The 56,950-nt window shown below is 66.3% G+C and carries 59 protein-coding genes (1 of these 59 cut by a window edge); 25 read left to right on the top strand and 34 right to left on the bottom strand.

Translation table 11 applies throughout. The features are described 5' to 3' along the window. Positions 1-1,176: HNH endonuclease signature motif containing protein (locus tag VX037_RS19615; protein WP_328715529.1), on the top strand; the 1,176-nt coding region annotated here is incomplete at its 5' end. Between the two features lie 22 nt (positions 1,177-1,198). Here the strand turns inward: VX037_RS19615 and VX037_RS19620 are convergent. From VX037_RS19620 to VX037_RS19630, 3 genes are all read right to left on the bottom strand, one after another. Then, positions 1,199-1,519 (bottom strand): hypothetical protein, encoded by a 321-nt coding sequence (locus VX037_RS19620; RefSeq protein ID WP_235722939.1) that lies wholly within the window; start codon positions 1,517-1,519, stop codon positions 1,199-1,201. 93 nt (positions 1,520-1,612) lie between these two features. Then, positions 1,613-2,938, bottom strand: a complete 1,326-nt coding sequence (locus tag VX037_RS19625; RefSeq protein ID WP_235722940.1) for an NAD(P)/FAD-dependent oxidoreductase — start codon at positions 2,936-2,938, stop codon at positions 1,613-1,615. Positions 2,939-3,024: 86 nt separating this feature from the next. Beyond that, a complete protein-coding gene (locus tag VX037_RS19630) occupies positions 3,025-3,321 on the bottom strand; it encodes a hypothetical protein (RefSeq protein WP_235722941.1) in 297 nt (98 codons plus the stop codon). A gap of 29 nt (positions 3,322-3,350) precedes the next feature. On the opposite strand from VX037_RS19630, the gene VX037_RS19635 reads away from it, so the two are divergent. After that, entirely contained in the window at positions 3,351-3,890 is a 540-nt protein-coding gene (locus tag VX037_RS19635) for a hypothetical protein (RefSeq protein ID WP_235722942.1), read from the top strand. A gap of 12 nt (positions 3,891-3,902) precedes the next feature. Here VX037_RS19635 and VX037_RS19640 read toward each other — a convergent pair whose 3' ends face one another. Beyond that, on the bottom strand, positions 3,903-5,414 hold the full coding sequence (locus VX037_RS19640) for a flavin-containing monooxygenase (protein ID WP_266060637.1): 1,512 nt from the start codon (positions 5,412-5,414) through the stop codon (positions 3,903-3,905). Positions 5,415-5,523: 109 nt separating this feature from the next. On the opposite strand from VX037_RS19640, the gene VX037_RS19645 reads away from it, so the two are divergent. Then, entirely contained in the window at positions 5,524-6,744 is a 1,221-nt protein-coding gene (locus tag VX037_RS19645; RefSeq protein ID WP_328715530.1) for a PucR family transcriptional regulator, read from the top strand. A 31-nt stretch (positions 6,745-6,775) separates the two neighbouring features. On the opposite strand, the gene VX037_RS19650 is transcribed toward VX037_RS19645, so the two are convergent. Then, on the bottom strand, positions 6,776-7,867 hold the full coding sequence (locus tag VX037_RS19650) for an NAD(P)/FAD-dependent oxidoreductase (RefSeq protein WP_328715531.1): 1,092 nt from the start codon (positions 7,865-7,867) through the stop codon (positions 6,776-6,778). 105 nt (positions 7,868-7,972) lie between these two features. On the opposite strand from VX037_RS19650, the gene VX037_RS19655 reads away from it, so the two are divergent. Beyond that, a complete protein-coding gene (locus tag VX037_RS19655; RefSeq protein WP_235723048.1) occupies positions 7,973-8,536 on the top strand; it encodes a type 1 glutamine amidotransferase domain-containing protein in 564 nt (187 codons plus the stop codon). A 3-nt stretch (positions 8,537-8,539) separates the two neighbouring features. Here the strand turns inward: VX037_RS19655 and VX037_RS19660 are convergent, their stop codons facing one another. From VX037_RS19660 to VX037_RS19680, 5 genes are all read right to left on the bottom strand, one after another. Continuing rightward, positions 8,540-9,025, bottom strand: coding sequence for a PPOX class F420-dependent oxidoreductase (locus VX037_RS19660; protein ID WP_287015829.1), 486 nt, complete (start codon positions 9,023-9,025; stop codon positions 8,540-8,542). A 22-nt stretch (positions 9,026-9,047) separates the two neighbouring features. Next, positions 9,048-10,136 (bottom strand): NAD(P)H-dependent amine dehydrogenase family protein, encoded by a 1,089-nt coding sequence (locus tag VX037_RS19665; RefSeq protein ID WP_328715533.1) that lies wholly within the window; start codon positions 10,134-10,136, stop codon positions 9,048-9,050. Then, positions 10,136-11,158, bottom strand: coding sequence for a Rieske 2Fe-2S domain-containing protein (locus tag VX037_RS19670; RefSeq protein ID WP_328715535.1), 1,023 nt, complete (start codon positions 11,156-11,158; stop codon positions 10,136-10,138). The genes VX037_RS19665 and VX037_RS19670 overlap by 1 nt, the downstream gene beginning before the upstream one ends. A 55-nt stretch (positions 11,159-11,213) precedes the next feature. After that, positions 11,214-11,831 (bottom strand): hypothetical protein, encoded by a 618-nt coding sequence (locus tag VX037_RS19675; protein WP_328715536.1) that lies wholly within the window; start codon positions 11,829-11,831, stop codon positions 11,214-11,216. Positions 11,832-11,918: 87 nt separating this feature from the next. Next, complete coding sequence (locus VX037_RS19680) at positions 11,919-12,209, bottom strand: hypothetical protein (protein ID WP_235722950.1); 291 nt, start codon at positions 12,207-12,209, stop codon at positions 11,919-11,921. Positions 12,210-12,264: 55 nt separating this feature from the next. On the opposite strand from VX037_RS19680, the gene VX037_RS19685 reads away from it, so the two are divergent. The 5 genes from VX037_RS19685 (at position 12,265) to VX037_RS19705 (ending at position 16,498) form a co-directional block, all read left to right on the top strand. After that, positions 12,265-12,885: a TetR/AcrR family transcriptional regulator gene (locus VX037_RS19685; protein ID WP_266060626.1), complete on the top strand. Its 621-nt coding sequence runs from the start codon at positions 12,265-12,267 to the stop codon at positions 12,883-12,885. 106 nt (positions 12,886-12,991) lie between these two features. Next, complete coding sequence (locus VX037_RS19690) at positions 12,992-13,312, top strand: putative quinol monooxygenase (RefSeq protein ID WP_235722952.1); 321 nt, start codon at positions 12,992-12,994, stop codon at positions 13,310-13,312. 141 nt (positions 13,313-13,453) lie between these two features. Continuing rightward, a complete protein-coding gene (locus VX037_RS19695) occupies positions 13,454-14,647 on the top strand; it encodes a thiolase family protein (RefSeq protein WP_328715537.1) in 1,194 nt (397 codons plus the stop codon). Next, positions 14,640-15,302, top strand: coding sequence for a TetR/AcrR family transcriptional regulator (locus VX037_RS19700; RefSeq protein ID WP_372474980.1), 663 nt, complete (start codon positions 14,640-14,642; stop codon positions 15,300-15,302). Before VX037_RS19695 ends, VX037_RS19700 begins: the two co-directional genes overlap by 8 nt. A gap of 44 nt (positions 15,303-15,346) precedes the next feature. Further along, entirely contained in the window at positions 15,347-16,498 is a 1,152-nt protein-coding gene (locus tag VX037_RS19705) for an acyl-CoA dehydrogenase family protein (protein WP_235722954.1), read from the top strand. Between the two features lie 93 nt (positions 16,499-16,591). Here VX037_RS19705 and VX037_RS19710 read toward each other — a convergent pair whose 3' ends face one another. Further along, a complete protein-coding gene (locus VX037_RS19710) occupies positions 16,592-18,265 on the bottom strand; it encodes a class I adenylate-forming enzyme family protein (RefSeq protein ID WP_235722955.1) in 1,674 nt (557 codons plus the stop codon). A 105-nt stretch (positions 18,266-18,370) separates the two neighbouring features. On the opposite strand from VX037_RS19710, the gene VX037_RS19715 reads away from it, so the two are divergent. From VX037_RS19715 to VX037_RS19735, 5 genes are all read left to right on the top strand, one after another. After that, a complete protein-coding gene (locus tag VX037_RS19715) occupies positions 18,371-19,210 on the top strand; it encodes a TetR family transcriptional regulator (protein WP_235722956.1) in 840 nt (279 codons plus the stop codon). Positions 19,211-19,362: 152 nt separating this feature from the next. Continuing rightward, on the top strand, positions 19,363-20,316 hold the full coding sequence (locus tag VX037_RS19720) for a cyclase family protein (RefSeq protein ID WP_235722957.1): 954 nt from the start codon (positions 19,363-19,365) through the stop codon (positions 20,314-20,316). Beyond that, entirely contained in the window at positions 20,313-21,971 is a 1,659-nt protein-coding gene (locus VX037_RS19725) for an AMP-binding protein (RefSeq protein WP_287015836.1), read from the top strand. The genes VX037_RS19720 and VX037_RS19725 overlap by 4 nt, the downstream gene beginning before the upstream one ends. 114 nt (positions 21,972-22,085) lie before the next feature. Further along, positions 22,086-23,234 (top strand): serine hydrolase domain-containing protein, encoded by a 1,149-nt coding sequence (locus VX037_RS19730; protein WP_235722959.1) that lies wholly within the window; start codon positions 22,086-22,088, stop codon positions 23,232-23,234. A gap of 49 nt (positions 23,235-23,283) precedes the next feature. Beyond that, positions 23,284-24,348, top strand: coding sequence for an alpha/beta hydrolase (locus tag VX037_RS19735; RefSeq protein WP_442903716.1), 1,065 nt, complete (start codon positions 23,284-23,286; stop codon positions 24,346-24,348). Between the two features lie 5 nt (positions 24,349-24,353). On the opposite strand, the gene VX037_RS19740 is transcribed toward VX037_RS19735, so the two are convergent. Together VX037_RS19740 and VX037_RS19745 are read right to left on the bottom strand one after the other, a co-directional pair. Beyond that, on the bottom strand, positions 24,354-25,127 hold the full coding sequence (locus VX037_RS19740) for an IclR family transcriptional regulator (protein ID WP_287015837.1): 774 nt from the start codon (positions 25,125-25,127) through the stop codon (positions 24,354-24,356). Between the two features lie 47 nt (positions 25,128-25,174). Then, positions 25,175-26,371, bottom strand: coding sequence for a cytochrome P450 (locus VX037_RS19745; RefSeq protein WP_287015838.1), 1,197 nt, complete (start codon positions 26,369-26,371; stop codon positions 25,175-25,177). Between the two features lie 154 nt (positions 26,372-26,525). On the opposite strand from VX037_RS19745, the gene VX037_RS19750 reads away from it, so the two are divergent. Together VX037_RS19750 and VX037_RS19755 are read left to right on the top strand one after the other, a co-directional pair. Continuing rightward, positions 26,526-27,074: a TetR/AcrR family transcriptional regulator gene (locus tag VX037_RS19750; RefSeq protein WP_235722962.1), complete on the top strand. Its 549-nt coding sequence runs from the start codon at positions 26,526-26,528 to the stop codon at positions 27,072-27,074. Between the two features lie 186 nt (positions 27,075-27,260). Beyond that, positions 27,261-28,841, top strand: a complete 1,581-nt coding sequence (locus VX037_RS19755) for a DUF222 domain-containing protein (protein WP_287015839.1) — start codon at positions 27,261-27,263, stop codon at positions 28,839-28,841. Between the two features lie 13 nt (positions 28,842-28,854). Here the strand turns inward: VX037_RS19755 and pcaC are convergent, their stop codons facing one another. The 10 genes from pcaC to VX037_RS19805 form a co-directional block, all read right to left on the bottom strand. Then, positions 28,855-29,232: a 4-carboxymuconolactone decarboxylase gene (pcaC, locus tag VX037_RS19760; RefSeq protein WP_235722964.1), complete on the bottom strand. Its 378-nt coding sequence runs from the start codon at positions 29,230-29,232 to the stop codon at positions 28,855-28,857. Positions 29,233-29,251: 19 nt separating this feature from the next. Beyond that, entirely contained in the window at positions 29,252-30,469 is a 1,218-nt protein-coding gene (locus tag VX037_RS19765; RefSeq protein WP_328715538.1) for a lyase family protein, read from the bottom strand. Continuing rightward, positions 30,466-31,020, bottom strand: coding sequence for a protocatechuate 3,4-dioxygenase subunit alpha (gene pcaG, locus VX037_RS19770; protein ID WP_328715540.1), 555 nt, complete (start codon positions 31,018-31,020; stop codon positions 30,466-30,468). The genes VX037_RS19765 and pcaG overlap by 4 nt, the downstream gene beginning before the upstream one ends. Then, a complete protein-coding gene (gene pcaH / locus VX037_RS19775) occupies positions 31,017-31,853 on the bottom strand; it encodes a protocatechuate 3,4-dioxygenase subunit beta (protein ID WP_372512335.1) in 837 nt (278 codons plus the stop codon). The genes pcaG and pcaH overlap by 4 nt, the downstream gene beginning before the upstream one ends. Further along, complete coding sequence (locus tag VX037_RS19780; protein ID WP_396574675.1) at positions 31,838-33,013, bottom strand: 4-hydroxybenzoate 3-monooxygenase; 1,176 nt, start codon at positions 33,011-33,013, stop codon at positions 31,838-31,840. Before VX037_RS19780 ends, pcaH begins: the two co-directional genes overlap by 16 nt. Before the next feature lie 123 nt (positions 33,014-33,136). Beyond that, on the bottom strand, positions 33,137-34,468 hold the full coding sequence (locus tag VX037_RS19785) for an FMN-binding glutamate synthase family protein (protein ID WP_235722968.1): 1,332 nt from the start codon (positions 34,466-34,468) through the stop codon (positions 33,137-33,139). Between the two features lie 17 nt (positions 34,469-34,485). Further along, positions 34,486-35,178: a protein glxC gene (locus VX037_RS19790; RefSeq protein ID WP_235722969.1), complete on the bottom strand. Its 693-nt coding sequence runs from the start codon at positions 35,176-35,178 to the stop codon at positions 34,486-34,488. Next, on the bottom strand, positions 35,166-36,074 hold the full coding sequence (locus tag VX037_RS19795; RefSeq protein ID WP_235722970.1) for a glutamine amidotransferase: 909 nt from the start codon (positions 36,072-36,074) through the stop codon (positions 35,166-35,168). The genes VX037_RS19790 and VX037_RS19795 overlap by 13 nt, the downstream gene beginning before the upstream one ends. Positions 36,075-36,129: 55 nt before the next feature. Next, positions 36,130-37,476: a type III glutamate--ammonia ligase gene (gene glnT, locus VX037_RS19800; RefSeq protein ID WP_287015844.1), complete on the bottom strand. Its 1,347-nt coding sequence runs from the start codon at positions 37,474-37,476 to the stop codon at positions 36,130-36,132. A gap of 128 nt (positions 37,477-37,604) precedes the next feature. Beyond that, a complete protein-coding gene (locus tag VX037_RS19805) occupies positions 37,605-38,492 on the bottom strand; it encodes a LysR substrate-binding domain-containing protein (protein WP_287015845.1) in 888 nt (295 codons plus the stop codon). Between the two features lie 78 nt (positions 38,493-38,570). Between VX037_RS19805 and VX037_RS19810 the strand changes: the two genes are divergently transcribed. From VX037_RS19810 to VX037_RS19835, 6 genes are all read left to right on the top strand, one after another. Further along, positions 38,571-39,116 (top strand): HutD/Ves family protein, encoded by a 546-nt coding sequence (locus tag VX037_RS19810; RefSeq protein WP_235722973.1) that lies wholly within the window; start codon positions 38,571-38,573, stop codon positions 39,114-39,116. Further along, a complete protein-coding gene (locus VX037_RS19815; protein ID WP_287015846.1) occupies positions 39,113-40,366 on the top strand; it encodes an allantoate amidohydrolase in 1,254 nt (417 codons plus the stop codon). Before VX037_RS19810 ends, VX037_RS19815 begins: the two co-directional genes overlap by 4 nt. Positions 40,367-40,390: 24 nt before the next feature. Continuing rightward, positions 40,391-41,584: an NAD(P)/FAD-dependent oxidoreductase gene (locus tag VX037_RS19820; RefSeq protein WP_266060598.1), complete on the top strand. Its 1,194-nt coding sequence runs from the start codon at positions 40,391-40,393 to the stop codon at positions 41,582-41,584. A 193-nt stretch (positions 41,585-41,777) separates the two neighbouring features. After that, positions 41,778-41,921 carry a hypothetical protein gene (locus tag VX037_RS19825; protein ID WP_266060597.1) on the top strand — a complete coding sequence of 48 codons (144 nt, stop codon included), beginning with the start codon at positions 41,778-41,780 and terminating at the stop codon, positions 41,919-41,921. 50 nt (positions 41,922-41,971) lie between these two features. Then, positions 41,972-42,244: a type II toxin-antitoxin system Phd/YefM family antitoxin gene (locus VX037_RS19830; protein ID WP_266060596.1), complete on the top strand. Its 273-nt coding sequence runs from the start codon at positions 41,972-41,974 to the stop codon at positions 42,242-42,244. Beyond that, a complete protein-coding gene (locus VX037_RS19835; RefSeq protein WP_266060595.1) occupies positions 42,241-42,639 on the top strand; it encodes a type II toxin-antitoxin system VapC family toxin in 399 nt (132 codons plus the stop codon). The genes VX037_RS19830 and VX037_RS19835 overlap by 4 nt, the downstream gene beginning before the upstream one ends. A 478-nt stretch (positions 42,640-43,117) precedes the next feature. Here VX037_RS19835 and VX037_RS19840 read toward each other — a convergent pair whose 3' ends face one another. The 9 genes from VX037_RS19840 to VX037_RS19880 form a co-directional block, all read right to left on the bottom strand. Then, positions 43,118-43,429, bottom strand: coding sequence for a DMT family transporter (locus VX037_RS19840; RefSeq protein ID WP_442903717.1), 312 nt, complete (start codon positions 43,427-43,429; stop codon positions 43,118-43,120). Between the two features lie 8 nt (positions 43,430-43,437). Then, a complete protein-coding gene (locus tag VX037_RS19845) occupies positions 43,438-43,782 on the bottom strand; it encodes a DMT family transporter (protein ID WP_277614949.1) in 345 nt (114 codons plus the stop codon). A 115-nt stretch (positions 43,783-43,897) separates the two neighbouring features. Continuing rightward, positions 43,898-45,241: an ammonium transporter gene (locus VX037_RS19850; protein ID WP_266060590.1), complete on the bottom strand. Its 1,344-nt coding sequence runs from the start codon at positions 45,239-45,241 to the stop codon at positions 43,898-43,900. A gap of 60 nt (positions 45,242-45,301) precedes the next feature. After that, positions 45,302-46,321 carry a heme-dependent oxidative N-demethylase family protein gene (locus VX037_RS19855; RefSeq protein WP_235722982.1) on the bottom strand — a complete coding sequence of 340 codons (1,020 nt, stop codon included), beginning with the start codon at positions 46,319-46,321 and terminating at the stop codon, positions 45,302-45,304. Continuing rightward, positions 46,318-47,322, bottom strand: coding sequence for a PDR/VanB family oxidoreductase (locus VX037_RS19860; protein WP_287015847.1), 1,005 nt, complete (start codon positions 47,320-47,322; stop codon positions 46,318-46,320). Before VX037_RS19860 ends, VX037_RS19855 begins: the two co-directional genes overlap by 4 nt. Then, a complete protein-coding gene (locus VX037_RS19865) occupies positions 47,319-48,860 on the bottom strand; it encodes a DUF3445 domain-containing protein (RefSeq protein ID WP_328715541.1) in 1,542 nt (513 codons plus the stop codon). The genes VX037_RS19860 and VX037_RS19865 overlap by 4 nt, the downstream gene beginning before the upstream one ends. After that, positions 48,857-49,846 carry a PDR/VanB family oxidoreductase gene (locus VX037_RS19870; RefSeq protein WP_328715543.1) on the bottom strand — a complete coding sequence of 330 codons (990 nt, stop codon included), beginning with the start codon at positions 49,844-49,846 and terminating at the stop codon, positions 48,857-48,859. The genes VX037_RS19865 and VX037_RS19870 overlap by 4 nt, the downstream gene beginning before the upstream one ends. After that, complete coding sequence (locus VX037_RS19875) at positions 49,843-50,391, bottom strand: dimethylamine monooxygenase subunit DmmA family protein (RefSeq protein ID WP_287015850.1); 549 nt, start codon at positions 50,389-50,391, stop codon at positions 49,843-49,845. Before VX037_RS19875 ends, VX037_RS19870 begins: the two co-directional genes overlap by 4 nt. 6 nt (positions 50,392-50,397) lie before the next feature. Next, positions 50,398-50,787 carry a cupin domain-containing protein gene (locus VX037_RS19880; RefSeq protein ID WP_235722987.1) on the bottom strand — a complete coding sequence of 130 codons (390 nt, stop codon included), beginning with the start codon at positions 50,785-50,787 and terminating at the stop codon, positions 50,398-50,400. A gap of 308 nt (positions 50,788-51,095) precedes the next feature. Here VX037_RS19880 and VX037_RS19885 point away from each other — a divergent pair, with 308 nt between their 5' ends. Continuing rightward, a complete protein-coding gene (locus VX037_RS19885; RefSeq protein WP_266060586.1) occupies positions 51,096-51,830 on the top strand; it encodes a YoaK family protein in 735 nt (244 codons plus the stop codon). Positions 51,831-51,844: 14 nt separating this feature from the next. Then, positions 51,845-52,702, top strand: coding sequence for a ribokinase (locus tag VX037_RS19890; RefSeq protein ID WP_328715545.1), 858 nt, complete (start codon positions 51,845-51,847; stop codon positions 52,700-52,702). 216 nt (positions 52,703-52,918) lie between these two features. Here VX037_RS19890 and VX037_RS19895 read toward each other — a convergent pair whose 3' ends face one another. Continuing rightward, a complete protein-coding gene (locus VX037_RS19895) occupies positions 52,919-53,695 on the bottom strand; it encodes a crotonase/enoyl-CoA hydratase family protein (protein ID WP_235722990.1) in 777 nt (258 codons plus the stop codon). A 70-nt stretch (positions 53,696-53,765) separates the two neighbouring features. On the opposite strand from VX037_RS19895, the gene VX037_RS19900 reads away from it, so the two are divergent. After that, a complete protein-coding gene (locus VX037_RS19900; RefSeq protein WP_328715547.1) occupies positions 53,766-55,049 on the top strand; it encodes an aspartate aminotransferase family protein in 1,284 nt (427 codons plus the stop codon). Between the two features lie 4 nt (positions 55,050-55,053). On the opposite strand, the gene VX037_RS19905 is transcribed toward VX037_RS19900, so the two are convergent. After that, on the bottom strand, positions 55,054-56,950 hold the 3' portion of the coding sequence (locus tag VX037_RS19905; RefSeq protein WP_328715548.1) for an OPT family oligopeptide transporter. The gene runs 122 nt beyond the window's last position; only the last 1,897 of its 2,019 coding nucleotides appear in the window; its start codon lies off the right edge, out of view — the gene reads right to left on this strand; the stop codon is at positions 55,054-55,056.

Raw genomic sequence — 56,950 nt, forward strand, 5'->3', positions numbered from 1 at the left:
GTCGATGCCTGCATCCCCGCCGAACACGGCGTACACCTGCGCGACCGCATCAGCGCCTTGATCAGCCGACGGGTGTGCCGCCGCGATGGACGCAGCATCAAAGCCCAACGCGTGGCCGCGTTCGCCGAAATCATCAAAGCGCCCGGCGCGAAGCTGCGCTGCCACTGTGGCGACGACACCTGCCCCGCCCGCCAGACTCGTACCAGCAACCGGGGGCAGACCACGGATGCCACCCCGAGTTCAGTCACCGACAGTGAGCGCGACTCGTCGGTCGACACCAGCACGGCTGACGACGCCAGCGCATCCGGCCAGACCGCCAACGAACCCGAGACGGGTGGGCCTGATTCGGCAGAAGAACAGCCGATCACCCTCGCCGACCTCGACGACGACACTGCCGTCGACAGCGACAGCGATAGCGACTCGAACATCGACAACAACGGCGAGAGTAGCCAATCCGGCACCGGAACCCATGCCGTTGACACCACTCAGGATGCCGCGCCCTCTCCAGAGCCGCGACGAGAGTTCATCACCGCACCACCCGCCGAGCACGACACCGATGTTGCCGATGCGGAACCGGCCGACGACTCCGTCGAAACCGACAGCGACTCCGACTCCGACGCGGACGCCGATCCCGGCCTCGTCGTGCCCGGCCTGACCCTGCTCCATGACCCCACCGGTCTCGACCCGACCCGCCTGATGGGCTACGGCGCCATCGATCCGGCCCACGCCGCGCGGATCGCACCGCACGCCACGACCGTCACCGCCCGACCGAGTGAAACCCGCACCGCCAGCGGACTGATCATCTTCGGCAGCCGCACACCGGCCCCACCGATCGACCCGACCGGGCACGGTGGGTTCGCCACCCCACCACCCGGAGCACTGACCTACAAACCGTCAGCCGCGCTACGCGCGGAAATCATTCAACTCGACCGGCGCTGCCGCTACCCCTACTGCGGCCGACCATCCGAGGAATGCGAACTCGACCACCTACACAAGTTCTGCCATGCCGACCCGTTGGCCGGTGGCTGGACCGTGGCCTTCAACCTCGCACCCCTATGCCGACCCGACCACGACCGCAAACACGACGGGCCGTGGATACCGACCATGCACACCGACCGCACCATCACCTGGCGCAACGCCCGCACCGGACAGACCATCGTCACCTACCCGCGCTGACCGGGCAGGGGCCCATCAAGCCTCAGCCTCCCGGTGGCCGCCCGAGCAGCGACCACCAGAATTCCTCGGAGATCTCCTCTCCCGCGCGGAGAACTTTCGCGAGTCCGTATGCCATCAGAATCCCCAACAGACCCAGCCATAGACCAGCCGATGAGATGAGCACCCAGGCGACCATCACCGCGCCGGGCCACGGGTCGAGGATCAGCAATGCCGGCGCGAACAAGAAGCCGACAGCGATGTACCAGTACGAACCCCAACGGTCACAACGCATCACGATCGTCAGCCAGCGCGGGCTCGATGGTGTCGGCGCGTGGGCGGGAACAGGAACCGACCTCTGGGACATCGCGGGAACCTCCTAGCTACCGGATGCCTCCATCCTCCGCTCACCGAGGGCTGAAAACCACTACCTCAGAGGTAATCGCCGAGCAGCAGCACCTCACCGATAGGGCTGCCGAGCGGTCTCCGGGTCCCCGAACGTGATCGCCCGTTCCCGACGCGAGTCGGTCAACAGCGTCGCACTCCAACTCATCACTGTGCCAAGTCGGTTGCGCATCCCGGCGAGGAACGCGATGTGGATGACGCCCCAGGCCACCCAACCCAGATAGCCGAACAGATTCAGCTTCCCGGTCTCCACCACCGCATGTCTGCGGGCGATATACGCTGCACTGCCGAAATCGCGGTACTTGAACGGCTCCCGTTCGGTACCTCCCGCCGCCGCATGCGCTATCACGGCCCCCGCATGACGTCCACCCTGCATCGCGACCTCCGCCACCCCGGGTAGCTTGTCGCGAGAACTCATGTCCCCCACCACGAATACCTCCGGATGACCGGCGACGGACAGATCGGCCTCGACCGGGATACGCCCGCCACGGTCCTGCTCGACGTCGAGGGCTCGAGCTACCACACCGGCGAACGGAACCGCCTCGACGCCGGCGGTCCACAGCGTCGTGCGAGTCGGGTAGCGCACCACCTCGTGGGGTTCGGCCTTGCTGGTGGTCTCGACGTCCTCGGCGGTCACATCGGTCACGTGCACGCCCAGAACCGTCTCCACCCCGAGTTCATCCAGGGTTCGCTGGGCACGCTCCGACAGTTTCGGACTGAACGACGGCAAGACGCGATCACCCCCGTGCAGCAACAACACTCGCGCCTCGGTGGGATCGATGGTCCGAAACTCGTCCTCCAACGCCAGGGTGGCCAGCTCACGGATCTGGCCGGCGATCTCGACACCGGTCGGCCCGCCACCGGCAACCGCGAACGTGAGCCACGGCCGGCGTTGCGCTGCGTCGGGCAACGTCTCGGCGACCTCGAACGCACCGATGATCCGCCGCCGGATCGCCAGCGCGTCATCAAGAGTCTTCATCCCCGGCGCGAACTGCGCGAACGAGTCATTGCCGTGATAGGCCGTGCGCATACCCACCGCGACCACGAGGTAGTCGTAGTCGATCGTCATCGTCGACTCATCCGGTCGACACACCGAAATCGTGCGAGCCTGCGCATCGACGGCATCGGCTTCGCCCAGGACGACGCTCGCGTTTCGTTGCCGCCGCAGCAGATGCCGGATCGGACTCGATATCGCACCCTCGGACAGCAGACCGGTGGCGCACTGATACAGCAACGGCTGGAACAGATGACTGGTGCCGCGGTCCACCACGGTGACCTGGACATCGGCCCGTTTGAGCCGGCGCGCCGCCTGCAGGCCACCCAGCCCCGCACCGACAATCACCACATGAGGCTTACTGGTCGCGTTCGTCTGCCGAGACACGCTTACCGATTGTTCCAGACAGCACGCGACGATATCGCCCAACCGGGCCGCCAGTGCGTGTCACCAGCGCAGCCGACCCGGTCCAATCACGACTCCCGGGTCGCGACGTAGGCGACTCCGGCAGTCGCGGCAGCCACCGCCACCACAGACGGCCATGCCCCGATCTTCTTCGCCAGCGGATGCGAGGCGCCGAACGCGCCCAGGTACGTGCCCAGCAGGCCTGCCGTCACCACCGGCCCCTGCTGGCTCCACTCCCGCGCGCACCATGCGCCCGTAGCGGCGAGGACGACGCCGCCGAGCTCACGCCGTCCGGTGAATCGAGCGGCCGCATAGCCGCCGATCAAACCGAGGGAAGAGACCGGAACTGTGGGGTTGAGGCGCATGACGGCCACAATAGGCTCACAATTGGCACATGAGCTCTACGGGTACCGCCGATCCGATCGATGACGACGACCTCACCAACCCCAAACGTATCGCCACGATGTACCTCAAGGAACGGGTCTACGCCAGCTTCACCGGACTGGCCATCGTGCTGGTTCTCTACAACGGCGCCGGGCACCACAGCGCCGCATACGCCTTCGAGATCCTGGCGCTGGGCGTCCTGGCTGTGGTGCTGGCCGGTTTCGCCTCCGACGGCATCGCCCACCTCGCCGTGCACCGGCAATTCCCGCACGGCAGGGACTTCCGCACCCTGGTCCGGATCTCGACGAACGCGCTGGGCACACTGACGATCCCTCTCGGGCTCATCGTGGCCGCCTGGATCGGGATTCTGGAACTCGACACCGCACTGCTCATCGCGGGCTTCGTCTACATCGGTGTACTCGGCCTGGTCGGCTGGCTGGCGGTACGCCGGGCCCAGATCACCTGGCTACAGAAGCTCGCCGCCCTGATCACCCTCGTCCTGATCGGTCTCATCGTGCTCGGCATCCAGGTACTCGCACACAGTCACTGAGCCGTCGGTGCGTCAGACACCGGCGGCCACGCCGGCCCGATCGGTCGCCTTCGCGAACCGCAGATTGTCGTCGGCCACATCACCACGCAACAGCCGACGATCGGCGTAGTAGCTCATCGACATCACCCACGGCGCCTGTGGCCCCTGCTTCGGCAGCGTGTCCAGAGCGCGCTGCACGTAGCCGGCGCCGAAATCGAGCAGCGGGCGCGTCGGCAGATCAGGATCGGCGACGGCCCAGACGCTGTCGTGGCCGTGCGCATCCATGTATCCGAGGAGCTTGCAGAAGTACTCACACAGCAAGCCGATCTTGAGAGTCCACGAGGCATTCGTGTAGCCGATCGCGAGCGCGAAATTGGGTACCCCCGATAGCATCATGCCGCGGTAGACCACCGTGTCCGGCAGCGCCACCGGCCGGCCGTCGACGCTGAGGTCGATCCCACCGATCACCTTGATGTTCAAGCCGGTCGCGGTCACGATGATGTCGGCCTCGAGCTCCTCACCACTCTCGAGCAGGATGCCGTTCTCGGTGAACGTGTCGATCCGGTCGGTGACGATCGACGCTCTGCCCTTGCGGATGGTGCGGAACAGATCGGCATCGGGCACCACGCACAGCCGCTGATCCCACGGGTTGTACGGCGGATTGAAGTGCTTGTCGACGTCGAAACCGTCAGGCAGCTGCGACTCGTTGATCCTTCGGATGACACGCCGGGCGGCCTTCGGAAATCGTTGACACAGTTCAAATATCAACCGCTGCTGGGCGACGTTCTTCTGCCGGGTCAGGGCGTAGCCGCGTTCGTCACCGAGCACCTTCTTGAGCGTGTTGGCCAGCGCATCCTCCCGCGGCAACGGGATGATGTAGGTCGGCGTGCGCTGCAGCATCGTGATGTGCTCGGCGTCGTCGGCCATGGCGGGTAGCAGGGTCACCGCAGTCGCCCCGCTGCCGATCACCACCACCCGCTTACCCGCGTAGTCGAGGTCCTCCGGCCAATGCTGCGGATGCACGATCTGGCCGGTGAAGCGTTCCCGCCCGGCGAAGTCCGGGCTGAACCCGTCGTCGTAGTCGTAATAGCCGGAACCGCAGAAGATCCAGCGCGCACTGATCTGTACCCGCTCGCCGGTGTCGGTGCGGTCGATGTCGACCAGCCAGCGCGCATCGGCCGACGACCATGCCGCGGCTATTACCTTGTGCCGGTACCGGATGAGGTCGGTGAGACCGTTCTCGTCGATGGTCTCGTGCAGGTAGTCCAGGATGTGCGGCGCATCGGCGATCGACTGTTTGTCACGCCACGGCTTGAACTCGTAGCCGAAGGTGTACAGATCGGAATCCGACCGGATACCCGGGTAACGGAACAGATCCCAGGTACCACCGGCGACATCCCGCGCCTCCACGATCGCGAAGGACTTCGCGGGATGCTCGGTGGTGAGGTAGCGCGCGGCGCCGACACCGGATATCCCGGCTCCGATGATGAGGACGTCGACGGTGTCGACGGCGGCGGCACCGTCGACGGGGCTCGATGTGGTCACCTGATGCTCCTGTACTCGTAGGCGTTGCTACCAGCATGCTCAGTCGACGACCACACCGCCAGGGTCAATCTGCAACTCCACAGGTCATTCAGTGGTGCAAAATGTTGCCATGTCCGAGTGGCCACACATATCGCCCCGCGTGCGTGAGTTGCTGCGCCGCGGCGCGGAGATCGCATTGAACCCACCCGACTCGTGGGTTCGCGAGATGCACGACGCCGCACTTGGCGGCGTGCGGATGACCGCTGTCGCCGACGACCCGGTGCTCGCCGAAGCCACCCGCCGCACCAACAGCGCCAACATGCTGCACTGGGCGGCGGCCAACGTGCGTGATCCCGGACGCCGGGTACCGGTCAATCTCGGTGGCGAGGTCCTCGACACTGCCCGCGACCTGGTGCGACGCGGTCTCGGCGAGTCATCGCTGGACTCCTACCGCACGGCGCAGAGCGTCGCGTGGCGACGCTGGATGGAGATCTGCTTCGACCTCACCGACGATCCCGCCGACCTCCGCGCGCTCCTCGACGTGTCGTCGTTGTCGATCTCGACATTCATCGACGACACTGTCGGCGCCATGTCGCAGCGGATGGCCGCCGAACGCGCCGACCTCACACGCGGCACCCACGCGGAGCGCCGACAGACCGTCGCGCTGCTGCTGGAGGGAGCGCCGATCCCACTGACCCGCGCCGAATCCCAGCTCGGGCACCGACTCGACGGACCGCAGGTGGCCGCGGTCATCTGGAGTGACCCGGGGGCCGCGGCCGCTCGTGACCTGGAGGCGGCGGCCGACGCACTGACCAAGTCGAACCACAGCCGCGACCGCCTCACCGTCATGGCGAGCGCCTCGACCCTGTGGGTGTGGCTACCGCAATCGCGGACACCTGACCTGCGCGAACTGCCCGAGCACCCGGGAGTGCGGATCGCCGTCGGACTGCCGGGTCATTCCCTCGACGGCCTCCGCCGCAGCCACTTCCAGGCGCTGGCCACCCAACGCCTGATGGCCCGGTACCCCGATGGTCACCAGGTGGCGAACTACGACGACCTGCGGCTCGTGTCCTTGCTCACCACCGACGACGTCGCCACCGACGAGTTCCTTGCCGACACACTCGGCGAACTCGGTTCCGCCGACCGCGACACGGTCGATACGGTCCGCACCTGGATCGCCGAGCAATGCAACACCTCACGGACCGCGGCTCGTCTCTACACCCACCGCAACACGGTGATCCGCCGTATCGCACGGGCCGACACGCTGCTGCCTCGCCCGCTGGCGGAGAACCTGGTCGATGTGGCGGCAGCCCTGGAGATCCTGCGGTGGCGCCCGGTCGAACATCGGTGATGCCACCGAGGGACGAAGCGGGAGGTCGGCCTCAACCCGCGGCACCGAGAAGCTGATCGGGCCTGAAGTCGTGCGGTACCGCTGCGTTGATCACCGTCTGGGTGAGCGCTTCGCCGATGACCGGCGCGTGTTTGAACAGGTTGTGCCCGGCCATCACGACGACCGGACCGTCCCGCCAGATCGCCATCCCGTCATCGCCCCACGGCAACGTGGTCACCCAGCAGTGCACGATCTCACGCGGCGTGGGGTCCAACCCCGGCAACGCCGAACCTACGTACTCGACTGCCGCGTCCGCCAACTCACCGAGACGTGCACCGTCGACGATGGCGCCGTCGTCATTGGCGTCGACGTGATCGGACAATCCGAGACCGTATCCCGAACGGTCAGGATAGGCGGCCGCGTATACGCCGGTGGCTCCGAAGTGGCCGCTGCCGTCCTGCAGCGTCGGCAGTCGTGATGTCTCGCCTGGTACCGAGAACGACACGCGCACATGAGCTCCGAGACGTACGGGCGCGGCGATCCCAGCTCCGCGCGCCAAGGCGGCGGTGCCGCGTCCCGCGCAGATCACCACAGACCCGTGACCACCCCGCGTCGTCGGCGTTCGCACGACAATCCCGTCGCCGTCTCGAGGTGTCGCGATCACCTGCTCGCCGACGATGCTGTCGGCAACCCGGCTGGCCAACGCGGAGATGACGGCCCGAGTGTCGATCGAACCGCCACCCGGGTCGAACACCGCGGTGCCCTCGTACGCGCCGAGCATCGGCAGCAGCTCGGCCACAGCATCGGCATCGATCGCCTCCGCCGCCACGCCGGCCTCACGGAGCAACGGCAGCCGACGTCCCGCCGTCTCGCCCAACGCCAACGCACCGTCGTCGGACACCGTGGTGACACCGAGGTCGTCGGACCACCCGCGCCACTGATCACGCGCCCGCACCGCTAGGCGGATCAACCGCGGATCGTCGTGGGCGTGGCGGAAGATGCGCGATTGCCCGGCGGATTGTCCGTATCCGGGCCTACCCGCCTCATACACCGTGACAGAATACCCCTGGCGGGACAGCTGATAGGCCGTCGACAGGCCGATGATCCCGGCCCCGATGACGGCAACGTCGGACGTGACGGACATGACCTGAGGCTACCCGCGCCACCCCGCCTGCGTGGTTTGCGCGCTCGTCCACCCGGGTACCCGATGCCGCAGACCATTTCGACCATCGTCGAGAAAGGAACCGACATGCCCGAGGAACTCGCCGGTACCACCATCGCCTTCCTGGTCGCACCCGAGGGTGCCGAGCAGGTGGAGCTGACCGAGCCGTGGAAGACGGTCGAGGCGGTGAGCGGCAACCCCACACTGGTGTCGACCTCCGACGGCGAGGTGCAGGCCTTCAATCACCTCGACCGTGGCGACACCTTCACCGTCGACGCCACCACCGACACCGCCCGCGTCGACGATTTCGACGCGCTCGTCTTGCCCGGCGGCGTGGCCAATCCCGATTTCCTGCGCACCGATGCGAGCGCGGTCGCGTTCGTGAAAGCGTTCTTCGACGCCGGGAAACCCGTGGCGGCGATCTGCCACGCGCCATGGACCCTCATCGAGGCCGGCGTGGTGAGCGGTCGCACGATGACCTCCTACCCCAGCCTGCAGACCGATCTCCGCAATGCCGGAGCCACCTGGCAGGACGAGGAAGTTGTGGTGTGCCGATCGGGGCCGAACACGCTGATCACCAGCCGCAATCCCGACGACCTCCCGGCGTTCAACGCAAAACTCACCATCGAGTTCGCCAAGACACCTGCCTGAGGTTCAGCCGTCCTGGGCGTCGAGACGCTCGGCGACATCGGCCGGGAAGCCGCCGGTGGCGATGGGTCCCCAGCGGGTCGGCCGGATCCGGATCAGCGACTTGCCCTGGGTCCGCATCGCGGCCCGATACTCGTCCCAATCCGGATGCTCTCCGGAGATGCATCGGAAGTAGTCGACGAGGCCGTCTTCGGCATCAGGCATGTCGAGTACCTCGGCGTGCCCGTCCACCTGTACCCACGCCCCGTTGAACTCGTCGGACAGCACGCACACACTGGCCACCGGGTTGTTACGGATATTGACCACCTTCGCCCGGCCCGGGTAGGTGGAGATGACGATGCGACCGTCCTGGTCGACGCCGCCGGTGACCGGCGAGAGTTGCGGGGTCCCGTCGGCACGAACGGTGCTCAGGATCATCTGGTGACGTGACCGCAGAAACTCCAGGAGTTCGGTGCGGTCGACGGCATCGGCTTTCGCAACTGTTCTGGCCATGGCGTCAACCATACGCGCGAGTTCAGCGCTTGAACCGACCCGCGAAGCCCCGCAACGGCAAATCGGCGCTGGTGAGGATGCCCGGCCGGGCCGCTACCACCGAGCTGATGGCGTTCAGCGCAGGCATACCCGTCACCGTCATGCCGATCGATGCGAATGACGACGGGTCCGACAGGTCCACACCGGCTTTCGGGAAGATCATGTGCTTGGAGTAGACCGACGGATCGCCGGTGATGTGGGTGATGTAGCAGCCCTTGATGTCCCACGCCGGATCGGCGAAGGGCGTCATCTGCCATTCGAGGTGGGTCTCCACGCGCGCCACGCCGTCGACCATGCCCTGATACTTGATGTAGTTGGCTCCCAGCGATCCCGCCGGCAGGAAGTACCACCCCAGATCGACATCCTTGGTGCAGGCGCCGAGCTCGTAGCTGAAGGCGACCTCGTCGAGTTCGAGGTCGAAACAGTCCGCCATCAGGTACACCGAGTCGGCGAACACCTCGGTGTAGCGGCGCAAAGAGTCCGGGATGGTGGGGTCGTCGACCCGACGGCCGTAGCCGACCGCCTGCCAGGTCTCCGCCGAGTGGTGACACGACACGTCCACCGACTCGGTGACCGTGACATTCTCGATATCGGCGACATCCATTGATTGCGCCACCGCGATCACCTGCGCGGCACCCGGATTCATACCGGTGCCGTAGAAGGTGGAACCACCTTTCTCGCAGGCCTCCGCGAGGATCTCGGTGGTCTTGCGGCCGCTCGGATGCGGGTGATTGGTGTTGCGGTGGAAGCCGGTGATCCAGTCCGCGGTGGTCACGATGTTGATGCCGGCCTCCAGCACCTGCACATACAGCTCCTCGTCGGGGAAGACGCCGTGGAAGGTCAGCACGTCGGGCGCCGCCGCGATGATCTCGGCCACGGTTCCCGTCGCGATGACGCCGATCGGGTCGGCGCCCACGATCTCACCGGCATCGCGTCCGATCTTGTCCGGTGAATAACAGTGCAGGCCCACCAATTCCAGGTCAGGGTGGCCGGCGATCCGGCCGATCATCTCGGTACCGACGTTGCCGGTGGCCACCTGGAACACGCGGATTCTCGGTGCGGGAGCCGTCATCACATCGCCTTTCGGTCATCGGAGCCGACGGGTGCCGTCGGACCGTCCGGATAGAACTGGGTGGCCCAGGCGCGCAGTGCCGTGAAGCCCTGATATTCCTTGCGAGACAACGCTGGCGGGTCGGAATACCGCTGATGCGCCCAGATCTCGATGTCGGCCTCGAACTGCTCGATGACAAAGTCGGCCATCGTCTTGCCGTAGTCGGTGATGGGACCGGATTCCTCACCAGGCTTGCGTCCGATCCACACCGTGAACCGCACATCGGAGGTGTGGTCGTCGACGGGGGTGACCGCGGGCATCGTCCGGTTGTCGACCATGCCCCAACTCTTGGTGACCGAACAGCCTAGGCCGGCATTGATGGATTCGACCCCGCTGGTGGCATTTTCGAGGGTTGCTCCCTCATCGAAGGCGATCGTGAAGTCGACATAGGACACCGGACCGCTGAAGTCGTGTCGAGTGAATTCCGGCATGAACGGCGTCTTGTGCACGAACTTGAAGTGCGCGAAATCGACGCCGTTCTCCATGATGTACTGCGGATGGATCTCGAGGCCCTCGCGAAAGAGCGTGGCGGCCGCGATCGGCGGATAGTAATCATCAGCCGTTCGGTCGTCGTCGAAGTCGCCGAAGATGTCCGGGACGTCGAACGTCGGCGGTCGCCCCTCGACGTCGTACCAGATCCAGACCGCCTCGTTGCGTTCGACAACCGGATAGCTGCGGATGCGACGCCCCTTGTTGGGATGCTTCTCGTATGGGATGCAGACGTTGCGACCATCACGGTTCCACTCCCACCCGTGGAACGGGCAGACGAGGTTCTCCCCGTCCACCCGTCCGCCGTAACCGAGATGCGCGCCGAGATGTTCACAGTAAGCATCGAATACGGCCACAACTCCCGACGCCGAGCGCCACGCGACCATCTCCCGGCCGAAGTACTTCATCTTGTGCACGGCGCCGACCCGGATCTCGGCCGACCACGCGACCTGAAACCACCCGGTCGGCTCCATCGACAACGGGGTCCTGGCCATCGGTTCTCCTTCCGGACGCGCACCTCCGAGAAGAACCATAGTGGGTTCTACGTAACTATGATAGGGGGTTCTGCGAAACTGGCGCCGACGCGGTGATCACCTGCCTGCGTGCGAGCAGCAGACCGAGACCGCCATACCCGAGGATGGTCTGCACGACGGCACCCCACAGCCCGACACCGGGGATGGCGCCGAGCGGCAACGCCCACACCAGCCAGCTCTGCGCGAACAGCGTCTGCCAGCGAAGCGCACCGGTCCATCGGTCCGCGATCGCGACCCGAATGCCGATGATCAGCATCCCAAGCATCGACAACGGCCAGCAGATGTCGAAGATCATCCAGACGACCGACCCATGGACCAGCCAGAACATGTCGAGGATCGTCGACACCAGCGCACCACCGAGCACCACCTCGACGCGGTAGCCCACGCGGGCCACCCGGCCCACGCCCATCGCGTGGCTGCGCTGCTGCACCGACAGCAGCGCGAGCACGGATAGCTGGAAGGCGAGGGCGGCGAGACCGCCGAACACCGAGGCTGCGCCGAAGCCTTCGTGGTCGCCGACTGCGGCGACGCTGATCGCCCAGATCGGGGCGCTGCAGGCGAGCGCGATACCGGCAGCCGTGGTGGGCACTCGACGGGCGGGAACGGGAATGGTGGACGGGTCGGCGACAGTCATGGGTTCTCCTCGGTGGTGTGTGCCGAGAAGCATCGCGCACCCCACTTGGAGTTGACTTGATACCGAAGTGGGCCGGTGCCCAGTCGCTCAGTCCTGCTGGTGCGGCCAGTTTCCCTGGGTTGTCAGCTCTTCGAAGTGCCGGATGAGGTTGGGGTTGAGCTCCTCCTCGACCGCCTTCTGAAAGTTGCCGTCCCACTTCGCGAGCCACGCTTCGTCGCGATCACGCAGGTAGATCGGCCAGCCGTGGGTGATGTCGAGTTCGTCGGAGTACAGATCGGTGGACCCGTCCTCGCGCATGTACCAGTGCTTGCGGCCCGATTCCCAGAACGCCTTCAGCTCGTCGGCCGTGACGTAGTATTCGCCGTCAGATTCCCTCATACCCTTGATCGTACGGACCAAGACCGCGGCGGTATCCCCGTTAGGATCAGGCGTCATGACCACCGACGCCGACACCTCCGGACGGCGTACCAACCGTCGGGGACGATCCACCCGCGAGGCGATGCTCGACGCGGCGGTGACCGCGCTGGCCTCGGGCGAGCCGGGTTCGGTGTCGGCCAATCGGATCGCCAAGGAGATCGGCGCCACCTGGGGCACGGTGAAGTATCAGTTCGGTGACGTCGACGGCCTGTGGGCAGCAGTGTTGCGCCGTACCGCCGAGCATCGCGGAGAGCTGCCCTACCGCGAGAACAACACCGCGCCGCTGCCCGACCGGGTGGCCGAGATCGTCGACACCCTGTTCGCGGGGCTGACCTCCACCGAAGCCCGGGCCATCGAGGCGCTGCGTGCCGCGTTGCCGCGGGATCCCGCCGAACTCGAACGACTCTTTCCGCACACCGCAGCCGAACTCGCCTCGTGGAAGGACAGCTGGGCCCGCGCCTGCCAGAAGGCATTCGCCGACCTCGAGGTCGATCCGGCACGGGTGCGCGAAGTCGCCGCATTCATCCCGGGCGCCATGCGTGGGCTCGTGTCGGAGGCGCAGTTGGGCACCTATTCCGACCTGGACGAGGCGCGCCGCGGCCTGACCAATGCCATCGTCGCCTATCTCGGGTCCTGACAGAAGCGGTAGCGCCGATTCCATCGAAGCCCGCCACGCCGCGCCACACGTGCCCTAACGTCAGCGGAGATCGTTTCGTCCCTCAACTTTCAGGAGCCAGACAGCCATGTCGCCCGTCATCGTCGTCGCCACCATCTCCCCCAAGCCCGGCGAGGAAGCTGCCGTCAAGGAGGCCGTCCTCACCGCCATCCCGAAGGTGCATGCCGAACCGGGCTGCCTCAAGTACGCACTGCACGAGGCCACCGGCGACTCGACCGACCTGGTGATGATCGAGAAGTGGGAATCGATGGAAGCGCTCGGCACGCATGGCCAGGCCGAGGCGCTCGCCGAACTCGGCAAGGCCATCGGCAATCTGCTTGCCGGCCCGCTCGACGTCAAGACCTTCACCGCGACGCCTGCCGGCGAAGCGGACCAGGGCGCCATCTAGCAACGTTCGCCCCCGAACCCGCCGATCTGTTGATCCGGCGGGTTCCGGCGTGCTAGACAGGTAGAACGAGCGTTAGATCGGGGTGCACTCAGGCAATGTCACCTGCCGATTCGACTCACCATCACACCTGGGAGGACCCACATGCCCGAAGCCGTCATCGTCGACGTCGCCCGTCTCGCCTCCGGTAAGGGCAAGCCCGGCGGCGCGCTGTCGGAAACCCAGCCCGTCGAGCTTCTCGCGCATGTGCTGCGCACCCTGGTCGAGCGCAATGACATCGACCCCGCCCTCGTCGACGACGTCATCGGCGGCTGCGTCGGCCAGGCCGGCGAGCAGGCACTCAACATCTCCCGCACCGCGCTGCTGTCGGCCGGATTCCCCGAGTCCGTGCCCGCCACCACCGTCGACCGGCAGTGTGGATCGAGCCAGCAGGCCGCCCACTTCGCCGCGCAGGGTGTGATCGCCGGCGCTTACGACGTGGTCATCGCCGCCGGTGTGGAATCTATGAGCCGTGTGCCGATGGGGTTCACCACGGTGGGTCGCAGTCCGTACGGACCGAGTATCGCTGCCCGCTATCCCGACGGACTCGTCGGCCAGGGCATCTCGGCCGAACTGATCTCCGCCAAGTGGAAGCTCGACCGCGAGACGCTCGACACCTTCGCTGCGGAATCGCACCGCCGCGCCACGCAGGCCGCGGCCGAGGGCTTCTTCGACCGCGAGATCATCCCGATCGACGTCACCAACGCCGACGGCCAGACGATCACGCACTCCGTCGACGAAACGGTGCGGGCCTCGACCACCGCCGAGGGGCTGTCCGGCCTGAAGCCGTCGTTCTACTCCGAGGAGTACTCGAAGCGTTTCCCGGAGATCAACTGGCACATCACCCCCGGCAACTCCTCGCCGCTCACCGACGGTGCGTCGGGTGCGCTGATCATGAGCGACACCATGGCCGCCAAGCTCGGTCTCACACCGCGCGCCCGGTTCCATTCGTTCTCGCTGGCGGGCGACGATCCGGTGTTCATGCTCACCGCTCCGATCCCGGCGACCCGCAAGATCCTCGAACGCTCGGGTCTGACCATCGACGACATCGACGCCTACGAGGTCAACGAGGCCTTCGCGCCCGTTCCGTTGGCCTGGGCCCACGAGTTCGGTGCCGACCCGGCCAAGCTGAACCCGCGCGGTGGTGCCATCGCACTGGGCCACGCGCTCGGTTCGTCGGGCACCCGTCTGCTGAGCACGCTGGTCAATCAACTCGAAGCGACCGGCGGCCGTTACGGCCTGCAGACGATGTGTGAGGGCGCTGGCATGGCGAATGCCACGATCATCGAGCGTGTCTGAGACCGTGTCGACGGCGGCGACCGGTGAGCCCGGTGCGGCGACCTCCGCACCGGGTGACTGGCGCAAGCTGGAACCCCTGCATCTGCCGATCACCCTCGTCGCCGCCAAGGACGCGTTCCACGAACGCGGCTTCCACGGCACGTCGATCCGTGACATCGCCTCGCGTGCAGGCGTTTCCCTCCCCACGCTGTACTACCACCACGACAACAAGCAAGGCATCCTGGTCGCGCTGCTCGAGGCGGGCATGTCGTCGGTCCTCACCCGGGTGCACGCGGCCATCGCCGACGGCGACACCCCTCGACAGCAGCTGTCCAACGCCATCGAGACGATCGTGCTGCACATGACCGCAGACTTGCAGTTGGCCAGTGTCGGACGTGAACTGCGCTATCTCGACACCGACAACCCGCATCGTCAGCACTACGTGGGGATGCGCACCGAGATGGAGGACCTGCTGGCGGATGTTTTGGAGCGCGGCATCGCCTCCGGTGATTTCCAGATACCGGGCGATGCTCGGGAAGTGTTGCGTTATCTGCTCGGCGCCTGTCAGGAGATCACCACTTGGTACCGGCCCGACGGGCCACGAACCCCGGAACAGGTCGCGGTCTCCTACGCCGCGACATCGCTGCGGGCGGTGGGATCGCGCCCGGCGACCTGACCGTCCGATCGTCACCAGACCCGAATCACGAAGGAGTTCACCACATGAAACGCACCGTCTTCGAAGCAGAACACGAACAGCTCCGGCAGACCGCACGCGAGTTCCTGACCCGCGAGTGCGCGCCCAACGTCGAGAAGTGGGAAGCCGCAGGCCAGGTCGACCGTGAGGCATACGCCAAGGCGGGCGAGGCCGGCTTGCTCGGTTTCAACATCCCCGAGGAGTTCGGTGGCGGCGGCGTCTCCGACGACTTCCGCTTCAACGCGGTCGTCGTCGAGGAGTTCGCGCGCTTCGGCAGTGCGGCACCGGGACTGAGCCTGCAGAACGACGTCCTGGTCCCCTACTTCCTGCATCTGGCCAACGATGAGCAGAAGAAGCGCTGGATGCCCGGTATGGCCACCGGTGAGACGATCCTCGCGGTCGCGATGACCGAGCCCGGCGCCGGTAGCGACCTCGCCGGTATCAAGACGTCGGCCAAGCTCGACGGTGACCACTACATCCTCAGCGGCAGCAAGACCTTCATCTCGGCCGGCATCAACTCCGATCTGGTCGTGGTGGTGTGCCGCACAAATCCCGACCCGGCCGCCGGCCACAAGGCGTTCTCGCTGCTCGTCGTCGAGCGCGACATGGAGGGCTTCGAGCGCGGACGCAAGCTGGACAAGATGGGTCTCAAGTCCGCCGACACCGCCGAACTGCACTTCAACGACGTGCGCGTCCCGCGGGAGAACCTCCTCGGCGAGGAGAACAAGGGCTTCTACCACCTGATGCAGAACCTGCCGTCGGAGCGGCTGTCGATCGCCGTCGGCGCCATCGCCGGCGCCCGCGCCGTGTACGAGGAGACGCTGCAGTACGTCAAGGACCGCAAGGCCTTCGGCAAGCCGATCGGCACCTTCCAGCACAACCGGTTCGTCGTCGCCGAGATGTCCACCGAACTCGACATCGCCGAGCAGTACATCGACCGCTGCCTGCAGGCCGTCGTCGACGGTGAGCTCACCGCGGTGGACGCCTCCAAGGCCAAGTGGTGGTGCACCGAGCTGGGTAAGCGCGTCATCGACCAGTGCGTGCAGCTGCACGGCGGCTACGGCTACATGAACGAGTACCGGGTTGCCCGCGCCTACACCGATTCTCGTATCCAGACGATCTTCGGCGGCACCACCGAGATCATGAAGGACATCATCGGCCGGGATCTGGGTCTGTAGATCGCGGTCGCACCGCAGCCTGACTGAAATCGGCCCCGTGAGGTGGCGCCGAGGGGATATCCCCTCGGATCGCCCTCACGGGGCCGATTTCAGTCACGGTCGGATCGCCGACTGACCACGCAACTCGCGTCGCAACAACTTTCCGGTCGCCGAACGCGGCAGCGCACCCACCAGCTCGATCTCCCGCGGATACTTGTAGGCCGCAAGCCGGACGCGACAGTGCTCGACGAGATCGGCTTCGGTCGTCGGCGAGCCCGCGCGCAACACCACATACGCCTTCGCCGACTCACCGCGATAGTCGTCCGGGATGCCGACGACCGCCGCTTCCGCGACATCGGGATGCTTGGCCAGAACCGCTTCCACCTCGTGCGGCCAGATCTTGTAGCCCGCCGCGTTGATCACATCGGTCCTGCGGTCGACGACATAGAACCAGCCGGCATCGTCCATGAAACCGATATCGCCGGTACGCAATTCGCCGCCGGTCAGTGCGGCCGCAGTGGCCGTCGGGTCGTCCCAGTAGCCGTCGATGACCTGCGGTCCGCTCGTCACCAATTCGCCGATCTCACCGACCGGAAGATCGCGGCCGTCGTCGTCGACCACCCGCACCACCGTGCTCGACACCGGCACCCCGACCGACAGCACCCCGGTCTCCTCGTCGACCGGCGAACGCAGTTCCGGTGGCACGATGTGCGACGGTGACGTCGTCTCGGTCTGTCCGTAGATGTTGTGCACGTATCCGCCGAGGGCCTCCTCGAGCCGCTCCGCCACCGCAGGTTCGATCGGCGCGCCGCCCGAGTAACGCAAACGCAGCGAGGACATCTCCGCCGGCGTGATGTCGGACTCGTCGGCAAGACCTATGTAGGCGGTGATCGCGGCGACCGCGAACACCGGCCGCCACTCGCGGATCGCGTCGGCCATCACGGCCGGCAGGATGCGATGGGTCACCACGACCGGCGACCGGAGCAGCATCGCCAGGGTCACCGCTCCCACGAGACCGGTGACGTGAAAGACCGGCGCCAGCGCCAGAATCGGCTCCCCGACGTCGACTCCGGTCCATTCGCGGTAGATCTGGGTGTTGAACGTCAGATTGGCATGACTGATCCGGGCGCCTTTGGGAAAGCCGGTCGTGCCCGACGTCGGCAACAGCGCGGCGACATCGGCCGGACCCACGGGTCGCCGCCGCGGTGCCGGACCATCGAACCCGGCGACGAGTGCCGCGAGGTCGATCGTGTCCGGGGGCCGATGGCGACGCAGACCCGCGAACAGCCGCGGATCGTCGCGCGTCTGTCCGTCCAACCCACTGACCGTCACCACCACCGGAACCGCGATGCCCGGGTCATCGGCAATCGCGGGCCGGACGACCTCGAGGTACAGATCATCGAGCGCCAGCAACGCCGCCGGCCGGTAACGCTGCAGGAACCAGGTGAACTCGTCCACCTTGCTCATCGGACTGATCGCGGTCGGGACACCACCCACCTTCCACGCCGCCACCAGACCGATCACGAACGCCGGATCGTTCTGGACGAACAGGGCACACCGGTCGCCCGGACCGAATCCACGGGCCAGCAGCAACGCAGCCAACGCGTCCGATGCGTGATCGAGGCCGGACCACGTGAGCGTGGAGTCGAAGTAGTGCACGGCCGGGGCATCCGGGGCTGCCGCGACCGCGGCGTCGAACATGTCCATCGCGGTACCGAACTCCACCCGCAGATGTGCGGGCCGTCCGCCGTAATGGGCGAGCCACGGCCGGTCGTCGTAGGCACTCACCCGACCGTCACCTTTCCGTCCCCCCGAGGAGTCGACATCGTCGGGTGAAGTCTACGGTGACCGGCACACAGCGCTACCGTGTTACACAGCGCTACCGTGTTCAGCATGGCTGAACAGAACCTGACCGGACCGGCGGTCCGCCAGGCGCGTGTGCAGTCCGGCCTGACCCTGCGCGCCCTGGCCGCCGACATCGGGGTCAGCGTCGGGACGATGAGCGCCATCGAGAACGGCAAGGTCGCGCTCACGATCGATCGCCTGCACCAGATCGCCCGGCGCCTCGACGTCTCGCCCGGCCACCTGGTGAGTCCGCCACCCGCCCGCCAGTCCGACACCCTCGGGGCCACACCCACCTCCGACTGGCGCCGATTCAGCGATCTCGATCTCGACCCGGCGCTACGTGCCGCGGTCGAGGTGTTCACCGACGTCGGCTATCACGGTGCGACGATGCGCCTGGTGGCGACCGCCGCCGACAGCAGCGTGGCCGGCATCTACCACTATCACCGGAGCAAGCAGCATCTCTTGGTGACGCTCATGACCCAGACGATGGCCGACATCGAATGGCGCGTGCTGGCAGCGGATGCCGAGGGCGAGCGGCCTGCTGAGCGCTTTGCGCTGATGGTCGAGGCGCTGGCGCTCTGCCATGCGGTACGCCGAGACTTGGCGTTCATCACGGCCACCGAGATGCGTAGCCTCGAGGAACCCGACCGCAGCGTCATCCTCGACGCCCGCCGACGCCTGCAGGCCCGCCTCGACGATGCGGCCGTCGCCGCGGCCGCCGACGGTTCCTTCGCATCGCCGGATCCGCGTGGCACCGCGCGGGTCGTCGCCACCATGTGCATGGCCCTGCCCTACTGGTTCTCCACCGCCGGACCGAAGACGCCTGCCGAGGTCGCCCACGACTACGCCGATCACGCCCTGGCGATGATGCTTGTTCAGCCCCGCTGAACCGAAATCCGCCTGTCCGACATCCCTTTTCGACTTCGGCGAAACCCCTTGACGGACGCCCCGAATCCTGTGATCCTCATCTCACCTGAACTTTCCGAACGTTCGCTCGAATCGTTCAGTCCACTCACATCGACTCACTGGAGAGGCGTCCCATGACTGCACCTGATCTCACCGAACTGCTCGCCGACTCCCCCTCCAACTGGGGCAAATGGGGCGCCGACGACGAGGTCGGCAGCCTCAACTACCTCACCGCCGAGCAGGTCCTCGCCGGCGTCGGCCTGATCAAGAAGGGCGAACTGTTCACGCTGCAGCGACTCATCGGCGACCCCGAGGGCGATCCGGTGTGGCCCGGCCGCAGCCCGGCGACCCGCGAGATGATCTTCGACGAGTCCAACTGGGATGAGGGCGGCGACGGCCCGGCCTTCCCGGGCGGTCTGCACTACGCCGACGACAAGATCGACGCCTTCCTGCAGGGGTCCACGCAGTACGACGCACTCGGCCACGTCTGGTACGACGGCCAGATCTACAACGGGTATGACGCCCGCACCACCGTGGGCGGCCTGGACAAGGCCAGCGTCGAGCCGATCGCACAACGTGGCGTCGCCGGTCGCGCGGTCCTGCTGGACATGGCCCGCTTCAGGGGGGTGGATTGCCTCGGGCCGCGCGAGACCTTCGACCACACCGACCTCGAGAAGTGCGCCGCGGCACAGGGTATCGAGATCAAACCGCGCGACATCCTGCTCATCCGCACCAATCACCTCCAACTGTTCTTCCAGCAGGGCGACAAGTTCTACGACGACTTCTGCGAACCCGGCTTGGTGCATTCCGCAGAACTGGTGAAGTGGTTCCAGGACAAGGAGATCCCGAATCTGGTCACCGACACCATCGCCAACGAGGTCACCACCGACCCGCACAACGGGGTCGCGTTGGTTCTGCACAATGCGCTGATGCGCAACCTGGGCATCGCCTTCACCGAGATCTGCGACCTGGAGAAACTCGCCGCGGATTGTGCCGCCGACGGGGTCTACGAGTTCTTCTATGTGGCTGCGCCGCTGAAGATCCACCGGGCCACCGGCGCACCCGTGAACCCGGTGGTGATCAAGTGAGTTACGCCGATCGGCCGTGGCTGACCCGCTATCCGGCGGGCAGCCCGGCCGACATCGAGGCCGAGTACACCACCGCCCTCGACGTGTTCGATGCTGCGGTGGCGGCCGAGCCGGACAGCCCTTTTCTCTACTACTTCGACGCGACGCTGACCTTCGCCGACGTGGATCGGGCCGCGACGGCGCTGGCGTCCGCACTCGTCGGCGATGGATTCTCGGCCGGTGATCGTCTCGCGGTCTACGTTCAGAACAATCCGGCCTTCATCATCGGGATCGTGGCGGCATGGAAGGCCGGCGGTATCGCCGTCGCGATCAATCCGATGAACAAGCAGCGCGAACTCACCTACATGCTGGTCGATTCCGGCGCAACGGCGTTGCTCACCCTCGACGACCTCTACGACGATGTGGCCGCGCCGGTCATCGCCACCGGGAAGACGGCGGTCCGAACGGTCTTCACGACGTCTCCGCTCGACTTTCAGACGCGCGATGATCCTCGGCTGTTCGCCGGCGTCGAGCGCCGCCGCAATCCCGGCACCCGCGATCTGGTCGAGACGATCGACGGCTTCGACGGATCGTCGTTGCCGGCGCCGACCCTCACCGCCGACGATGTCGCCGTCCTCACCTACACCAGCGGTACCACCGGAGAACCCAAGGGCGCCATGAACACTCATGGAAACCTGGCGTTCAACGCGCAGACCTACCGCGACTGGACGGGTCTGAAACCGGGCGAGGGGGTGCTCGGCGTCGCGCCGTTGTTCCACATCACCGGACTCGTGGGACATGTGATGATCGCGATGCTGGTGCGGGCACCGCTGACGCTGACACACCGGTTTGCCCCGGACGTCACGCTCGACGCGATCCGCGAACGCCGGCCGGTGTTCACCGTCGCGGCGATCACCGCGTTCAACGCGTTGTCCGCCGCCCCCGGTGCCACACCGGCCGACTTCGAGAGTCTGCGTATTCTCTACTCCGGTGGCGCGCCGATCGCACCGGCGATGGCCGACCGGCTCGAGCAGGTCTTCGGCGCCTACATCCACAACATCTACGGGCTGACGGAGACGTCGTCGCCGTCACACGGTGTCCCGCTCGGTGTTCGGGCGCCCGTCGACGCGACCTCGGGTGCACTGTCGGTGGGAGTGCCGGTGTTCAACACGGTCGTCCGGGTGGTCGGGGAGGATGGCGAAGACCTTCCCGTCGGCGAAGTCGGCGAGTTCGTCACATCCGGTCCGCAGGTGGTCAAGGGCTACTGGAACAAGCCGGACAAGACGGCCGAATCGATTCCCGGCGGTGCACTGAAGACCGGCGACGTCGGATTCATGGACAGCGACGGCTGGTTCTACGTGGTCGATCGCAAGAAGGACATGATCAACGCGTCGGGCTACAAGGTGTGGCCACGCGAGGTGGAGGACGTGCTGTACACCCATCCCGCGGTGCGGGAGGCTGCCGTGATCGGGGTGCCCGACGAGTATCGCGGCGAGACCGTCAAGGCCTATGTGTCACTGCAGGACGGCGCGACGGTCGACACCGCCGAGCTCGTCGAGTTCTGTAAGGAGCAGATGGCCGCCTACAAGTATCCGCGCGAGGTCGAGATCGTCTGCGAGCTCCCGAAGACGGTCACCGGCAAGATCCTGCGCCGCGAGCTGCGCGACGCAGGATGAGTCGGCGGTTGCGGTTTGTGCCGGCAACCGGCGCAAACCGCAACCGGGCCGCCGGAACATGTTCTACGGTCGGCCGAGAGGGCGACACCGCGGTCGTCCGGCAAGGAGTCCGACATGTCCGAGACACCCGACGTCCACGGTCACATCGATCCGAAGTTCGAGCGGGTGCGCGATGAGCTTGCCGCCCAAATCGACTCAGGCAACGAACTCGGTGCGGCCATCGCCGTCGACGTCGACGGCGAACTGATGGTCGATGTCTGGGGCGGGTTCCGCGACGCCGCCCGAACACTTCCGTGGGAGCGCGACACCATCGTCAACGTGTGGTCGACCACCAAGGAGGTCACCGCGCTCGCGGTCCTCATGCTGGCCGACCGAGGACTCGTCGACCTACACGCACCGGTCGCAACCTACTGGCCGGAATTCGCCCAGAACGGCAAAGACGATATCGAGGTCCGCCACATCATGGCGCACACCTCGGGGGTCTCGGGGTGGGATCAGCCGTTCGAGCTCACCGACATGTACAACTGGGACACCTCGGTCGAACACCTCGCTCGCCAGGCCCCGTGGTGGGAACCCGGCACCGCGTCGGGTTATCACGCGCAGAACCAGGGCCACCTCTTGGGCGAAATCGTCCGCCGGGTAACCGGCAAACATCTCACACAGTTCGTCGCCGACGAGATCGCCGGCCCGCTGGGAGTCGATCTACAGATCGGTGCAGGGCCGGACGACGACGCACGGATCGCCGAGGTGATCCCACCCCCACCGCTGCCGATCGACATCGCGGCACTGCCCACCGATTCGCCGATGTTCAAGACCTTCACCGGGCCAGTGGCGTCAGCCGCCGCCGCAAACACCATCGAGTGGCGTCGTGCCGACATGGGGGCACTGAACGGCCACACCAACGCCCGCGCCCTCGTACGAACGATGTCGGTGATCTCCCGCGGCGGGACCGTCGACGGCGTGCAGCTGCTGACGGAGAAGACGATCGATCAGATCTTCGACGAACAGACACGCGGCGACGACCTCGTTCTGGGCGTGCCGCTGCGCTGGGGAATCGGATTCGGTCTTCCCGAACCCGCGACCGTGCCCTCACTCCCCGACGAACGGATCTGCTTCTGGGGTGGATGGGGAGGGTCGATCACTGTGATGTTCCCGCTGCAGAAGATGACCATCTCCTACGTCATGAACAAGATGGCACCGGGCATCATCGGATCCGACCGCTCCGAGGCCTACACGCGGGCCATCCTGGCTGCCGCCGGCTGAGCCTCCCGTAGGATCGCACCCCGTGTCCCAACGAGACCGGAAGGTGCCCATGCTCGACGGTGTCCGTACCCTTTACCGCCTGACGCGCGGTGAACGCGTGGCCGATGACCAGCCCACCTCGCACGTCACCCTTTCCGAGGGGCGGCATCGGACGCTACGCCGCTACGGAACCACCGCCGACGTCGATGCGGCACGCAGTGCAGGACGCCCACCGGTCCTGCTGGTCCCGCCGCTCGCAGTCCCCGCCCGCTGCTACGACCTCGCGCCGGACATGTCGGTGGTCGCAGCACTGCTGGCGACCGGACGCATCCCGTACGTGGTCGACTTCGGCGAGATGGGTTATGCCGACCGCCATCTCGGTTTCGAGGACTTCTGCGACGTCATCGTCCCCGCCGCCATCGGACACGTGCTCGCCGACTACGGCGACCCTTCGAGCACAGTAGACCTCGCCGCATGGAGCCTGGGCGGCACCGTCGCGTTCCTCACCGCCGCAGCACATCCCGACCTGCCCGTCCGGTCGATCACCGCGATCGGCACACCGCTCAATTACTCTCTGGTACAGCCGTATCCGTTGGTGAAGACGCTCATCCGGCCGCTCGGTCCCGCCCCAGTGACGTACGCACTGAAAGCGATGGGCGGCATCCCGGCGCCGCTGGTGCGCCTCGGGTACCGCGCGACCGCGTGGGAACGCGAGATCAAGAAGCCCGGCTACATCCTCCGCAACGCGGACAACACGGAGGCGTTGGCGCGGATGCAAGTCATCGACTGGTTCCAGGAGGCGCTGCCCGGATATCCCGGCAAGCTGGCCGAGCAGATGTGGGAGAATCTTGTTTTCCGCGACGAAATCGCCGGCGGCGTACTGCGATTCGGTGATCGCAGCATCGACCTCACATCCATCGCGCTCCCGATCCAGCTGTTCGGTAGCCATCGCGACGCGATCGTCAGCTGGGGTGCAGCGCGACACGGCGTGGAGATCTTCGCCGACTCGCCCGAGGTGCAGTTCACCACCGTCGAGACCAGCCATCTGGGTCTGATCGCAGGCAGCGAGGCGACCGCGCAGACGTGGCCGCGGGTCGACAAGTTCTTGACCGGCCTCGACCGCGCGGACATCTGACCCGCTCAGACCGTCGCGGGGGGCGGCAGGGCCCCGCCCAACGTGCGGCCGACTCCCTGCGCCGCCACCTGCGCAGCGGCCACCAAGGACGCGCGGTTGCGCCCCAGCGACGGCACCACCACCCCGAGCGCGGCAACCACCTCCTCGCCCCGGCGGATCGGCACCGCGATCGAGCAGGCGCCCAGCGTCATCTCCTCGGTGGTGGTCGCGTAGCCCTGCTGCCGGATCTGGCGGAGTTGTCGCTCCAACACCCCGGGCGCGACGATCGTGTGCGGCGTCATCGGGCGCAGGTCACTCATCGCCTCACGCCGTATCCCGTCGGGTGCATGCGCGAGCAGAACCTTGCCGACTCCGGTGCAGTGCAACGGAAGTCGGCTACCCACGCGACTGACCACCGGCACAGACGCGCGTCCCGACAGGCGATCCAGATACAGCACCTGGGTTCCCTCCCGGACGGCGAGATGCACGGTGGCGAACGTCGCGGCGTACAAGTCCTGCAAGAAGGGCGCGGCGACCTCCCGGATACCCGATTGGATCGGGGCCAGAAGCCCCAGATCCCACAGCCGCCGTCCGATGACGTAGCGGGTGTCGGGCCGACGGGTCAGCGCGCCCCATGACTCGAGCTCGCGGGCCAGGCGATGCGTCGTCGGCACCGGAAGGTCGGCGCGCTCGGCGATCTCGGTGAGGGTCAACGCGCGGTGGGTGCGGTCGAAGGCGGCGAGCACCGCCAGCGTGCGCGCGGCCACCGATTGGCCCGGGGCGCCCGTGTTACCTGCCATCGTCGCCTTTCACTCAGTGGAATCGAGTGTAGCGAGCTCGAGCCCTGTCAGGTCACGGTCAGCGGCAATGTGCGCAGTCGACGCACCAGCAGGCTTCGTTCCCACTGGGGGTTCGCGCCATGGACGGTGAAGTCGGTGGTGGCATCGAGTAGGTGGTTGACCGCCACCCGCGCCTCGAGTCGCGCCAGCGCCGCTCCGACACACAGGTGTAGCCCTTTCCCGAACGCCATGTGTGGTCGCCGCACGGCCGGATCCAGGTTCACCCGGTCCGGCTCATCAAAATGCTCGGCGTCGCGATTGGCAGCGCCCCACATCAGATAGAGGTGGGAGTTGGCGGGCAATGCCACGTCCCCCAGTGTGGTGTCGTGCACGACGTGGCGGTAGTGACCGCGAAACGGCGATTCGACGCGCAGCGCCTCCTCGACGAAGAGGCGCACGAGATCACGATTGTCCCGCAGTTGTCCGACCAGTTCCGGCTGCTCGCCGAGCAGCCACACGGCGTTGCCGAGGAGGCTGACGGTGGATTCCGCCCCGGCCGCGACGAGTTGAATGAGCATGATGATCGCTGTCGACTCATCGAGGTCGCCTCGGTTCACCAGGGTCGCGAGGTCGCCCATGACGCCGCCGCCCGGATCGTCGCGGGTCGCAGTGAAGGATTCAGCGATGTGGCCGCCGAGTTCGGTCGCTGCCTGAGTGGCCGCCGTCAACTGTTCGGCGGTCACCACTCCGTCGAGCAGCACGGTGGTCGCGAACGACCAGCGGATCAGGTCGTCGATGTCGTAGGTCGGGAATCCCAGGAGTTCGGCGACGACGGCCATGGGCACCCGGTGCGCGACCGCCGTCATCCAGTCGATCCGGTTGCCGTCGATTCCGTTGCTGTCGATTCCGCTGTCCCACAGTCGCTTCACGGTGTGATCGATGAACGGTTCGAGTTGACCGATACGTTTGGCGACCAGAGACGGCATCACCATCCTGCGATGGTCCCGGTGCGCCGGGTCGTCGGCGGTGGCGAGCGCGTGGATGGGTGAATCCAGTTCCGCGATCGGGTACGTGGTCACGGTGCCATCGGCGTTCCACACCATCGTCGCGGTGAGATTTGACGAGAAGTGATCGGGCCGGGCCACGGCCTCGGCAATCAGATCCCAGCTCGTCACCACGTAGAACGGGGAGTCGGCGAGCCGGGCCACCGGCGTGTCGGTCCGCAACGTCTCGTAGTACGGATAGGGGTTGTCCAGATCATGCACCTGACCAGCGTCGACTCCATCGCGCGTACAGAGCAACAGGTTGCGGGAAAGTCGACACATCGGATGTCTGGTCGTGGTGCGCGCCGTCTCATGCCGTGTGCCCGACCTCGACAAACGGGTGAAACATCTCAGCCAGATGTCTCACACTGAGAACATGACAGATGACTGGCTGGTGAATGGCGACCGCAACCAAACGGCCCGCGATCGCCTCTACGCACTCGCGACAGAGATGATCGGCGGCGCCGGCCTCGACCGGTTCGACCTCAACGACCTCGCACGTCGAGCCCACTGTTCGCGGGCGACCGTCTACCGTCACGTCGGCGGCAAGAAGCAGTTGCTCGAGGCGGTGTGGGCGTTCTCCTCGGCGGCCGTGGTCACCGAGGTCGAGAAGTCGGTCGCCGGTCTCGAAGGGCGAGAGCGGGCGCTCCTTGCGATCACCGTGGCCGTGCGAGCGATTCGCGCCGACCCGGTGATCCGGCAGTTCGTCGAGTCGCGTCGGGTCTACGCCGCGGCGGACACCGTCATCCACTCGCCGACGATCATCGCGACCGCAGCCGAGCTGATGGGCCTCGACGCGGCCGACGGCGTGCAGGTCCGCTTCGCGATCCGATCGATCCTGTCCATCGTGACGCTCCCCCCGCGGGACCCGACCGAGGAACGAGCGCTCGTCGAGATCCTGGTGTGCGCGATTCATCCGGAGTGATCGGTCTCCGGACCAAAACCCGAGTTGAACTGCGGAGACCATTCTTGTCGGTGCGATGGCATAAATTGGGTAACAGCGAAATCGAAGTGTTGATGTGATACCGGATCGGCCCACGGGGGTCGGTCACTTTCAGAGCTATGTGGGACGTGTGGTTTCGCCGTGTCCATTCTCTGAAAGGTGCTGGCGGTGTCGAGTCGCGATTGGGCGTTGTCGTCCTGGTGGGGTGAACCCTCGCCGTGGCCGGATCTTGCGCCCCGCTTCACCGGCCGTCTCCATGGCGATGACGTCGCAGACGCAGACACCAATGGCCTGCTCGGGTCGATGGCCTCGTCCCAACGCGGACGAGCGTATCTGGCCTGGCACGACTATCAGCTCGCCGCCGAGCTCCATCGCCGAATTGTCGGCGATGGGAAACGTCCGGAGGACATGTTGGTGGTCGACGGTTTCGCCGACTGCGCAGCTCGGATCGCGTTGGCACTGAGTGTTTCCCAGAATGCCGCCGAGCAGGTCCTGCGGGAGGCAGTCGCGTTGCGGGATCGCCTTCCCGAGGTCGCCGAGCGACTCCGCAACGGCCAGATCTCCCAGGCCCGGGTCTCGACGATCATTGCGCGGACCGATCTGCTCACCGGGCATGCCTGCATGGCCGATGTGGATGCCGAGATCGCGGCCGAGTTGGACCTGCATCGTGGCGCGTGGTCCGCCGAGCGATTGCGAGACATGATCGACCGCGTTGTCTTCCGCCACGACCCGGACGCGGTCCGAGAAGCACGCAGACGCGCGCTGGCCGATCGGCGGATGTCAACCAAGCCGCAGCCAGATGGGATGGCCGAGATTTCTGCCACGATGGCGGCGGAGAACGTCCGTATCGCCGCGGCCGCCGTCAAGTCTCTGGCGGCCGCGGTGTGCGCTCATGACGAACGCACGAAGGCGCAGCGCGCCTCGGATGCGATGTTCGCATTGCTATCGGGCACGCGGTTCGAATGTCTGTGCGGCCGAGAGGACTGTGCCGCAGAGATTCCTGAGCCGGCCACGGTGCCGCCGGTGGATGCCAAGGTGGTCATTCACGTCGTCTGCGACGAGGGAACCCTCGCAGGCACTGCCGAGAACGCCGGGTTCGTCGACGGGCACGGAGTGATCTCGGACGAACACGTGCGAGACCTGGCAGCGCGACCGGACGCCATCGTCAAGAGGTTGGTCCCGAAAGGCACTCCGCAGAATCCGGATGGCACCTTCACCCTGCCCGCGCATCTGCCCTCCGACCCCTACCGCCCCTCGGCCGCGCTGGACACCTATGTACGGGTGCGCGATGGACACAGCGTGGTGCCCGGCGATGCGACTCCCGCGTTCGAGGGCGATGTCGAACATGTCCACGAGTACAACCACGCCCACCCGGCGGCAGGTGGGCAGACCGCGCCGGAGAACCTGAACATCAAGGGCCGGTTCTTCCACATCCTGAAAACCTTCGGCCGCTGGGTCGACGACATGTACCGCGACCGCAGCGGCCGCCTTCGCACCGAATTCAAAACTCCGGAAGGTCTGGTGATCGAGGGCGACCCCGACAATCTCGAGAGCATGTTCCCCGGACTGCTCCGCATCCGGTTCGCGTCACCAGACCCACCCGCGCCGCCCGACGACACCGAACCACCCCGGAACGCGAAGCCTCCACCACCCACCCGATCCATGACCCGGGTAGAAGCCAAACACGCCCGCCGACAACAAGAACGGGAGCGCAATCGCCGCAGACGGGAGGCCGACGAGACCGACTAGTCAGAGCATGCGGTCACTGAGCCGCGTCGATCTCCGCGAACACCCCGTTCGCGATCCGGAACGCCGTGTTCGCGTCGGGCACACCGCAATAGATCGCCGACTGCAGCAGCACTTCGGTGATCTCGTCGCGAGTCAGCCCGTTACGCAACGCGGCGCGCAGATGCATGGCCAGTTCTTCGTGGTGCCCGCGGGCGATCAGTGCCGTCAACGTGATCATCGAACGGCTGCGACGATCCAGGCCGGGTCGCGTCCAGATGCTGCCCCACGCGTATTCGGTGATGAGTTCCTGGAAGTCGCGGGTGAGGTCGGTGATGGTGTCGGTCGCCCGGTCGACGTGCGCGTCGCCGAGGACCTCGCGTCGCACCGCCATGCCGTCGTCGTATCGGCTCATCATCGGTCTCCTGTCCTGGTCATGGTGTCCTGGTCATGGTGCGTAGGCGCTCGAGTTGCGCGTCGATGTAGAAGTCTGGGGCGCCAAGGTACTGACCGGCCGGGGTGTGGCCGGCGATCTCGGCCATGGTCGTCTGCTCCGAGGTGACGGCGTCGCCAGCCTCGGCAAGGCGGTGCGCCATGCGGTCGGTGTGGACCCGCAGTTCGTCGACGAGCCGCGTGGTCTGACGGGCTGCGACCAGGGTGCGGCGCAACAGGGTCCGCAGCGTGTCCCATTCGACGTGCCAACCCCCGGGTGTGCGTTCGTCGACAGTGTCCACCGCGGCCAGGTGCAGACTCGATGCCAAGGGCGGCGCGGCGAGCGCTGCCCGCCGGATGAGTACCGACAGCACCGGGTTGGATTTGTGCGGCATCGTCGACGACCCGCCGCCGGCTCCCTCGGTCAGCTCACCGATTTCCGGTCGTGACAGCGCGAGCACATCGTTGCCGATATGCGCCCAACTGTCGGTGCAGGTGACGGCGGCGTCACCGATGCGGGTCACGGCGCTGCGTGCACCGTGCCACGGCGTGGTGGCCTCCAGACCCAGTTCACGGGCCACGATCGTCGATGTCTCGGCCGCCACTCGGGCAGGGCCACCGCCGGCGAGTTCGACGACCGCCGCCGACGTCCCGCCCGCACCGCCGAGCTGCACCGCAAAGGACACTTCTGCGACCTGCTCGCGCGCGTCGAGCACGCCACGCAGCCACATCGCCGCCTTGAGACCGAAGGTCGTCGGCACCGCATGCTGGGTCAGGGTGCGCGCCACCATCGGGGTGTGCCGGTGTTCGTCGGAGCGATCGGCCAGGATCCGGGCCTGGCGCTCCAGCTCGACGGCGACCGCCTCGGATGCGTCAGCGGCACAGCGCATGACCGCGGTGTCCACGACGTCCTGGCTGGTGAGCCCCCGGTGCAGCCATCTGCCCACGGCTACCGTGTCCACCCGGCCGCGAAGCATCTTCACGAGCGGGATGACCGGGTTCCCGCCGGATTCCGCGTCGTCGGCGATGGCGGACAGATCTGCGTCACCGACCAGATCGCGCAACACGTCGTAGGTCACCGCCGCGTCGGGCGGCGCCACCCCGGCCTCGGTGAGAGCCACCGACCACGCCGCTTCCACCCGCAGCATGGCATCCAGAAACGCACTGTCGGTGAAGTAGTCACCGGCATGGTGATCACCCGGCCAGAGCAGATTACTCATCGGCCGCCGTGATCGAGGAACACCGTCTCAACCTCGCCTTGCAGATGGATGTCGAAGCGGTAGCCGTCGGCGTCCTTCTCGGCGATCAAGGTGGCGCGGCAATCGTCGGGCACCGAGTTCAACAGCGTATCCGCGGCGAGTGCCGGTGAACTGTCCGGTAGGTAGGCGCGGGTGAACAGTCGGTCGAGCAACCCGCGTGCGAACACGCACACCGCGAAGAACGGTGCGCCGCCTTCGTTCGCCGCGCCGGGCGCCACCGTCGCGAACGTGTAGTGTCCGACGCGGTCGGTCTGCGCACGTCCGAAACCGGTGAAGGTGAAGCCGTCGCGGCGCAGGGAGCCCGTCGCCGAACTGACATTACCCGCACCGTCGGGCTGCCAGATCTCGATCAGGGCGTCGGGCACCGGATCTCCGGCACCGTCGAACACCGTGCCGTGCAGCCTGATCCGATCAGGGTGGCCGGCGGACACCAGTTCGGCACCACCCTCGAAGGGCAGCGCGTAGTGGAAGAACGGGCCGACGGTCTGGCCGGGGGTCGGCGTGAGGGTCACTGGTCCTCCTCCATCGGGGTCTGGCCGGCGCCGTTCAGAACGATGTCCCAACGGTATCCGGTGCACCACTCGTGTTGGGTCAGATCGTGGTCGTAGTCGGCGACCAGACGGTCGCGGGCCTGCTGATCGACGATGGCCTGATAGATCGGGTCGAACGCGAACAGCGGATCGCCAGGGAAGTACATCTGGGTGACGAGCCGTTGGGTGAACGCCGTGCCGAACACCGAGAAGTGGATATGCGCCGGTCGCCACGCATTGTGGTGGTTCTTCCACGGGTACGGCCCCGGCTTGATGGTGGTGAACTTGTACCAGCCGTCGTCATCGGTCAGGCAGCGCCCGACGCCGGTGAAGTTGGGGTCGATCGGCGCCGGATGCTGGTCGCGCTTGTGGATGTAGCGACCGGCCGCGTTGGCCTGCCACACCTCGACCAGCTGCCCGCGCACCGGCCGTCCCGCACTATCGAGCACTCGCCCGGTCACCACGAGGCGCTCCCCGATGGGGTCACCGCCGTGTTGGATCGTCAGGTCCGCCTCCAGCGGGTCGACGTCCCGGTGTCCGAACGCGGGCGAGAACAGTTCGATGCCCTCGGGGTCGGAGTGGCGGAAGTCCTTCGTGGGATGCCGCAGCAAGCTGGAGCGGTAGGGGGCATAGTCGAGCCGTGGGCGGGTCTCGGGGCTCGCACCGGCGGTCAATCCGTCGGCATATGCGGTTGCGATGTGGGCGATCTCGTCACTGATCTGTCGCTGTGTACCGGCTGCAGCATCCGACGACGCACCGCCGTGGTCGATGACGTCCGACTGTTCGTCGGCGCCGGACATCAATGGTGTGGCCATCCTGTGTACCCTTCCGCGAGATAGGTGGAGCCGGCCTCGGAGGAGACCAGCGTCTCCAGTTCACCGAGTTGGCGCTGTTCGTCGAATTCCGATGCGTCCGAACTGTTGTGAAGCATCGTCGTCATCCAGTACGAGAAGTGCTGGGCCTTCCACACCCGCGACAGGGCGCGCGCGGTGTAAGTGTCGAGTGCGTCGTCGTCGCTGTTGTTCAGCGCGCGTTCGATGACCTCGGCCAGCACCCGCACATCGGACAGCGCGAGGTTGAGTCCCTTGGCGCCGGTAGGCGGAACCGTATGTGCCGCATCACCGGCCAGCAACAGCCGGCCATGTCGCATCGGCGACTGCACGAAGCTGCGGAACGGCAGCACGGTCCGCTCGATGACGGGTCCGTCCTGGAGCCGGAATCCGTCGGACCCGGACAGCCGGGTGTGCAGTTGTTCCCAGATCCGATCGTCGGACCAGGCCTCGGGGTCCTCGGTGGGGTCGCACTGGAAGTACATGCGTTGCACGGTGTCGGTGCGCTGACTGATCAGCGCGAAACCCTGCGGCGAGCGGTTGTAGATCAATTCGGGTGCGCTCGGTGGCGCCTGCACCATCACACCGAACCAGGCGAACGGGTACTCCCGGAAGTACATGTGCGGGTCGGCGACGAGCTTGCGGCAGATGCTGCGGGAACCGTCCGCGCCGACGACGAGGTCGGCGGTGATCGTGTGCCGGACACCGTCCGGATCGGTGTAGCGCACAGTCGGGGTGTCGAGGACGTCGACGACCTCTGTGTCGGTGATTCCGTAGCGCAGCTCACCACCGTCGCGGGTACGGGCGCGATGCAGGTCGATGAACACCTCGGTCTGCGGGTACAGCCAGCAGGACGCGCCCGCCAGCTTCTGGAAGTCGATGCGATGGCTCACCCCACCGAAGCGCAACGAGATGCCTTCGTGTTCGTGGCCGTCGGTGAGCACCCGGTCAGAGACGCCCGAGTCGACCAGCAGGCGCACGCTGTCGCGTTCGAGGATGCCGGCGCGGTGGGTCGTCTCGATCTGCTCGACAGTGCGGTTGTCGACGACGACGCTCTCGATGCCGGCGACGTACAGCAGATGCGACAACATGAGGCCGGCCGGACCGCCGCCGACGATGGCCACCCGGGTGCGGGTGGGGGCCATTGAACTCATGGGCGCTCTCCGATCCTGTGAGGTGATGCGATGGCATGACCATAGGAGTCGGCGATCACGGAAGTCGACGCATGGCTTTCACTGAGTGAAAGCCATGCGTCGTCGGGGGCCGCCTCAGAACCCGGCGCCCGGAATCCAGCTCGTGCCGGCCAGCGGCACCCGCGCCATGGCCGAGGCCTCGATGGTGATGGCCACCAGGTCTTCGGGCTCGAGGTGCTGCAGATGCGCCTTGCCGCAGGCGCGGGCGATGGTCTGTGCCTCCATGGTCATCACCCGAAGGAAGTTGGCGAGGCGACGGCCCCCCTCGACGGGATCGAACCGCGCCGACAGTTCCGGGTCCTGGGTGCTGATGCCCGCCGGGTCCTTGCCGTCCTGGAAGTCGTCGTAGTAACCGGCGGCCGAACCCAATGCCTCGTACTCGGCGGCGTAGCGGGGATCGTTGTCGCCCAACGCGATGAGGGCGGCAGTACCGATGGCGACCGCGTCGGCACCCAATGCCATCGCCTTGGCGACATCGGCACCGTTGCGGATGCCGCCCGAGACGATGAGCTGCACTTCTCGGTGAACTCCCAGCTCCTGCAACGCCTGCACTGCCTGCGGAATCGCGGCCAGCGTCGGGATACCGACGTGCTCGATGAACACGTCCTGGGTCGCGGCGGTGCCGCCCTGCATGCCGTCGACGACGACGACGTCGGCGCCCGAATGCACGGCCAGCTTCACGTCGTAGTAGGTGCGGGTGGCGCCGACCTTGACGTAGATCGGCTTCTCCCAGTCGGTGATCTCGCGCAACTCGTTGATCTTGATGGCGAGGTCGTCGGGTCCGGTCCAGTCCGGGTGCCGGCACGCACTGCGCTGATCGATGCCCTGCGGCAGGGTACGCATCGATGCGACGCGCTCGGAGATCTTCTGGCCCAGCAGCATTCCACCACCGCCGGGCTTCGCGCCCTGACCCAGCACGATCTCGATCGCATCGGCGCGACGCAGGTCGTCGGGGTTCATGCCGTAGCGCGACGGCAGGTACTGGTAGACGAGGTTCTTCGACTGCCCCCGCTCCTCCGGCGTCATGCCACCGTCACCGGTGGTGGTGGACGTCCCGACCTCCGATGCACCGCGCCCCAACGCTTCCTTGGCCCCGGCCGACAGCGCACCGAAGCTCATTCCGGCGATCGTGACCGGTGTGTCGAGATGCAATGGGTACTTGGCATTTCGGCTACCGAGGACGACATCGGTGTCGCAGCGCTCGCGGTAGCCCTCCAGCGGGTAACGCGACATCGAAGCGCCCAGGAACAGCAGATCATCGAAGTGCGGCAGCTTGCGTTTGGCGCCCCAGCCGCGGATGTCGTAGATGCCGGTGTCGGCGGCCCGCTGGATGGCGGCGATCGTGGTGCGGTCGAAGGTGGCGGACTCGCGCAGCCCGCGCTGTTCGATCGATCGGGTGTCGGTCATGGTGTTCTCCGAAATGCTCAGTACGCTGACGTGTTGTCGGCGTGGAAGTGGTAGAGCTCGCGGGCCGAGCCGTAACGGGTGTAGTCCTTGGGATCGTCATCCTTGAAGCCGGCGGCCTTCAGCAGACCCGCCAATTCGTCGAGGTGCTCGGCACGCATCGGCTTGGCGACGCAATCCGCGCCGAGCGAGCCGACCTCGCCGCGGACGTAGATGCGGGTCTCGTAGATCGAATCTCCCAGTCCGTCACCGGCATCGCCGCGAACCACCATCCGGCCGGCCTGCGCCATGAAAGCGCTGTTGTGGCCTACGTTGCCGCCGACGACGATGTCGACGCCCTTCATCGAGATGCCGCAGCGCGCCGCCGCGTCACCTTCGACCACCAGGAGGCCGCCGTGCGCGGTGGCACCGGCCGACTGCGACGCGTTGCCCTTGACGACCACGGTGCCGCTCATCATGTTCTCGGCCACACCGGTTCCCGCGTTGCCGTTGATGGTGATCTCGGCCTGCTGGTTCATGCCTGCGGCGTAGTAGCCGACGTGTCCGTTGACGGTGATCTTGACGGGCGCATTCACGCCCGCGGCGACACTGTGCGCACCGGAGGGATGGTCGATGACGATCTCGCCGCACACGTCATCGTTGTGAAGGGCGGCGTTGACCTCGCGGAGCGGTGTGGTGGCGAGATCAAATGTGTTGGAATTCAGCGTGTCCATGCGTAGACCACCTCAGGCTCGGGTTCCCAGATACGTGCATTCTCGACGCCGGGCAGGTTCGCCAGCGCGCGGTACTCGCTGGCCATGGCGACCCAGTCGTCGGTTTCGGCGATGACTGCCGGTTTGCAGGCGATGGCGTCGCGCACCACGGCGAAGGAATCGTGGTTGGACACCAGCAGGGTGTAGAAGCCGTCGAAGGTGGTGCACACCTCCTTCAGTGCGGTCTCCACGTCCTTGCCCTGTGCGAGCTGGTGGGCGACGAAGCGGGCGCCTACTTCGGTGTCGTTCTCGCTGTCGAAGGACACCCCTTCGGCACGTAGCTCGCGACGGATGGTGGCGTGGTTGGAGAACGATCCGTTGTGCACCAGGCACTGCTCGGGCCCGACGGCGAACGGATGCGCACCCGACGGGGTCACCGCCGACTCGGTCGCCATGCGCGTGTGGCCGACACCTTGCCAACCGCTCGCGCTCGGAAGTCCCCAGGACTGCACCAGATCACGCGGTGCGCCGACACCCTTGAGCACGGTGAGGTCGGCACCGAAACCGGCGACCAGGGCGGTGGGGTAGACGGCGGTTGCGGCGGTGAGCAGCGTTTCCGAGTCGACGGCGGCTGCGGCGAGGACGAGGGTGTCGTCGACGAGCTGTGCAGTGACCTCGCTACCCAGCTCCGCGCCGACGGCCGCGGTGGCCGCATCCAGGTCGGCTGCATCCACACCGGTTTCCAGCAGCGACACACATCCGTGGCCGGCCGGCGACCACGTCGGGTCGCCGTAGATGGCGATGCCGGCCGAGTCCGCGCCGCGGTCCTGCATCTCGCCGAGCATCTGGCCGAGGAGCTCGCCGAGGCGTGGATGGAGTTCGGGGTTGCGCAGATGCAACCCGACGATTCCGCACATGGTGATTTCCTTGTCTTTCTCAAACGTTTCTGGCTGGGACCTGCCGGTGAGGGTTCTAGAAGGCGGTCAGGTAGTTGTCGATCTCCCACGGGGACACCGCGGAATGCCACGCGAAGAACTCTTCGCGCTTGAGGCGGGAGAAGTATTCCGAGACCGGACCACTCGCGCCGTCCTCGATGTCGGGTACGGCGGCGTTGAGCACACCGGTGATCACCGGGTCAGTGTCGAGCGCCTCGACAGCATGCAGCAAGGTCAGCGGCAATGCGTCGATGTGCTCGGGGCAGCTACCGATCTCGCCCGGGTCGAGGCTGCGCTTGACGCCGTCGAGTCCGGCGCCGAGCGCGGCCGCGATGGCCAGGTACGGGTTGGCCGAGCCGTCACCCCCGCGCAACTCAACACGCTGTTCGTCGGGGACCCGCACAAAGTGGGTTCGGTCGTTGCCGCCGTAGGTGGCGCGACGCGGCGCCCAGGATGCGCCTGACCGGGTGGCCGTAGCCCCGGTTCGCTTGTAGGAGTTGACCGTCGGAGCCATCAGCGCCTGCAGTGCGCATGCGTGTTCCAGCACGCCGCCCACGAAACCGTAGGCGGTGGGCGACAATCCGAGTCCGCGCTCGTCCTCGCCGGCCGAGTCGGGAAACACCGGCGCACCGCCGGAGGTCAGCGACAGATGGAAGTGCAGACCGGAACCGGTACGTTCGGCGAACGGCTTGGGCATAAAGGTGGCGACCATGCCACGCTCGGCCGCCATGGTCGACAACAGATAGCGCAGGGTGATCACCCGGTCGGCCGTGGTCAATGCCTCGGCGTACTTGAAGTTCTGCTCGAATTGGCCGTTGCCGTCTTCGTGATCGTTGGCGTAGTTGCTCCAGCCGAGTTGATTCATCGCGGTGGACACCGCGGTCAGGTGGTCGTACATGCGAGTGAGGCCACGGACGTCGTAGCAGGGCTGGTTCGAGTCGTCGGCGTCATCGGCGGTGACGAGCTCGCCGTCGGCGTTCCGCTTGAGCAGGAAGTACTCGACCTCGGCACCCACCCACGGCTCGAAGCCGGCGTCGGCAGCCTGCGCGATCAGCGACTTGAGAATGTTGCGCGGAGCGAACGGCCACGGTTTCCCCTCGACATGCGGATCGCAGTGGACGACGGCGAGGCCCTCTTTGATGAACGGGATCGGGGTGAACGAGGCCGGATCGGGAATCGCGATCAGATCCGGGTCCTTGGGTTCCTGTCCGATGGCGCCCACCGCGTAGCCCGCGAAGCCGACTCCGTCGGTGGCCAGTTCGTCGACGGCCTCTACCGGGACGAGCTTGGCACACGGCTTGCCGCGGAGGTCGACGAACAGAGCCAGGATGAACTTCGTCCCCGAGGCCTCGCACAGGTCGGCGAGTTCGTTGCGGTCGGTCATGGTGATTCTCCGTCGTGTGGATGTCGAGTTCAGTATGTCCCCTGTTGGGAAACTTTGTCTACACCGAGTAGACATCTCGATTGTTTCCGCCCGATTACGGAGTCGTGAGTGATGTGTGTCGATACCGTTCAGTCGTCGATCCGTTGCGCCGCACGGAGGCATTCGACGAACCCGTCGACCGCGGGGTTCGCATCATCGGCCGGCCGCGCGATGAGCAGCGCCGTCATCGGCGCGTCGGCGATGGGCCTGATCACCACGTCGGCTGGACGGAACCGCTCTACCGACGCGGGCAGGATCGAGATGCCCACTCCGGCCGATACCAGCCCGACGACGGTCTCGTGGTGTATTGCCTCCTGCACCACCAGCGGCTCGGACCCGATGGTGCCGAACAGAGCCCAGATCTGCGCCACATATGCCGGCATCAGGTCACTGGGAAACAGAATCAGCCGCTCGTCGACGAGCTCATCGACGTCGATGAGCTCGCGCGAGCACAGAGCGTGCTCCGCCGGGAGCACCGCGACCATGGGTTCGGCGAACAGTGATTCGACGGTCAGTCCCGGGTCTGCTCCTCCGGATCGAATGAGTCCGACGTCGAGGGAGCCCGCCGCGAGCGCATCGAGTTGCTCGCGAGTTGTCAACGGGGAGAGATCTACCCGGACGTCAGGGTGGATCTCACGGAAGATCCGCAGCCCCGGCGGCAGCACGGTCCCGCTCGCCGAACTGACGAAGCCGACCCGAATACGCCCCCGACGACCCGCCGCATGGTCGCGCACCTCGGTGACCGCATCGTCGAGGTCGGCGAGCAGCAGCTCGACCCGTTCGGCGAACACCGCACCGGCTCCCGTCAACTCCACCCGCCGCGTCGTCCGATCGAAGAGGCGGGCACCGACCTCGCGTTCGAGGTCCTTGATGTGCGCCGTCAGCGGCGGCTGGGAAATGTGCAAACGGGCCGCGGCCCGTCCGAAGTGCAGTTCATCGGCCAGGACACGGAAGTACCGAAGATGACGCAGCTCCATCCAATTATTCTGTCCAGCGGATAAGTTTTCGTCAAATACGTATTGGAGTTTTGTCAATGACCGCCGTCTACTGGGGATATGACGATCGTGCGCGCGGCAGACCTTGTCGCCACTCCATGGCGCAATTGCCTCGGCGTCACCCGACGGATCTCCACCGGCGGACCTCCCGACACCCCGGACTGGACCCTCAGCATCGCCGACATCGCTGTCCCCGGCCGGTTCTCACGGTTCCCCGGCCTGGATCGAACGGCCGTCGTCGTGGGCGATGAGCCACTCGACCTCACCATCAACGGGGCCGCTCGCACGATCGCATTGCTCGATCGCGTGAGCTTCGCCGGAGAGGACGTCGTGGACGCCACCCCCACTCGCCGGCCGACGCGTCTGCTCAATCTGATGACCAGGCGCGGCAGGTGCCTCGGGGAACTGTCCCTGCGCCACATCCGGGGCAGCGTCAGCCCCGGGCCGGACGACGGGATCGCGTGGATGGTACTCGCCGGCCGACTCGTCGTCGGCGAGCACGACCTACGACGCTGGGACACCGTGTTTCTCGCCGATATCCGTCATGAGATCCGGGGCGCCGCAACTGTCGCCGCCGTCCGACTGCAACCCGAGGAGAACCCATGACCGAGTCCATTGCCCGCACGACTGTCGCCCGCACGACCTCGGTGAGCGGCTTGCTGGCCGAGATCGCCGACATCGGCACCGACAGCGCCCGTGGCGGTTACAGCCGTCCGGTGTACTCCGCTGCCGAGCTCGAGCTTCGAGAATGGTTCATCGCAGCCGCCCGGGCACGATCACTGGACATCGAGCAGGACCGCAACGGCATCATCTGGGCGTGGTGGAACCCTGGCAGGCTCCCGCTGGCCGACGCGGTGGTCACCGGTAGCCACCTCGATTCGGTTCCCGGCGGCGGCGCCTTCGACGGCCCGCTCGGTGTCGCGTCCGCGCTCGCCGCCATCGACTCCCTGCAGGCCGGTTCGGTGATGCCCGAACGTCCCCTCGCGCTGGCGGTCTTCCCCGAGGAGGAGGGCTCACGCTACGGATTGGCCTGCCTGGGTTCGCAGTTGATGACCGGTGCGGTCACCCCCCAACGGGCCGCCGCGCTCACCGACGCCGACGGCACCACCTTCGCCGACCTCGCGGCCCGCAACGGACTCGATCCCACCGGCATGGGTCGCGACGACAAACGGCTGTCGCAGATCGGCTGCTTCGTGGAACTGCATGTCGAGCAAGGACGCGGTCTGATCGACCAGGGCCGGGCCATCGCGATCGGGTCGTCGATTCTCGGCCACGGACGGTGGCGACTGTCGTTCAGCGGACAGGGCAATCACGCCGGCACCACCCTGATGGACGGACGTCGCGACCCCATGCTCGCCGCCGCCGCAACGGTTCTGGACGTCCGACGACTCGGCCGGGCCGTCGACGGCGCCCGCGCCACCGTCGGCAAACTCGATCCGATTCCGGGCGGCAGCAACGTGATCGCGTCACGGGTCGACGTCTGGCTCGACATCCGCCACTCCGACGACGCCGTGGTGGCCGCGCTGGTCGCCGACATCGCTGCCGTCGCCCGCGAACATGCTGGGGCCGAGGGCTGCTCGATGACGCTGACCGAGGCGTCGATGAGTCCACGGGTGGACTTCCATCCCGGCCTGCGCGGCCGGCTCTCGGACATCCTGCCCGACGCCCCGATCCTGCCGACCGGCGCCGGACACGACGCCGGCGTTCTCAAAGAGGAAATCCCCACGGCGATGCTGTTCGTCCGCAACCCCACCGGCATCTCGCACTCCCCCGAAGAGTACGTCGAGGACCCTGACGCCGATGCCGGCGGCGACGCCCTCGCCACCGTTCTCGCCAACCTTCTGACCCAGCCCTGAATCCAGGAGAAAGTGAACTCACCCATGACCTCCACCACCACACGTTTCCTCATCGTCGGCGGCGGCCTCGAAGGCCTCGCCATCGCCTGGTCGCTGGCCGATCAGGGCGAGACCGACGTCCTCGTCGTCGAACGGGACACGCTGTGCTCCGGGATGACCGGCAAGTCCAGCGGCGTCGTCCGTTGCCACTACGGCAACCCGTCGCTCGCTGCGATGAGCTGGTACGGCGTCGACATCTTCACCCGCGCCATGGAATTGTTCGGTGACGACATGGCTTTCCAGCAATGTGGTTACGTGGTCGGTGTCGGCGAGAACAACGTCGGCCCGTTGCGCGCGAACGTCGAGATGATGCAAGGTCTCGGCATTGAAGTCGACTTCATCGGCCACGACACGATGGCCGAGTTGTGGCCGGGTCTGCACCTCGACGACTTCGCCGCCTTCGCCTACGAGCCGCTCGGCGGGCGTGGTGAGGCCTACATGGCCGGCATGGCGTTCGCTGCCGCGGCCCGCAAGCTCGGCGTGAAGGTGCGCCAGTCCACCACGGTGACCGAACTCCTCCAGGGCGAGGACGGCCGCGTCGTCGGTGCCGCACTTGCCAACGGGGACACCATTCACGCCGACACAGTGATCGTCGCGGCCGGCCCGTGGACCCCGGCGCTCACCGCACCGGTCGGTGTGCCGGTCGACGTGCGCGCGCAGCGGGCACAGCTGGTGCTGGTCGATCAGGGTGAGCCGACACCGGTCGTGCCGGTGCTGTCCGATCTGGCGGGCCTGTCCTACATCTGTCGGGAACCCAACGGCGAACTGCTGATGGGAAACTCGGATCACTCTGCCCCGCAGTACATCGATCCGGACAATTACATCAACCGCGCCGATGAGAGCACCATCGACAAGATCATCATGAAGGCCGGCCATCGCCTGCCCGACATGCCCGATCCGCGCATCACCAGCAGCTACGTCGGCGCCTACGACGTGACCCCGGACTACAACCCGATCATCGGTCCCGCGCCCGTCGACGGACTGTTCCTGGCGACCGGATTCTCCGGCCACGGCTTCAAGATCTCGCCCGCCGTCGGCAAACTCGTGGCCGACCTGCTACTCAGCGGTTCAACCACGCTGAAGAACGTCGACCCGCACGACTTCCGGTACTCCCGATTCGCCGAGGACGATCTGCTGCTGAGCCTCAATCCATATGAGGGGGCCGGCGAGATGCGATGAGACGGGTCGGGCCGATGTCTCGGCGTGGGCCTGACCTCACCCGTCACTGCAGGTGCATTCACAGATCGAGCACGAGCACGACATCGAACGGCACATTGGTCAGAGATGGACCTGCCGGTCGTCAGCCGTGCGGATCTCGCCAGGATCAACCGCTGGGCGGGAAACTTCTTTCCCGATCTGAACCCGGGAGCCGGTGCGGTACTCGATGCTGACCGCGTTGTCCGGCAAGGGCTTCAAGTTCTGCCCGGCGTTCGGGGTACTGGCGGCCGACCTGGTCACCGGGAAAAGCAACAATCTCTACAACGCGGGCTTCTCGTTGGGGGCGCAGAGCCGATGATGAAATACTTGGGGGGCCTAGGTAGCACATGAAGTGCTACTATTGCTTTCATGACGACCATCGGTATCCGCGAGCTTCGCCAGCATGCCTCTCGCTACCTCGCGCAGGTCGAAGCGGGCGAAGAGATCTCGATCACCAATCGCGGCAAGACGGTGGCACGACTCGTGCCTGTCTCTACCGAGACCTCCGGACGCGAGGCCTTGATCAGGGCCGGTGTCCTCACGCCCGCGCGGAGCCCCGGCTCTCTGCACGCCATCAAGGTCGAGGATCTGCCCGTCGGAGACCTGACGTCGGAGCTCGACCGCGTGCGCGACGAACGATGATCTACGCGGATACCTCTGCCATCGTCAAACTCGTCGTGTCCGAGGCCGAGACACCTGCCCTCATCGCCTGGCTACAGCAGCACGACGACGAGAACCTCGTGACCAGCGCATTGACTCGAGTCGAACTGATGCGCACGGCAGTTCGGGACGGAAGCAGCGGACTGATGGATCGCGCCAGCAGAGCGCTCGCCGGCATCGACATCATCCCCATCACCGAGGCCGTCATTGCGCGCGCCGAGACAATCGGCCCGTCGACCCTGCGTTCGCTGGACGCCATCCACCTCGCGTCGGCCGCCCACATCGGCGAGCAACTCACCGGTGTGCTCGCTTACGACCGCCGGCTTCTGGAGGGATGCGCCCGCCTCGGCTACGTCACATGGTCACCCACAGAGTGATCCACGGGTCACGCAGGCGCTGACCGCTACGGCTGGCTCCCGCGACCCACGAGAGATGACCATCCTGGTCCAATCCGCCGCTCGCGGTCTCACCTACGCGCTTCGGACGATGAACTCCCCACCGCCGATCAGTCCACGACCACCGCGCTCGCGACCCGCGGCACCGTCCGTTACACGAGGGCCCCAGGCCAGTCTCGCTTCCCGGATGAGTTCAAAGCCAGTCTCCAGGTTTCACGCACCACGACCTCCGCAGTGCTCAGTCCGGAGCGCGACAGATCCTTGAAAAAGTCGGCGAAAGGCACGTTTGCGCCGAGCCAGGACCGTGATTCCGCGCTTCGGCGAGAAAGATCTACCGGAGATGCGGGCGCAGTCGTCACCACTGCATCGTTGTCAGAGTGGCTGATCACTGACTCCTCCGGGCTGACGGTTTCGGCACCGCGGCGCCAGGCCACGGCTCCTGATTCAGCGTGGCCACGACTCAGTGAGTGCTGCCGGTCTCGACCAGCAGCACCCCGCCGATGATCAGAGCGATACCCGCACCCATCATGAGGGTCAAGGGTTCTCGGAAGATGAACTTGCTCAGCACGGCGATCAGCGCGACCCCGGTGGCCGACCAGATGCCGTAGGCCACGCCCAACGGCATCCCGTGAGCCAGGGTCAGCGACAAGAAGACAAACGACACAAGGTAACCGATCACTACGACGGCGTACCACCGGCGGGTTCCGGTCACGGCCGCTCGCAAGCTCATCGTCGCGGCCACTTCACAGAGAATTGCACAGACCAAGAAGATCGAGGCGGTCACGCGACCGCCTCGATCTTCTTGTCGCGCTCGGCCTGCGCTCGTTGCGACCCGAACTCGACCAGCAGCACACCGGCCATGATCAGCACCAGCCCCACCATCATTGTCGCGGTGAGCGGCTCGTCGAAGATCAGAAAGCTGAACACCGCCGTCAACGCCACCCCCAGTGCGCCCCAGATGCCGTAGGCGACGCCGATTCCCATACCGGCCCGCATCGCTGCGGTCAGAAAGCCGAATGCCGCCACGTATCCGATCGTGACAACCAGGTACCACGCCGGGTTGTCCAGCGCGGCTTTCAACGACAGGGAGCCGGCGACCTCACAGAGGATGGCCGACACCAGCATGATCCACCGGGTCACGGGACGACGACCCCTGACTGTGCGCTCGTCATGATCGCTGACGCTAGCAAAGCGGGGGTTCGCCGTGATCGGCGAACCCCCGCTGGATGGACTGACCGGTTCAGCTCGACGTCGGCACCCGCTCCACCGGTCCGTTGAGACCGTTCCGCAGCGGCACACCGGCTCCCAACCCCGGCGCATGCCCCACTCCCGCCGCCGGTATCTCGTACGCGGTCTCGGCGTGGATGGTCGAATCCAGGCCGGTCACCTCGGTCTCCTCGTCGACGCGCAGCGTCATGACCTTGTCCAGTCCCTTGGCGATCAGCCAGGTCATCACGAACGAATAGGTGCAGGTGATGACGATTCCAGCCAGCTCTTTCCACAGGATGCTGATGTCGCCGCCGAACAGGATGCCGGTCACGCCGGCCGGCGCCGACTCCGATGCGAACAGCACGATGCACAGGGTGCCGACGATGCCGCCGACACCGTGCACGGCGAACGCGTCGAGGGTGTCATCGACCTTCATGCGGCTCTTGAAACTGAGCAGGAAGGCCACCACACCGGCGGCGAGCAAGCCCACCGCGAGCGCGCCGAGCGGGGTCATCGTGTTGGCGGCGGGGGTGATTCCGACCAGGCCGGCCACCGCACCGGTGATGGCGCCCAGTGACGTCACGTGGCCTTCACGCCACTTCTCGATGACTGCGAAGCCGAGAATGCCCGCGCTGCCGGCCAGCAGGGTGTTGAGGATGACCACCTGGGTGAGGAAACTGGCGCCGAGTGCGCAGCTGCCGTTGAACCCGAACCAGCCGAACCAGAGGATGCCACCGCCGAGCAGCGCCATCGGCACATTATGAGGTCGCTCCATGCGCTTGCGCCGCGCGCCGAGTACCAGCGCGAGCGCCAAGGCCGCGACACCGGAGTTCATGTGCACCGCGGTACCACCGGCGTAGTCGTGCACACCGATGTCGTTCAGCAGGAAACCGCCACTGATGCCGTCGCCATCGGCAGCGAACACCCAGTGCGCCACCGGGAAGTACACCAGCGTCAGCCAGATCGGGGCGAACACCATCCACGCCGAGAACTTCATCCGGCCCGCTGCACCGCTGGCGACAATCGCGACAGTGATCGCGGCGAACAGGATGAACCACGCGGCGAAGTACAGCACCTGGGTGCTGCCGGAGCCGTCGTCGGCCATGTTCGCACCGAGACCGATGTAGTCCAGCGGGTTACCGATCAGTCCCCAATCGTTGACCGACGGTCCCGACACCAACCCGTATCCGTAGAGAACATAAAGCACGCTGGTGATGCCCAGAGTGACCATCACCATGGTCATCATGTTCAAGACATTGCGCGCTCCCATCATGCCGCCGTAGTAGAGGGCGAGCCCGGGGAACATCAGGAGGACAAAGACGAAGGCCGCGAGCATCCACGCCAGATCGGCGTTCGCGGCGAGTATGGGTTCCACAGCAGAATCCTTGGGTCTTTTAGGTGGACAGATGATGCGAAGATTTGATCGACGGTGGATCTACTCTTCGCGTAGGTAGGCCACGACGTCGTCGCGGTACTCCAGAAATCCCTTGTAGGAGGCGATCGGCTCGCTGAGCGTCTCGATGACGGTGGCCAGTTGGGCCGCCCAGGCGGGAATCCGCTTGATCTCTGCCAGCGAGGCCATGAAGGTGCGGATGTTGAAGGTCACCGCACCGGTCATCGGGAGCCGAATGAAGTGCTCGAGTTCGATACGTAGACGCGCACGTCCGAAATCTCTGTCGCGCAGCATCTGTGGGATGTCGTCCGCCCACTCCGGCAATTCCTCGAGACTGACGTCGAGCTTGGGAGAATCCGATGCGGACAGCGTCCAGTTCAGTCGACGGTAGACCTGGTCGGCAGGCAGTCGGCGCAGGAACTGTTCGGCGCGGGAGACGATACCCTGGCGGGTCAATCCCGGTACCGGGGCGTGGATCTCGTACATGTCCATACCGACGTCGAAGGACACCGACCACGCGGCGGCGAAGGTCACCGCACCGGCATCGAAGTAGAGGTGTCCGTCGCGTTCGATCACCAAGAGCAGGTCGTCGGGCACCTCGCGGGCCAGGAACTCCAACGGACCGCCCGGCAGGGATGCGTCGTCGCCGAGCACGAAGTACTGGTCGGTTCCCAGAAGCTCATTGCGCCAATGGAATCGATGCTCCGGGTGTTCGGTCAGGTGCATCACCGACGGATAGCTCAGGGACAGATCACGCAGGTAGTAGAGCAACAGATCCCAGCAGGCCGGTTCCATTCCCGGACGCACCTTGACGCGGTGGGGGTCGCTGTCGAGGATGCGTCGGCGGTCGGCCATGATAGCCGGGTATTCGGTACCGCCGAGGTCGACTATGTGTCGACCCCACTCACCACCGCGGGTGACGCGCGGTACGCGGGCGGGTTCCACGTTGACGCTGTACCGGAACTGCTCGAGGTCGTCGGGGAACGGCCACGGCAGGTTCGCGAGGTGATCCGTGCCTTCGGAAATCGGCAAGTCTGCGGCGGATCGTGATTCGATGGTCACAGATTCACCTCGATGTTCTGGCCGCGGGAGACGCAGCACAGCATGCTGTCGGCAGCGGCACGTTCGTCGTCGGTCAGTACGAAGTCACGATGCTCGATGACGCCGGACCGGACCCCGATCCGGCATTCCCCGCACACGCCTTGCCGGCAGAGGTTCGGCACCGGCACGCCGTGATCGAGCAGGCCCTGTAGCAGCGACATGCCGGCGGGGATGTCGATCCGGGCGCCGGTCGAGCGCACTGTCGCGGTGAACGGATCACCGGGATCCTGTTCGGGCGCGGCGAAGCGTTCGAGGTGGACTCGGGAGGTGGGCCACCCCGCGGCACTGGCGAGTTCGAGGTAGGTCTCCAACATCGGCGCCGGACCGCAGGCGTAGGCGTGGGTGCCGAGCGGTTGTTGGGCCAACCGCTCGGCAAGCAGCCAACGGGTGTCGTCGGCGCCGGAGACCTCGTACAGACCGATGTCGGGATGGGTGGCCAGGTCTCGCAGCTCATCGAGGTGGGCGCCACCGGCGCGCCGATAGGAGTAGATCACCTCGGCCGAGGTTCCACGTCGCAGCGCCGAGCGCAGGTGCGACAGGACCGGGGTGATGCCGATCCCTCCGGCGACGAGCAGTGCGTGACGCTGATTCCAGACGGGTGCGAACATCGACCGCGGCCCTTCGACGTCGAGCACCGTTCCTTCGGACACGTTGCGGTGCATCCAGTCCGAGCCACCACGATCCGAGTCATCGCTACCGTTCCGGCGCAACACCGAGATGCCGTAACTTGTGGGCAGGAAGCCGTCATCGACCAGGGAATAGGCGTTGCGGTGGGCGGCGGCCGTGACGATGAGGTGACTGCCCGGCACGAACGGTGTCAGCGGTGCCCCGTCGGCCGGGACCAACCGAAAGTGGCTGATGGCGTCGGTGAGTCGGGTGATCGCCACCACGCGCATGGGTCGGATCGAGGTGGTGTTGCCAGGGTGCAGGTGACCGGCCGGCGCCTCGGCGGCGATCGTCATGAGACGGCTCCGGGCTCGGCCGAGGAGGCGAGGAATCCGCCGCGGACGGCGGAGTGGTGTTGGTGGACCTCCAACGTCCGAGCACATCCGGGACAGGCAGCGGCCTCGCCGGGCGCGCCGACGACGCGGAAGGTGTCCCGGCATTGCGCGCAGTAGACGGGCAGGTCGCGGGTGTGCACGACGAACGCGGACAGTTCCGCTGCCACGGCGCCGGATTCGCGGGCCACCGCAAGCGCGGTCAGCACGTCGTACTGCCCGCCGACCAGGTGGATGCGGACACCGGTGGTCGCCCGCTCGAGCGCCGACTGCAGGGCGGCACGGTCCTCGTTCTCGCTCAATGCGTCGAGGACGACTAGTCGGGTGGGGCCGATCGGTTCGGCCGCGGTGACCCAGCCGCCTGCCACCTCGCCGGTCTTCGGGTCATCGCCAACGGCGACGATGAGGAATGACGCCGCACCCGGATCGACGGGATCGGGCACTGCGGGCCACTGGGGCAGCCCTTCGCCGGGACGCTCGTCGATCTCCGGCGCTGCCGGAGCAACCTGCGCGGCGCGCAACCATTCCGCAGCACGACTGCGGTACTTGATGATGCCCTTGTAGTCGGCCATGTCGTCGGGGAGCTCGGCGACGACCTCGGCGGTCCGCCGCCGCCAAGGTTCCACGGCGGCCAGGGTTTCCAGCGGCAGCATGTAGGTGCGGATGAGGAACATCACGGCGCCGGAGTCGGGCAGCCGGATCAGGTGCTGCACCTCGACCCGCAGGTGGACGAGTCGACCGAAGGTCTCGTCGTCGACGTGCTGGATCATCTCCCGGTCCGGTCCCCACTCCGGGTAACGCTCGGTGGAGACATCCAGGCGGCGTCCGATCGTCAGGGTCCAATTGGTGCGGCGATACGGCCGATGCGGCTGGAGACGTTTGATGAACTCGTGGGCACGGGTGATCACCCCTTCCTCACGCACCCGTGGCACCGGTCCGTGGATCTCCAGAAAGGCCATACCCACGTCGAATGCGAAGCTCCAGTCCGCGGCGAAGGTGACCACCCCGGCGTCGGCGAAGAGTTGGCCGTCGCGCTGGTCGAGGAGGACGACGTCTTCTTGGATCTGTCCGCAGATGTAGCTCAGCGGATCGCTGGGGAGTGTGGTGTCGTCGCCATAGGAGAAGGTGTCGGCGACCCCGAGCTTGTGGTTCTCCCACTGCCAGTGGTCGCCTGCGGTGCGCAGCACGAACTCGTCCGGATACGCGGTCGCCAACTCACGCATGATGGTCACCATCGCGTCCCAGGCGGCCGGACGCATGTGGGGAAGCAGGGCCGAACGCGAGGGATCGACCGCGAGAATTGCTGCGCGTTCGTCGATCTCGGCCTGGTACTCGGAGTCGACGTCAATGACGACATCGCCCCACTGGCCGGCGGCAGTCGTCACGGTGTGGTCGGCGGGCTCGACGTTGGTGCTGTAGCGGTAGTGGTCGTCGACGAACGGGAACGGGAAACCGGTCACCAGAGCGGAATCGGTGGGCGACTCGGTCGGCGCGGTGGTCACAGTGGTACCTCCAGAATGGTGCCTTCGGCGGCGCGGGAGACGCACGGCATGAACGCGTCCCCGGCGCTCTTCTCCGCATCGGTCAGGTACAGATCTCGGTGTAGTGGGGCTCCCCCCGACAGCGGCAGGCGGCATTCGCCGCACACCCCCTGCCGGCAGCGATTGGGGATGTCACGACCGGTGGCCTCGAGTGCTTCGAGAACCGAGGTGCCCGAGGGAATGTCGACTGTGGTGTCGGACTCGGTGAGGTGCACGGTGAACGGGTCGCCTGCGTCGAGCGCATCGGTGCCGAAGCGTTCGAAATGGATGCGTGATGCCGGCCAGCCGAGTCGGGCCGCGGCGTCGACGACGTGGTCGATCATCCCCGCCGGTCCGCACACGTACAGGTGTGTCCCGATCGGCTGATCGATCAGGGTCTCGGCAAGTCGTTCGACGAAGGCCGGCTGATCGGTGAACAGCTCCGCGCGCGAACCGGCCAGTGCGACGATGTCGTCGACGTGCGCGGCCCGGCCTTCGCGAAACGAGTACAGCACCTGGACATCACGTCCCCATCGTCGCGCCGCACGCAGATGCGACAGGATCGGGGTGATCCCGATACCACCGGCGATGAGCAGATGTTTGGCGGCGCGCGCCTCGGGCGCGAAGGCACTGCGCGGGATCTCGACATCGACCCCGTCGCCCACAGACACCGCATCGTGCATCCAACGTGATCCGCCCAGACCGTCGTGCAGACGCAGCACCGAGATCGAGTAGTGCCTCGGCGCCACTCCGTCGCCGGTGAGGCTGTAGGCGTTGGTGCGTTCACCCGCGGTGATCACGAGATGGCTGCCCGCGACGAAGCCGGGAAGCTCGGCCCCGTCGGGGGCGACGAAGGTGAAGCTCCGAATACCCGGTGCCGCATCCTCGATGGCGCTGACCACGAGGCGCAACGTCGACGATTCGGCACGCGCCGTACCCGTCGACGTTCCGGAGATGGCGATGGTCACTGCGTCACTCCTTCTGCAACCGAAGCGGTCTCGGCGTCGACCATGAAGCCGAGGTAGTGCCCGGACCGGCGTGAGACGTGGTGGTAGATCAGCAGGTGGCGGCCGCACCCCGCACAGTCGATGATGTCGTCGACCCCGAGGTCGGTGCGGGTCAGCGCCGTGCAATGCGAACAGAACACCTCGATCGCGTCGACGCCGACCACGGTCACGCCGATCTCGTCATCCATGAGACCGGCGGTGGTGGCAACCCCGCGCAGTGCGAGCGCCGCGCCGCGCGGGGCGAGGATCACCACCCGCACCCCGACCCGCGCCCGGAGAAGCTCGTGACGAAGCGTGGCTGCCGCCTGGTCGACGTCCTCGAATGTCAGAGCGCAACAGAGGTTGTCGCTCCCGACGGTCGTGGCCCAGCGGTGTACCGGTTCGGTCGCGGCCGGTCCCACACCGACGATGATGTACGAACGACCCGAGAGGTCGAACGGCACATCATCGGTCGGTGCGGCGGGGCGAGCCCACGCCGGGATGCTGGAATAGGCGATCTGCGACATGGAGCCTCAGAGCAGGTCGGCGTCGCGGTGGCCGGCGTAGAACGCCAGCGCGTAACTCGGGGTGCTGAAGTAGATCTTGGAACCCTTCGGGAAGAAAATGGCGTCCTTTGCCTTCGCGACCTGAGTCTGACCCGTCTCCTTGTTCTCCAACAGGAACTCACCCTCGAGGACGACCTTCATCTCGTCGTACTCGTACTCGTAGTAGAGCGGTTCGTCGGTATGGCGCAGTTCGAAGTATCCCGAGCACATGACGCTGCCCTGCGGGTTCTCGTAGACGTCGCCGATGAACCCCTGGGTGCCGGGATACTCCGATTCCGGCATCTTGGGCAGGTTCTGCCACGCGCCGCTGGTCACCAGGAACGGTGCCGCAGTGGTCTCGGTGCTGTCGACGCTCATAGGTCCTCCTCGATCGATATTTCGTGACCACTGACGCACATGGCTAACATCAGTGGACTTTGTTCGACCTCATGAAACCCAGTTCGTGTTACACGGGGATGACAGGGCCGTTTAGTGATGTAAAACATGGTCCACTATCGGTAGACCGCTGTTCGGCGAGGTGTGTGGCCGCGTGTCCAGAGGGTCCGTCTGTGGTCGGTTTCACGTGGCGCGGGCCGCGCGCTTCGGGTGGGCTGGAGATGCCCGACGAGTCCAACAGTCGGCGAAGGCCAGACGCTCGACCACCGACCACGACTGGAGTCGACGAGATGACCACCACCCACGCGCCGCCCACGTCACAGACGCGCAAGGAACTCCTGGGCCCCTTCTACGACAGCCGCGAGATGCTCCTGGCCGCGGTACTGGCGGGACTGGCCGGCGCGACCGGCGCCGCCGCCTGGTTGTACTCCTCCGGCTGGTATGTCACCTTCATGACGGGCAACACCGAACGGATGGTCCTCGAACACATCCAAGGCGCCCACGTCCTCGGTTTCACCGCGCTGGTCACCGTACTCACCTTCGTGCTCGGCGTGATCGTTGCGACGCTCGCACGAATCCATCTCTGGCGCAAAGCCCGCCACGGCGCAACCGTGCTGACGGCCGCCTCGACCGTGGCCGCGTCGATCTCCGACGCCACCCTGAACTCACCCAAGGACGAGTTCGGCATAGCGCCGGTGCTGTGCCTCGCGTTCGGGCTCGGCGCTCTCAACACCTCCATCAGCCGCAAAGGCGAGGTCGTGATGCCGCTGTCGTACGTCACCGGGACGCTGGTCAAGATCGGACAGGGCATCGGTTTGCATCTCGCCGGCCGGAAGCGGTGGGGGTGGGTGGCGCACGCCAGCACTTACGCGGGCTTCCTGACCGGCGCGATCGTGGGCGGAATCTTGTTCAACGCCTTCGACGAACGCAATTCACTGCTCACGCTCGCCGCGGTCGCGGTGGTCGTGGCGGTGCTGACCTGGCGGTTGGACCATCCGAAGTTCCTCGAGAGCGACGGGCACTGAGGATACTGGCCCTTATGAACTCGCCCGTCGACGTCGCGGTGGTCGGCACGCTCAACGTCGACGTGATCATCCAGGTGGACCGGATGCCCGAGGTGGGCGAGACGATCCTGGGGCGATCGGTGTCGCAGCGCCTCGGCGGCAAGGGCGCCAACCAGGCGCTCGCGGCAGCTCGGCATGCACCGACCGCCCTGATCGGGACCGTCGGTGATGATGAGGACGGTGAGCGACTCCTGACAGCTCAACGTGGCGGAGGCGTCGACGTGACCCACGTACTCCGGGCCGACGCCGCCAGCGGGAAGGCGTTCATTGAGGTCGATGACGACGGCGACAACCGGATCATCGTGCTGGCCGGTGCCAACCAATTGCTGACGGCGGAGCACGTACAACACGCTCTCGACGCCACGTCCCCAGCAGTCGTTCTCACCCAACTCGAGTCGCCGTCCGAGGTCACCGAAGCCGTTGCGGACTGGTGCTCGCGGCACGACCGACGGTTTCTGCTGAATCCGAGCCCGGTCGCCGATCTGCCCGCACACGTGCTCGCCGCTGCGGATCCGCTGGTGGTCAACGAGCACGAGGCGAGGTTCTACGCACCGGATGTCGACGACGATCCTGTCGCGCCGGCGCGTTCGTTGCTGAGGGTCGCGCGCTCTGTGGTGATGACGCTCGGTGCCCACGGTGTCGTCGTGGCCGAGGGCTCGGCGATGCGCCGCATCGACGTCGAGCAGGTCCGCGCGGTGGACACCACTGGCGCGGGTGATGTGTTTGCCGGGATTCTCGGAGCTCATCTGGCGTCGGGCCACGAGCTCGTTGCGGCTGCCGAACTCGCTGCCGCGGCCGCCACCGAGTTCGTTGCGCGTCCGCGGCAGGGGTAGGCGTGGTGGTGTCACTGGTCTCGATACGTCCTCGGCTAGCGCCTCGGACTACTCGACCAGCTGTTATGGAGAGCGCGCCCTACCGCTGATCGAGTAGCGGCGAACGGAGTGAGTGGCGTATTGAGATCCTTGGATCGAGTAGCGGCGAACGGAGTGAGTGGCGTATCGAGATCCTCGGATCGAGTAGCGGCGAACGGAGTGAGTGGCGTATCGAGATCACCGTTTCGCCCACCGCGCGACCCGCTCCTTGTGCTCGGTCGTCTGGTGCGCCAGCGGTTGCATCGCGGCGGCCAGATTGAGCGTCGAATCCAAGGAGCCGGTGCGCGACTCGGTGAGCAATCGTTTCGCCATCCGCAACGCGTGCGGCGGGTTCTTTGCGATGCGTCGGGCCAGTGCGGTCGCCTCGTCGAGCAGGACGTCGTCGGAAACGACCCGGCCCACGAGGCCCCAGTCGAGGGCGGTCGCCGCATCCACCCGGTCGCCGGTGAAGGTCATCTCGGCGGCCCGTTCGTAGCCGATGGCGCGCTGCAGAAACCACGAGCCGCCGTCACCCGGGATCAGTCCCAGCTGCACGAAACTCTCCGCGAAGAACGCGGATTCTGCCGCCACACGCATATCGCACATCATCGCGAGGTCGCACCCCGCGCCCACCGCTGCGCCGTTGATCGCCCCGATGACCGGGACCTCGCACCGGTGCAGCGCCCGCGGGATACGTTGGATGCCATCGGCATAGCCATGACGTTGATCCACGGCCTCGAGGCCGAACAATCCCTGACCGTCGGCCATCTCCCGCACGTTGCCGCCCGCCGAGAAGATGTGTCCCGCCCCGGTGAGGATCACCACGCGCACCGCGGGGTCCGCGTTCGCCTCGTCCACGGCCCGTTCGAAGGCCGTGATCACCTCGGCTCCGGTGATCGCGTTGCCGACCTGCGGCAGGTTGATGGTCCAGACGGCCACGCCGTCGGAGATGTCGATGTCGAGGGGTTCGGGCACGTCGTCGGCCTTTCTGCGTCGAATGGTCTCGCTTGCAGCCTACGACCCGGCCGGCCGTACGGTGGGTGGCATGTCGAGCAACCCCACCCGCCACCTCGTCCGGTACGGCGGTTCGTTCTCTCCCGACCTGATCTCGCGCGCCGACGGCTCGTACGTGTACACCGAATCCGGGCGGGCCTTGCTCGACTTCACGTCGGGACAGATGTCGGCGATCCTGGGCCACTCCCATCCCGACATCGTCGCGACCGTTCGCGAGCAGGTCGGCACGCTGGATCACCTGTTCAGCGGCATGCTCTCGACACCCGTCGTGCAACTGGCACAACGCTTGGCCGAGTCGCTCCCGGAACCGCTCGAGAAGGTCCTGTTACTCACCACCGGCGCCGAGTCGAACGAGGCGGCGGTCCGGATGGCGAAACTGGTGACCGGCAAGCACGAGATCGTGTCGTTCACCCGGTCTTGGCATGGCATGACCCACGCCGCCGCAGCCGCCACCTACAGTTCCGGCCGACGGGGCTACGGGCCGGTCGCCGCGGGAAACCTCGCACTACCCACCCCGAACGCCTACCGCCCGGACTTCACCCACCCCGACGGCTCGCTGGACTGGCAGCGTCAACTCGACTTCGGTTTCGAGATGATCGACGCGCAGTCGATCGGCTCACTGGCGGCATGCATCGTCGAACCGATTCTCTCCTCCGGTGGTGTGATCGACCTGCCGCCGGGTTATCTGCGCGCGCTGAAGGACAAGTGCGAGCAGCGCGACATGCTGTTGATCCTGGATGAGGCGCAGACAGGGCTGTGCCGGACGGGTGATTGGTACGCGTTCCAACGGGATCAGGTGGTCCCAGACATCCTGACGCTGTCGAAGACTCTGGGCGCGGGATTGCCTCTCGCCGCGACGATCACGTCGGCCGAGATCGAGGCCATCGCCCACGAACGCGGGTTCCTGTTCTTCACCACACATGTCTCCGATCCGCTCGTGGCAGCCGTCGGCAACACCGTGCTCGACGTACTGATCCGCGACGAACTCGATGAGCGCGCCTGCCGCGCCGGCACATTGCTGCGCGACGGTCTACTGTCCATCGCCGGGCGCCACGACGTGGTCGGCGACGTCCGCGGTCGCGGCCTGATGCAGGGCATCGAACTGGTCACCGATCGCGACAACAAGACCGGCGCAGACGAACTCGGCGCTGCGGTGACGCGCCGCTGCTACGATCTCGGCCTGCACATGAATGTCGTCCAGCTACCCGGCATGGGTGGCATCTTCCGTATCGCACCGCCACTGACCGCCTCCGACGACGAGTTGCGATCCGGGCTCGAGATGCTCGATCAGGCCATCGGAGAGTGCGCGGCCTAGGAACTCACGACGAGGATTGCTTCGCCGCGTCGGGGCCCGGCGTCTCCTTGGCCGCCCATTGACGTGTCCACCGGTAGAGCCAGGCGATCACCGCGACGAAGGCGACCACACCGAGGATCTCTGAGCCGGTCTCCCAGCCGTCCCCGATGAACGGCAACGCCAGGATGGTGTCATCCCCGGTGGACGCGACGATGGCCGCGAACACCACATTCCACAGACTCTCGCCGACGATGAGGCCGGTCGCGAGTAACACGCCCATGCGCTTCTTCCGCTCGACGTTGCTGCCGGTCCCCTCGGCCCACTTGTTGTAGGCGCGCCCGATGAATGCGCCGATCGGAATGATCAGCGTCACCGACATCGGCAGGTACATGCCCATGCCCACCGCCAGTGGCGGAACGCTGAATCTGCTTCCGGTGCGGGTCAACACCTCGTCGACAATGATCACCACCGCGCCGATGAGGACGCCCACCCCGATCAACGCCCAGTCGAGGTCGCCGCCGAACACCCCCTCGGCCAGTGACGAGATCAATCCGGCCTGCGGCGCGGGCAACGCGTCCTCGCCGGCTCCCGGCGCACCGACGAACCCGAACGCGGTCTGCATCAGCTGCAGCACCGGCGGGATCACCACGGAGCCGAAGATGACGCCGATCACCAACGCCACCTGCTGTTTCCACGGTGTCGCACCGACCAGCTGACCGGTCTTGAGATCTTGCAGGTTGTCGTTGGAAATGGTGGCCACGCCGAACACTATGGCGGCGGTGAACAATGTGTAGGCGACCAGCGCCGCGGACTGTTCGTCATTCGCGCTACCGAAGGTGATCTTGATGACGACGGCCGCAACGAGCACCACCACGATCCCGACACCCGAGATCGGGCTGTTCGACGACCCGATCAGACCGGCCATGTACCCGCAGACCGATGCCACGATCAAGCCGATGAGGAACACGAAGATGATGCTCGCGGTGATGATCCCGGCCGCGCTGCCGTGTAACACGGTGTTGGCCGCGAAGTCCCACAGCATGAAACCGATCGGGATCAACGACGCCAACACGACACCGGAGACGATGGTGATCGGGATGTCCTGCTCGGTGAGGTCCACCGTCGAACCGGCGCGACGGGCGCGGGTGGAGACCAGCGCATCCTTGATACCGCGCACGATCGGCCCGATGATCTTGAGCAGCGTCCAGATCGCCGCGATCGCGATCGCTCCGGCCCCGATGAACCGCACATCGTTGGTGAAGACGTTGTCCACGACGTCGGCGATCGAGCTGGACGGGGGAAGATCGCCCCACGTCCGGATCGGCAGCAGCACACCGTAGGAGATGAACAGTCCGATCAGCATCGAGATACCGACGGTGATGCCGACCAGATGTCCGACACCGATCAACGAGAACAGCAGACCCGCACCGAATGTGGTGCCACCCTGACCGATCCGCACATACCCCGAGATGGTCCCGGCGATGAGCTTGGTCTGGGTGAGGATCGAGAAGACCGCAGACACAACGCCGCCCACCACGATCACACGCAGGCCGCGGCGGTTCTCCTCGGCACCCTGCGCGGTGTCACCGACCTTGAGGACCTCGGCGGCGGCCGCACCCTCCGGATAGGGCAGATCAGATCCCGTGACGAGCGCGCGGCGCAACGGGATCGAGTACATCACGCCGAGGATGCCGCCGATCAGACACACCGCGACCGTCGTCCAGTACGGGAACCCGGTCCACCACCCGATCATGATCAAGCCCGGCAGCACGAAGATGATCGCCGAGAGAGTTCCGGCCGCCGACGCGATCGTCTGCACGATGTTGTTCTCGACGACGGAGTGATCGGCGAAGTACCGCAGGATGCTCATCGAGATGACCGCGGCGGGAATCGCGGTGGCGAAGGTCAGGCCCACCTTGAGG

The sequence above is a fragment of the Gordonia sp. Z-3 genome (assembly GCF_036233855.1).
Lineage (GTDB): Bacteria > Actinomycetota > Actinomycetes > Mycobacteriales > Mycobacteriaceae > Gordonia > Gordonia tangerina.

Coding starts and splice junctions, on each gene's coding strand:
- VX037_RS19620 (WP_235722939.1), bottom strand. CDS start 1,519: ATGTCCCAGAGGTCGGTTCCTGTTCCCGCCCACGCGCCGACACCATCG.
- VX037_RS19630 (WP_235722941.1), bottom strand. CDS start 3,321: ATGCGCCTCAACCCCACAGTTCCGGTCTCTTCCCTCGGTTTGATCGGC.
- VX037_RS19635 (WP_235722942.1), top strand. CDS start 3,351: ATGAGCTCTACGGGTACCGCCGATCCGATCGATGACGACGACCTCACC.
- VX037_RS19645 (WP_328715530.1), top strand. CDS start 5,524: ATGTCCGAGTGGCCACACATATCGCCCCGCGTGCGTGAGTTGCTGCGC.
- VX037_RS19650 (WP_328715531.1), bottom strand. CDS start 7,867: ATGTCCGTCACGTCCGACGTTGCCGTCATCGGGGCCGGGATCATCGGC.
- VX037_RS19655 (WP_235723048.1), top strand. CDS start 7,973: ATGCCCGAGGAACTCGCCGGTACCACCATCGCCTTCCTGGTCGCACCC.
- VX037_RS19660 (WP_287015829.1), bottom strand. CDS start 9,025: ATGGCCAGAACAGTTGCGAAAGCCGATGCCGTCGACCGCACCGAACTC.
- VX037_RS19665 (WP_328715533.1), bottom strand. CDS start 10,136: ATGACGGCTCCCGCACCGAGAATCCGCGTGTTCCAGGTGGCCACCGGC.
- VX037_RS19670 (WP_328715535.1), bottom strand. CDS start 11,158: ATGGCCAGGACCCCGTTGTCGATGGAGCCGACCGGGTGGTTTCAGGTC.
- VX037_RS19675 (WP_328715536.1), bottom strand. CDS start 11,831: ATGACTGTCGCCGACCCGTCCACCATTCCCGTTCCCGCCCGTCGAGTG.
- VX037_RS19680 (WP_235722950.1), bottom strand. CDS start 12,209: ATGAGGGAATCTGACGGCGAATACTACGTCACGGCCGACGAGCTGAAG.
- VX037_RS19685 (WP_266060626.1), top strand. CDS start 12,265: ATGACCACCGACGCCGACACCTCCGGACGGCGTACCAACCGTCGGGGA.
- VX037_RS19690 (WP_235722952.1), top strand. CDS start 12,992: ATGTCGCCCGTCATCGTCGTCGCCACCATCTCCCCCAAGCCCGGCGAG.
- VX037_RS19695 (WP_328715537.1), top strand. CDS start 13,454: ATGCCCGAAGCCGTCATCGTCGACGTCGCCCGTCTCGCCTCCGGTAAG.
- VX037_RS19705 (WP_235722954.1), top strand. CDS start 15,347: ATGAAACGCACCGTCTTCGAAGCAGAACACGAACAGCTCCGGCAGACC.
- VX037_RS19715 (WP_235722956.1), top strand. CDS start 18,371: ATGGCTGAACAGAACCTGACCGGACCGGCGGTCCGCCAGGCGCGTGTG.
- VX037_RS19720 (WP_235722957.1), top strand. CDS start 19,363: ATGACTGCACCTGATCTCACCGAACTGCTCGCCGACTCCCCCTCCAAC.
- VX037_RS19730 (WP_235722959.1), top strand. CDS start 22,086: ATGTCCGAGACACCCGACGTCCACGGTCACATCGATCCGAAGTTCGAG.
- VX037_RS19735 (WP_442903716.1), top strand. CDS start 23,284: ATGCTCGACGGTGTCCGTACCCTTTACCGCCTGACGCGCGGTGAACGC.
- VX037_RS19740 (WP_287015837.1), bottom strand. CDS start 25,127: ATGGCAGGTAACACGGGCGCCCCGGGCCAATCGGTGGCCGCGCGCACG.
- VX037_RS19750 (WP_235722962.1), top strand. CDS start 26,526: ATGACAGATGACTGGCTGGTGAATGGCGACCGCAACCAAACGGCCCGC.
- pcaC (WP_235722964.1), bottom strand. CDS start 29,232: ATGAGCCGATACGACGACGGCATGGCGGTGCGACGCGAGGTCCTCGGC.
- VX037_RS19765 (WP_328715538.1), bottom strand. CDS start 30,469: ATGAGTAATCTGCTCTGGCCGGGTGATCACCATGCCGGTGACTACTTC.
- pcaH (WP_372512335.1), bottom strand. CDS start 31,853: ATGGCCACACCATTGATGTCCGGCGCCGACGAACAGTCGGACGTCATC.
- VX037_RS19780 (WP_396574675.1), bottom strand. CDS start 33,013: ATGGCCCCCACCCGCACCCGGGTGGCCATCGTCGGCGGCGGTCCGGCC.
- VX037_RS19785 (WP_235722968.1), bottom strand. CDS start 34,468: ATGACCGACACCCGATCGATCGAACAGCGCGGGCTGCGCGAGTCCGCC.
- VX037_RS19790 (WP_235722969.1), bottom strand. CDS start 35,178: ATGGACACGCTGAATTCCAACACATTTGATCTCGCCACCACACCGCTC.
- VX037_RS19795 (WP_235722970.1), bottom strand. CDS start 36,074: ATGTGCGGAATCGTCGGGTTGCATCTGCGCAACCCCGAACTCCATCCA.
- glnT (WP_287015844.1), bottom strand. CDS start 37,476: ATGACCGACCGCAACGAACTCGCCGACCTGTGCGAGGCCTCGGGGACG.
- VX037_RS19805 (WP_287015845.1), bottom strand. CDS start 38,492: ATGGAGCTGCGTCATCTTCGGTACTTCCGTGTCCTGGCCGATGAACTG.
- VX037_RS19810 (WP_235722973.1), top strand. CDS start 38,571: ATGACGATCGTGCGCGCGGCAGACCTTGTCGCCACTCCATGGCGCAAT.
- VX037_RS19815 (WP_287015846.1), top strand. CDS start 39,113: ATGACCGAGTCCATTGCCCGCACGACTGTCGCCCGCACGACCTCGGTG.
- VX037_RS19820 (WP_266060598.1), top strand. CDS start 40,391: ATGACCTCCACCACCACACGTTTCCTCATCGTCGGCGGCGGCCTCGAA.
- VX037_RS19830 (WP_266060596.1), top strand. CDS start 41,972: ATGACGACCATCGGTATCCGCGAGCTTCGCCAGCATGCCTCTCGCTAC.
- VX037_RS19835 (WP_266060595.1), top strand. CDS start 42,241: ATGATCTACGCGGATACCTCTGCCATCGTCAAACTCGTCGTGTCCGAG.
- VX037_RS19845 (WP_277614949.1), bottom strand. CDS start 43,782: ATGCTGGTGTCGGCCATCCTCTGTGAGGTCGCCGGCTCCCTGTCGTTG.
- VX037_RS19860 (WP_287015847.1), bottom strand. CDS start 47,322: ATGACGATCGCCGCCGAGGCGCCGGCCGGTCACCTGCACCCTGGCAAC.
- VX037_RS19875 (WP_287015850.1), bottom strand. CDS start 50,391: ATGTCGCAGATCGCCTATTCCAGCATCCCGGCGTGGGCTCGCCCCGCC.
- VX037_RS19880 (WP_235722987.1), bottom strand. CDS start 50,787: ATGAGCGTCGACAGCACCGAGACCACTGCGGCACCGTTCCTGGTGACC.
- VX037_RS19885 (WP_266060586.1), top strand. CDS start 51,096: ATGACCACCACCCACGCGCCGCCCACGTCACAGACGCGCAAGGAACTC.
- VX037_RS19890 (WP_328715545.1), top strand. CDS start 51,845: ATGAACTCGCCCGTCGACGTCGCGGTGGTCGGCACGCTCAACGTCGAC.
- VX037_RS19900 (WP_328715547.1), top strand. CDS start 53,766: ATGTCGAGCAACCCCACCCGCCACCTCGTCCGGTACGGCGGTTCGTTC.